Origin of the sequence: Pseudomonas sp. PDM27 (assembly GCF_019219205.1) — a bacterium.
Lineage (GTDB): Bacteria > Pseudomonadota > Gammaproteobacteria > Pseudomonadales > Pseudomonadaceae > Aquipseudomonas > Aquipseudomonas laurylsulfatiphila.
This window is the reverse complement of the sequence record NZ_JAHUWF010000009.1, coordinates 225,825-282,098: the sequence shown is the minus strand read 5'-3', so window position 1 is coordinate 282,098 and position 56,274 is coordinate 225,825. Positions and strand designations below refer to the sequence as shown.

Annotated in this window: 54 protein-coding genes (2 of these 54 running past the window's edge); 34 read left to right on the top strand and 20 right to left on the bottom strand. The window is 61.3% G+C overall.

Annotated features, from left to right (window positions below; translation table 11 throughout):
* The 9 genes from secY to bfr all read left to right on the top strand — a co-directional run.
* Positions 1–966, top strand: the 3' portion of a protein-coding gene (gene secY / locus KW838_RS19875) for a preprotein translocase subunit SecY (RefSeq protein WP_015097035.1). The gene continues 363 nt to the left of window position 1, outside the view; only the last 966 of its 1,329 coding nucleotides appear in the window; the start codon falls outside the window, past its left edge; it ends in the stop codon at positions 964–966.
* A gap of 24 nt (positions 967–990) precedes the next feature.
* Complete coding sequence (rpmJ, locus tag KW838_RS19870) at positions 991–1,107, top strand: 50S ribosomal protein L36 (protein WP_002555468.1); 117 nt, start codon at positions 991–993, stop codon at positions 1,105–1,107.
* Between the two features lie 130 nt (positions 1,108–1,237).
* Positions 1,238–1,594, top strand: coding sequence for a 30S ribosomal protein S13 (gene rpsM, locus KW838_RS19865; RefSeq protein WP_009045849.1), 357 nt, complete (start codon positions 1,238–1,240; stop codon positions 1,592–1,594).
* A gap of 30 nt (positions 1,595–1,624) precedes the next feature.
* A complete protein-coding gene (gene rpsK, locus KW838_RS19860; RefSeq protein ID WP_002555466.1) occupies positions 1,625–2,014 on the top strand; it encodes a 30S ribosomal protein S11 in 390 nt (129 codons plus the stop codon).
* 18 nt (positions 2,015–2,032) lie between these two features.
* Positions 2,033–2,653 (top strand): 30S ribosomal protein S4, encoded by a 621-nt coding sequence (gene rpsD / locus KW838_RS19855; protein WP_003176404.1) that lies wholly within the window; start codon positions 2,033–2,035, stop codon positions 2,651–2,653.
* Positions 2,654–2,675: 22 nt separating this feature from the next.
* Positions 2,676–3,677, top strand: coding sequence for a DNA-directed RNA polymerase subunit alpha (gene rpoA / locus KW838_RS19850; RefSeq protein ID WP_007970428.1), 1,002 nt, complete (start codon positions 2,676–2,678; stop codon positions 3,675–3,677).
* A 42-nt stretch (positions 3,678–3,719) separates the two neighbouring features.
* Positions 3,720–4,106 (top strand): 50S ribosomal protein L17, encoded by a 387-nt coding sequence (gene rplQ / locus KW838_RS19845; RefSeq protein ID WP_007970429.1) that lies wholly within the window; start codon positions 3,720–3,722, stop codon positions 4,104–4,106.
* A gap of 238 nt (positions 4,107–4,344) precedes the next feature.
* Positions 4,345–5,799, top strand: coding sequence for a catalase (locus KW838_RS19840; RefSeq protein WP_102701282.1), 1,455 nt, complete (start codon positions 4,345–4,347; stop codon positions 5,797–5,799).
* 148 nt (positions 5,800–5,947) lie between these two features.
* Entirely contained in the window at positions 5,948–6,412 is a 465-nt protein-coding gene (gene bfr / locus KW838_RS19835) for a bacterioferritin (protein WP_007970123.1), read from the top strand.
* A 64-nt stretch (positions 6,413–6,476) separates the two neighbouring features.
* Here the strand turns inward: bfr and uvrA are convergent, their stop codons facing one another.
* On the bottom strand, positions 6,477–9,311 hold the full coding sequence (uvrA, locus tag KW838_RS19830; protein WP_218502849.1) for an excinuclease ABC subunit UvrA: 2,835 nt from the start codon (positions 9,309–9,311) through the stop codon (positions 6,477–6,479).
* A gap of 191 nt (positions 9,312–9,502) precedes the next feature.
* On the opposite strand from uvrA, the gene KW838_RS19825 reads away from it, so the two are divergent.
* Entirely contained in the window at positions 9,503–10,900 is a 1,398-nt protein-coding gene (locus KW838_RS19825; RefSeq protein WP_218480198.1) for an MFS transporter, read from the top strand.
* Positions 10,901–10,909: 9 nt separating this feature from the next.
* On the top strand, positions 10,910–11,425 hold the full coding sequence (locus KW838_RS19820; protein WP_007970128.1) for a single-stranded DNA-binding protein: 516 nt from the start codon (positions 10,910–10,912) through the stop codon (positions 11,423–11,425).
* A 103-nt stretch (positions 11,426–11,528) separates the two neighbouring features.
* Here the strand turns inward: KW838_RS19820 and KW838_RS19815 are convergent, their stop codons facing one another.
* Positions 11,529–12,077 (bottom strand): cysteine hydrolase family protein, encoded by a 549-nt coding sequence (locus KW838_RS19815; protein WP_218502839.1) that lies wholly within the window; start codon positions 12,075–12,077, stop codon positions 11,529–11,531.
* Positions 12,078–12,178: 101 nt separating this feature from the next.
* Between KW838_RS19815 and KW838_RS19810 the strand changes: the two genes are divergently transcribed.
* From KW838_RS19810 to KW838_RS19800, 3 genes are all read left to right on the top strand, one after another.
* Entirely contained in the window at positions 12,179–13,171 is a 993-nt protein-coding gene (locus KW838_RS19810) for a GlxA family transcriptional regulator (protein ID WP_218502837.1), read from the top strand.
* 301 nt (positions 13,172–13,472) lie between these two features.
* Positions 13,473–14,582 carry a DUF3182 family protein gene (locus KW838_RS19805; protein ID WP_218502828.1) on the top strand — a complete coding sequence of 370 codons (1,110 nt, stop codon included), beginning with the start codon at positions 13,473–13,475 and terminating at the stop codon, positions 14,580–14,582.
* Positions 14,572–15,330, top strand: a complete 759-nt coding sequence (locus KW838_RS19800; protein WP_102701274.1) for a S9 family peptidase — start codon at positions 14,572–14,574, stop codon at positions 15,328–15,330. Before KW838_RS19805 ends, KW838_RS19800 begins: the two co-directional genes overlap by 11 nt.
* 138 nt (positions 15,331–15,468) lie before the next feature.
* On the opposite strand, the gene KW838_RS19795 is transcribed toward KW838_RS19800, so the two are convergent.
* The 4 genes from KW838_RS19795 to KW838_RS19780 form a co-directional block, all read right to left on the bottom strand.
* The gene (locus tag KW838_RS19795; RefSeq protein WP_102701273.1) at positions 15,469–16,455 is read right to left on the bottom strand and encodes a lysylphosphatidylglycerol synthase domain-containing protein; all 987 of its coding nucleotides are present in this window, start codon (positions 16,453–16,455) and stop codon (positions 15,469–15,471) included.
* Complete coding sequence (clsB, locus tag KW838_RS19790) at positions 16,442–17,734, bottom strand: cardiolipin synthase ClsB (protein WP_218502825.1); 1,293 nt, start codon at positions 17,732–17,734, stop codon at positions 16,442–16,444. Before clsB ends, KW838_RS19795 begins: the two co-directional genes overlap by 14 nt.
* Positions 17,731–18,495: an endonuclease/exonuclease/phosphatase family protein gene (locus KW838_RS19785; RefSeq protein ID WP_256358913.1), complete on the bottom strand. Its 765-nt coding sequence runs from the start codon at positions 18,493–18,495 to the stop codon at positions 17,731–17,733. The genes clsB and KW838_RS19785 overlap by 4 nt, the downstream gene beginning before the upstream one ends.
* 251 nt (positions 18,496–18,746) lie before the next feature.
* Positions 18,747–19,958, bottom strand: a complete 1,212-nt coding sequence (locus KW838_RS19780) for an MFS transporter (protein ID WP_218502806.1) — start codon at positions 19,956–19,958, stop codon at positions 18,747–18,749.
* A gap of 368 nt (positions 19,959–20,326) precedes the next feature.
* Here KW838_RS19780 and KW838_RS19775 point away from each other — a divergent pair, with 368 nt between their 5' ends.
* Positions 20,327–22,450 carry a mechanosensitive ion channel family protein gene (locus KW838_RS19775; protein ID WP_218502804.1) on the top strand — a complete coding sequence of 708 codons (2,124 nt, stop codon included), beginning with the start codon at positions 20,327–20,329 and terminating at the stop codon, positions 22,448–22,450.
* 131 nt (positions 22,451–22,581) lie between these two features.
* On the opposite strand, the gene KW838_RS19770 is transcribed toward KW838_RS19775, so the two are convergent.
* Positions 22,582–26,898 (bottom strand): DNA glycosylase AlkZ-like family protein, encoded by a 4,317-nt coding sequence (locus KW838_RS19770; RefSeq protein ID WP_218502778.1) that lies wholly within the window; start codon positions 26,896–26,898, stop codon positions 22,582–22,584.
* Between the two features lie 306 nt (positions 26,899–27,204).
* On the opposite strand from KW838_RS19770, the gene KW838_RS19765 reads away from it, so the two are divergent.
* Positions 27,205–28,089: a sugar nucleotide-binding protein gene (locus KW838_RS19765; RefSeq protein ID WP_007970144.1), complete on the top strand. Its 885-nt coding sequence runs from the start codon at positions 27,205–27,207 to the stop codon at positions 28,087–28,089.
* Complete coding sequence (locus KW838_RS19760; RefSeq protein ID WP_218502765.1) at positions 28,082–29,011, top strand: NAD-dependent epimerase/dehydratase family protein; 930 nt, start codon at positions 28,082–28,084, stop codon at positions 29,009–29,011. Before KW838_RS19765 ends, KW838_RS19760 begins: the two co-directional genes overlap by 8 nt.
* A 182-nt stretch (positions 29,012–29,193) precedes the next feature.
* On the opposite strand, the gene KW838_RS19755 is transcribed toward KW838_RS19760, so the two are convergent.
* The 5 genes from KW838_RS19755 to KW838_RS19735 form a co-directional block, all read right to left on the bottom strand.
* The gene (locus KW838_RS19755; RefSeq protein ID WP_095965761.1) at positions 29,194–29,892 is read right to left on the bottom strand and encodes an OmpW family protein; all 699 of its coding nucleotides are present in this window, start codon (positions 29,890–29,892) and stop codon (positions 29,194–29,196) included.
* Positions 29,893–30,125: 233 nt separating this feature from the next.
* Positions 30,126–30,644, bottom strand: a complete 519-nt coding sequence (locus tag KW838_RS19750) for a DUF3299 domain-containing protein (protein ID WP_015097018.1) — start codon at positions 30,642–30,644, stop codon at positions 30,126–30,128.
* A gap of 11 nt (positions 30,645–30,655) precedes the next feature.
* On the bottom strand, positions 30,656–31,921 hold the full coding sequence (locus tag KW838_RS19745; RefSeq protein WP_218502761.1) for an ABC transporter permease: 1,266 nt from the start codon (positions 31,919–31,921) through the stop codon (positions 30,656–30,658).
* 1 nt (position 31,922) lies between these two features.
* On the bottom strand, positions 31,923–32,633 hold the full coding sequence (locus KW838_RS19740) for an ABC transporter ATP-binding protein (protein ID WP_007970153.1): 711 nt from the start codon (positions 32,631–32,633) through the stop codon (positions 31,923–31,925).
* 135 nt (positions 32,634–32,768) lie between these two features.
* Positions 32,769–33,359, bottom strand: coding sequence for a DUF2796 domain-containing protein (locus KW838_RS19735; protein ID WP_218502759.1), 591 nt, complete (start codon positions 33,357–33,359; stop codon positions 32,769–32,771).
* Between the two features lie 135 nt (positions 33,360–33,494).
* Here KW838_RS19735 and KW838_RS19730 point away from each other — a divergent pair, with 135 nt between their 5' ends.
* On the top strand, positions 33,495–33,833 hold the full coding sequence (locus KW838_RS19730; protein ID WP_218502758.1) for a hypothetical protein: 339 nt from the start codon (positions 33,495–33,497) through the stop codon (positions 33,831–33,833).
* A 103-nt stretch (positions 33,834–33,936) separates the two neighbouring features.
* Here KW838_RS19730 and trxA read toward each other — a convergent pair whose 3' ends face one another.
* The 3 genes from trxA to KW838_RS19715 all read right to left on the bottom strand — a co-directional run bounded on the left by trxA (position 33,937) and on the right by KW838_RS19715 (position 36,121).
* Entirely contained in the window at positions 33,937–34,809 is an 873-nt protein-coding gene (gene trxA / locus KW838_RS19725; RefSeq protein WP_218502755.1) for a thioredoxin, read from the bottom strand.
* A 197-nt stretch (positions 34,810–35,006) separates the two neighbouring features.
* Positions 35,007–35,660: a methyltransferase gene (locus KW838_RS19720; RefSeq protein ID WP_218502745.1), complete on the bottom strand. Its 654-nt coding sequence runs from the start codon at positions 35,658–35,660 to the stop codon at positions 35,007–35,009.
* Positions 35,657–36,121 carry a YbaY family lipoprotein gene (locus KW838_RS19715; RefSeq protein ID WP_015097013.1) on the bottom strand — a complete coding sequence of 155 codons (465 nt, stop codon included), beginning with the start codon at positions 36,119–36,121 and terminating at the stop codon, positions 35,657–35,659. The genes KW838_RS19720 and KW838_RS19715 overlap by 4 nt, the downstream gene beginning before the upstream one ends.
* A gap of 127 nt (positions 36,122–36,248) precedes the next feature.
* Here KW838_RS19715 and nrdR point away from each other — a divergent pair, with 127 nt between their 5' ends.
* From nrdR to KW838_RS19655, 12 genes are all read left to right on the top strand, one after another.
* Positions 36,249–36,713, top strand: a complete 465-nt coding sequence (gene nrdR / locus KW838_RS19710) for a transcriptional regulator NrdR (protein WP_003228656.1) — start codon at positions 36,249–36,251, stop codon at positions 36,711–36,713.
* The gene (gene ribD / locus KW838_RS19705; RefSeq protein ID WP_218502743.1) at positions 36,710–37,843 is read left to right on the top strand and encodes a bifunctional diaminohydroxyphosphoribosylaminopyrimidine deaminase/5-amino-6-(5-phosphoribosylamino)uracil reductase RibD; all 1,134 of its coding nucleotides are present in this window, start codon (positions 36,710–36,712) and stop codon (positions 37,841–37,843) included. The genes nrdR and ribD overlap by 4 nt, the downstream gene beginning before the upstream one ends.
* Positions 37,844–37,890: 47 nt before the next feature.
* Entirely contained in the window at positions 37,891–38,556 is a 666-nt protein-coding gene (locus tag KW838_RS19700) for a riboflavin synthase (protein ID WP_008018158.1), read from the top strand.
* A 16-nt stretch (positions 38,557–38,572) separates the two neighbouring features.
* Positions 38,573–39,664, top strand: a complete 1,092-nt coding sequence (gene ribBA / locus KW838_RS19695; RefSeq protein WP_007970163.1) for a bifunctional 3,4-dihydroxy-2-butanone-4-phosphate synthase/GTP cyclohydrolase II — start codon at positions 38,573–38,575, stop codon at positions 39,662–39,664.
* Positions 39,665–39,755: 91 nt separating this feature from the next.
* Positions 39,756–40,232, top strand: coding sequence for a 6,7-dimethyl-8-ribityllumazine synthase (ribE, locus tag KW838_RS19690; protein WP_003228649.1), 477 nt, complete (start codon positions 39,756–39,758; stop codon positions 40,230–40,232).
* Positions 40,229–40,729: a transcription antitermination factor NusB gene (gene nusB, locus KW838_RS19685; RefSeq protein WP_007970164.1), complete on the top strand. Its 501-nt coding sequence runs from the start codon at positions 40,229–40,231 to the stop codon at positions 40,727–40,729. Before ribE ends, nusB begins: the two co-directional genes overlap by 4 nt.
* Before the next feature lie 28 nt (positions 40,730–40,757).
* Positions 40,758–41,723, top strand: a complete 966-nt coding sequence (gene thiL, locus KW838_RS19680) for a thiamine-phosphate kinase (protein ID WP_218502741.1) — start codon at positions 40,758–40,760, stop codon at positions 41,721–41,723.
* Positions 41,720–42,223 (top strand): phosphatidylglycerophosphatase A, encoded by a 504-nt coding sequence (locus KW838_RS19675; RefSeq protein ID WP_007970166.1) that lies wholly within the window; start codon positions 41,720–41,722, stop codon positions 42,221–42,223. The genes thiL and KW838_RS19675 overlap by 4 nt, the downstream gene beginning before the upstream one ends.
* A gap of 35 nt (positions 42,224–42,258) precedes the next feature.
* Positions 42,259–42,996, top strand: a complete 738-nt coding sequence (locus KW838_RS19670; protein ID WP_102702039.1) for an ABC transporter substrate-binding protein — start codon at positions 42,259–42,261, stop codon at positions 42,994–42,996.
* A gap of 221 nt (positions 42,997–43,217) precedes the next feature.
* Complete coding sequence (gene ribA / locus KW838_RS19665) at positions 43,218–43,835, top strand: GTP cyclohydrolase II (RefSeq protein ID WP_007970170.1); 618 nt, start codon at positions 43,218–43,220, stop codon at positions 43,833–43,835.
* A complete protein-coding gene (locus KW838_RS19660) occupies positions 43,832–44,251 on the top strand; it encodes an MFS transporter (protein ID WP_102702040.1) in 420 nt (139 codons plus the stop codon). The genes ribA and KW838_RS19660 overlap by 4 nt, the downstream gene beginning before the upstream one ends.
* Positions 44,251–45,051, top strand: coding sequence for a cobalamin-binding protein (locus tag KW838_RS19655; protein WP_218502731.1), 801 nt, complete (start codon positions 44,251–44,253; stop codon positions 45,049–45,051). The genes KW838_RS19660 and KW838_RS19655 overlap by 1 nt, the downstream gene beginning before the upstream one ends.
* 124 nt (positions 45,052–45,175) lie before the next feature.
* On the opposite strand, the gene KW838_RS19650 is transcribed toward KW838_RS19655, so the two are convergent.
* From KW838_RS19650 to KW838_RS19630, 5 genes are all read right to left on the bottom strand, one after another.
* Positions 45,176–47,062 carry a TonB-dependent receptor domain-containing protein gene (locus KW838_RS19650; protein ID WP_218502729.1) on the bottom strand — a complete coding sequence of 629 codons (1,887 nt, stop codon included), beginning with the start codon at positions 47,060–47,062 and terminating at the stop codon, positions 45,176–45,178.
* Between the two features lie 146 nt (positions 47,063–47,208).
* Positions 47,209–49,107: a 1-deoxy-D-xylulose-5-phosphate synthase gene (gene dxs, locus KW838_RS19645; protein ID WP_218502719.1), complete on the bottom strand. Its 1,899-nt coding sequence runs from the start codon at positions 49,105–49,107 to the stop codon at positions 47,209–47,211.
* Positions 49,108–49,198: 91 nt separating this feature from the next.
* Positions 49,199–50,086 (bottom strand): (2E,6E)-farnesyl diphosphate synthase, encoded by an 888-nt coding sequence (gene ispA / locus KW838_RS19640; protein WP_102702044.1) that lies wholly within the window; start codon positions 50,084–50,086, stop codon positions 49,199–49,201.
* The gene (locus KW838_RS19635) at positions 50,083–50,325 is read right to left on the bottom strand and encodes an exodeoxyribonuclease VII small subunit (RefSeq protein WP_007970180.1); all 243 of its coding nucleotides are present in this window, start codon (positions 50,323–50,325) and stop codon (positions 50,083–50,085) included. The genes ispA and KW838_RS19635 overlap by 4 nt, the downstream gene beginning before the upstream one ends.
* A 165-nt stretch (positions 50,326–50,490) precedes the next feature.
* Positions 50,491–51,636: a Fic family protein gene (locus KW838_RS19630; RefSeq protein WP_218502709.1), complete on the bottom strand. Its 1,146-nt coding sequence runs from the start codon at positions 51,634–51,636 to the stop codon at positions 50,491–50,493.
* A gap of 277 nt (positions 51,637–51,913) precedes the next feature.
* Between KW838_RS19630 and KW838_RS19625 the strand changes: the two genes are divergently transcribed.
* The 4 genes in view from KW838_RS19625 to KW838_RS19610 are tightly spaced (at most 38 nt apart) and all read left to right on the top strand, a layout consistent with a single transcriptional unit that may run on beyond the window.
* A complete protein-coding gene (locus tag KW838_RS19625) occupies positions 51,914–52,705 on the top strand; it encodes a YfaP family protein (RefSeq protein WP_218502707.1) in 792 nt (263 codons plus the stop codon).
* A gap of 38 nt (positions 52,706–52,743) precedes the next feature.
* On the top strand, positions 52,744–54,456 hold the full coding sequence (locus KW838_RS19620) for a DUF2138 domain-containing protein (RefSeq protein WP_218502705.1): 1,713 nt from the start codon (positions 52,744–52,746) through the stop codon (positions 54,454–54,456).
* Positions 54,453–55,091 carry a DUF1175 family protein gene (locus tag KW838_RS19615; protein WP_218502703.1) on the top strand — a complete coding sequence of 213 codons (639 nt, stop codon included), beginning with the start codon at positions 54,453–54,455 and terminating at the stop codon, positions 55,089–55,091. Before KW838_RS19620 ends, KW838_RS19615 begins: the two co-directional genes overlap by 4 nt.
* On the top strand, positions 55,088–56,274 hold the 5' end (the start) of the coding sequence (locus KW838_RS19610; protein WP_218502701.1) for an alpha-2-macroglobulin. The gene runs 3,373 nt beyond the window's last position; 1,187 of the gene's 4,560 nt are visible here — the first part of the coding sequence; it begins with the start codon at positions 55,088–55,090; the stop codon falls past the right edge of the window. Before KW838_RS19615 ends, KW838_RS19610 begins: the two co-directional genes overlap by 4 nt.

The following is a 56,274-nucleotide window of genomic DNA, read 5'->3' as shown; positions in this document are numbered from 1 at the left end:
GGCACTGTCGTCCTCGCTCTCGTCCAGGCCATTGGCATGTCCATTGGCCTGGCGGGGCAGGGCGTTTCGTTCACTGCTGACTTCAGCTTTCATTTCGTTGCGGTAACCACATTTGTGGCGGGCGCGATGTTCATGATGTGGCTGGGTGAGCAGATTACTGAGCGTGGTGTAGGCAACGGTATCTCGATGTTGATCTTCGCAGGTATCGTCGCCGGTCTTCCGAGAGCGATCGGGCAGTCTTTCGAGTCTGCACGTCAGGGTGATATCAACATCTTCGCCCTGGTTGCCATCGGTTTGCTGGCAGTAGCGATTATCGGTTTCGTGGTGTTCATTGAGCGTGGTCAGCGTCGTATTGCTGTTCACTACGCCAAGCGTCAGCAGGGCCGCAAGGTCTTCGCTGCGCAGACCAGCCACTTGCCGCTGAAGGTGAACATGGCCGGTGTTATTCCGGCTATTTTCGCGAGCAGCATTTTGCTGTTCCCGGCTTCGTTGGGTGCCTGGTTCGGTCAGTCTGAAGGTATGGGCTGGTTGCAGGACATCTCGCAGTCGATCGCTCCTGGTCAGCCGTTGAATATTCTGCTGTTTAGTGCAGGGATTATTTTCTTCTGCTTCTTCTATACGGCGTTGATGTTCAATCCGAAAGACGTAGCGGAAAACCTGAAGAAGTCCGGTGCCTTTATTCCGGGCATCCGTCCAGGTGAGCAGTCTGCGCGCTACATTGATGGCGTTCTGACTCGCTTGACCATGTTCGGTGCTCTTTACATGACGGCCGTCTGCCTGTTGCCCCAGTTCCTGGTGGTTGCAGCCAACGTTCCGTTCTACCTTGGCGGGACCTCGTTGCTGATCGTCGTCGTGGTTGTGATGGACTTCATGTCCCAAGTACAATCGCACCTCGTTTCGCACCAGTACGAATCCCTGATGAAGAAAGCCAACCTGAAGGGTTACGGCAGCGGCATGCTGCGCTGACCCATAAGGTTCGAGGAGTTGGTGATGAAAGTTCGTGCATCGGTGAAAAAGCTGTGCCGTAACTGCAAGATTATTCGCCGCGAAGGTGTTGTTCGAGTAATTTGCAGCGCGGAACCGCGTCACAAACAGCGCCAAGGCTGAGTGTGATTGTGCTTCAAGCCCGGCAGCTAGTGCGCTGCCGGGTTGATTATTTGTTATTACAGCGATATTATCTCGCGCCCTATTTCTTGGCTTCCGGGGCGTAGGTAGCTGTCAATTGGAGTCCCACTGAATGGCCCGTATTGCAGGCGTTAACATTCCAGATAACAAGCATACTGTTATCTCGCTGACCTACATCTATGGTGTTGGTCGCACTACTGCACAGAAAATTTGTGCAGAGACTGGGGTAAACCCAGCAGCAAAGATCAAAGATCTGAGCGACGAGCAGATTGAACAGCTGCGTGGCGAAGTGGCGAAGTTCACCACTGAAGGTGACCTGCGTCGCGAAATCAACATGAAAATCAAGCGCTTGATGGACCTCGGTTGCTATCGCGGTCTGCGTCATCGTCGCGGTCTTCCAGTGCGCGGTCAGCGTACCAAGACCAACGCGCGTACCCGTAAAGGTCCGCGTAAGCCGATCCGCAAGTAATCGCCCCAGCGAATCGACAGGAATTTAATCATGGCAAAACCTGCTGCTCGTCCTCGTAAAAAAGTTAAAAAGACAGTGGTTGATGGCATCGCCCACATCCATGCATCTTTTAACAACACCATCGTGACCATCACCGACCGTCAAGGTAACGCTCTTTCCTGGGCTACCTCCGGTGGTTCGGGTTTCCGCGGTTCCCGCAAGTCCACCCCGTTTGCTGCTCAGGTAGCTGCTGAACGTGCTGGTCAAGCTGCGCTGGAATACGGCCTGAAAAACCTCGACGTCAACGTCAAAGGTCCAGGTCCAGGTCGTGAATCCGCAGTTCGCGCTTTGAACGGCTGTGGCTACAAGATCGCCAGCATCACCGACGTGACGCCAATCCCGCACAACGGGTGCCGTCCGCCGAAGAAGCGCCGCGTGTAATCCAGGAGATTGTAAAGAATGGCTCGTTACATTGGTCCAAAATGCAAACTCGCTCGTCGCGAAGGCACCGATCTCTTCCTGAAGAGCGGCGTGCGCGCGATCGAATCGAAGTGCAACATTGAAGCAGCACCTGGTATCCACGGCCAACGCCGCGGTCGCCAGTCCGACTACGGCACCCAACTGCGTGAAAAGCAGAAGGTCCGTCGTATCTACGGCGTTCTCGAGCGTCAATTCAGCGGCTACTACAAAGAAGCTGCTGGCAAGAAAGGTGCAACCGGTGAGAACCTGCTGCAACTGCTCGAATGCCGTCTGGACAACGTTGTATACCGTATGGGCTTTGGTTCGACTCGTGCCGAATCCCGTCAGCTGGTATCGCACAAGTCGATCAGCGTAAACGGTCAGACCGTTAACGTTCCGTCCTACCAGGTTCGTGCTGGTGACGTGGTTGCTGTTCGCGAGAAAGCAAAAAATCAACTTCGCATTGTCCAAGCTCTCGATCTGTGTGCCCAACGTGGCCGCGTAGAATGGGTAGAAGTAGACACTGAGAAGAAGTCGGGCGTTTTCAAGAACGTTCCAGCTCGCAGTGATCTGTCCGCCGACATCAACGAAAGCCTGATTGTCGAGCTCTACTCCAAGTAAGGGCTAGAAAATAGGTGCATCCATGCAGATTTCGGTAAATGAGTTCCTGACACCCCGCCACATTGATGTGCAGGTTGTCAGTCCAACCCGCGCCAAGATCACTCTCGAGCCTCTCGAGCGTGGTTTCGGCCATACCCTGGGCAACGCGCTGCGCCGCATCCTGTTGTCCTCAATGCCCGGCTGTGCAGTAGTCGAGGCCGAGATTGACGGTGTGCTCCACGAGTACAGCGCCATCGAAGGTGTACAGGAAGACGTCATTGAAATCCTGTTGAACCTTAAAGGTCTGGCTATCAAGCTGCACGGTCGTGACGAAGTTACGCTGACCTTGTCGAAGAAGGGTTCGGGGGTGGTTACCGCTGCCGATATTCAGCTGGATCATGATGTCGAGATCGTTAATCCCGATCACGTAATCGCTAACCTGGCGTCTAACGGCGCCCTGAACATGAAGCTCGTAGTAGCTCGTGGTCGTGGTTATGAACCGGCAGACTCGCGTCAGAGCGATGAAGACGAAAGCCGCAGCATCGGTCGCTTGCAGCTTGACTCTTCGTTCAGCCCGGTTCGCCGTATCGCATACGTGGTGGAAAACGCCCGTGTCGAGCAGCGTACTAACCTGGACAAGCTGGTTATTGATCTGGAAACCAACGGTACTCTGGATCCTGAAGAGGCTATTCGCCGCGCTGCAACCATCCTGCAACAGCAGTTGGCTGCGTTCGTCGACCTCAAGGGTGACAGTGAGCCAGTGGTTGTCGAGCAGGAAGACGAGATCGATCCGATCCTGCTTCGCCCGGTTGACGATCTGGAACTGACTGTACGTTCGGCTAACTGCCTTAAGGCGGAAAACATTTACTACATCGGTGACCTGATTCAGCGTACCGAAGTGGAACTGTTGAAGACTCCGAACCTGGGCAAGAAATCCTTGACTGAAATCAAGGACGTTCTGGCCTCCCGCGGTCTGTCCCTCGGCATGCGCCTCGACAACTGGCCGCCTGCAAGTCTTAAGAAGGACGACAAGGCGACTGCCTGATCGTCGTAATCACCGAACGTAGTGTTTGGTAAGGAATGAACCATGCGTCATCGTAAAAGTGGTCGTCACCTGAGCCGCACCAGCTCGCACCGCAAGGCCATGTTCCAAAACATGGCGGTGTCGCTGTTCGAGCACGAGCTGATCAAAACGACTCTGCCAAAAGCCAAAGAACTGCGCCGCGTTGCCGAGCCGCTGATCACTCTGGCCAAGACAGACAGCGTTGCTAACCGTCGTCTGGCTTTCGACCGTACTCGTTCGAAAGCTATCGTTGGTAAGCTCTTCAACGACCTGGGCAAGCGTTACGCTACCCGTGAGGGTGGCTACCTGCGCATCCTCAAGTGCGGTTTCCGCGCTGGCGACAACGCGCCTATGGCGTACGTCGAGTTGGTTGATCGTGCTACTGCTGGCGAAGCTGTATCTGCCGAGTAAGACGTCAGTCTGAAACAAAGAACCGGGCCTAGTGCCCGGTTTTTTGTGCCTGTAAGAAATGTACCTTCGTATAATCCTTGAATCCTTCCCCTTGTCATATTATCGGTTGGGGGCTGATCATTAGTTATTTTCTATCGATGCCTGCAAGTTAATGAATTTGTAGGTGTAACATTGATGATCAATACTCCTTCTCAGCCGATAGCCGGCAGTTCAAGACCGACAGAGGAAGGAAGATCGCATGAGCCAGAACAAAACGCTTACCACCGCCAGTGGCGCTCCTGTTGCCGATAACCAGAATTCCCGTTCCGCCGGCCCTCGTGGCCCGCTGCTGCTCGACGACTTTCACCTGATCGAGAAGCTTGCCCACTTCAACCGTGAAAACATCCCCGAGCGCCGTGTGCACGCCAAAGGCTCGGGTGCCTACGGTACGTTCACCGTGACGCGCGATATCACTCAATACACCAGCGCAAAGCTGTTTGAGGCGGTCGGCAAGCAAACCCCGACTTTCCTGCGGTTTTCCACCGTGGGTGGTGAGCGTGGTTCGGCCGATACCGAGCGTGATCCGCGCGGCTTTGCCTTGAAGTTTTACACCGAGGAAGGCAACTGGGACATCGTCGGCAACAACACGCCAGTGTTCTTCATTCGTGACCCATTGAAGTTTCCGGACTTTATCCACACCCAGAAGCGTTTGCCGCAAAGCAACCTGAAGAGTGCCCAGGCGATGTGGGACTTCTGGTCGCATTCGCCTGAGGCGTTGCACCAGGTCACCATCCTGTTCTCCGACCGGGGTATCCCTGACGGATACCGCCACATGCACGGCTTTGGCAGCCACACGTACAGCCTCATCAACGCTCAAGGCGAGCGCCACTGGGTGAAGTGGCACTACAAGACCAAACAGGGGATCAAGAACCTTGCTCCTGCCGAGGCTGCGCGCCTGGCGGGTACTGATCCGGATTACGCCCAGCGCGACTTGTTCAATGCCATCGAACAGGGTGATTTCCCGAAGTGGCGAGTGTGCATTCAGATCATGAGCGAGGCTCAGGCGGCGGCGCACTACGAGAACCCGTTTGATGTGACCAAAACCTGGTCGCAGAAAGAGTTTCCACTGATTGAAGTCGGTGAGCTGGAGCTCAATCGCAATCCGCAGAACTACTTCGCGGAAGTCGAGCAGGCGGCGTTCGGTCCCAGCAATATGGTTCCAGGCGTTGGTCTGTCGCCGGATCGCATGCTGCAAGGTCGGGTCTTCGCCTACGCGGATGCTCACCGCTACCGTGTCGGCACCAACCACCAACAGTTGCCGGTGAACGCTCCGCGCAGTCCGGTCAACACCTATCAGCGCGATGGTTCGATGGCCTTTGGCAGCAATGGCGGTGCGGCGCCGAACTACGAGCCAAACAGCTACGTAGAATCGCCGAAGCAGGCACCTCGTTACGCAGAGCCCGCATTGGCCCTGAATGGTGCCGCCGATCGTTACGACCACCGCGAAGACACTGATTACTACAGTCACGCCGGCGCGTTGTTCCGCTTGATGTCTGAACAGCAGAAATCGCTGCTGGTCAGCAACATCGCCGGTGCGATGGCGGGGGTGTCGAGTGATGTGGTTGATCGCCAGCTGCAACATTTCTACAAGGCTGACCCGGCGTATGGAGAAGCAATCGCAAAGCTGCTCAACGTACAGCTTAACGAAGTCTAAATGAGAAGCAGAACCGCCCTTGTTTGGGCGGTTTTTGCGTTATTTCAGCTGGTTTTCTCAGAATATCTTCGCTTTTATTGCGTCTTGCGAGTGACGATACGGGCATGTTGGTTCAAACTACAACTTTCAAGCAGGGAGATGTAGGGCGATGCAAGGCCACCCAGATGTGATCGATTACCTCAACACGTTGCTGACCGGCGAACTGGCCGCGCGTGATCAATATTTCGTCCACTCGCGGATGTATGAGGACTGGGGTTTTACCAAGCTCTACGAACGAATCAACCACGAGATGGAAGAGGAAGCAGGGCACGCTGATGCCTTGATGCGCCGGATCTTGATGCTCGAGGGCACCCCGCGCATGCGTCCGGACGATCTCGATGTCGGCACCACGGTGACCGAGATGCTCGAAGCGGATTTGCGCCTGGAATACAAGGTGCGGGCTGCGCTGTGCAAGGGCATCAAGCTTTGCGAGCAGCACAAGGACTACGTCAGCCGCGAAATGCTGCGGGTTCAATTGCATGACACCGAAGAAGATCACACCTACTGGCTCGAGAAGCAGCTGGGTCTGATCAAGTTGATCGGTCTTGAGAACTACCTGCAATCCCACGCCTGATTCAGTGAATACAAAAAAGCCCCTGTCACCGATGAAGTGACAGGGGCTTTTTCATGGCGCCCGGTTAAGCCCGGTCACGCTCCAGCAGCGGTTTGAGGTAGTAGCCGGTGTGAGACTGCTTCATCTCTGACACTTCCTCCGGTGTACCGACTGCGATGATCTGGCCGCCCTTGGAACCACCTTCCGGACCAAGGTCCACCAGCCAGTCGGCGGTCTTGATCACGTCCAGGTTGTGCTCGATGACCACCACGGTGTTGCCGTGGTCGCGCAGGCGATGCAGTACGTCCAGCAGTTGCTGGATATCCGCGAAGTGCAGCCCGGTGGTCGGTTCATCGAGGATGTACAGGGTCTTGCCGGTATCACGCTTGGACAATTCGCGGGACAGTTTCACCCGCTGCGCCTCACCTCCGGAGAGCGTGGTCGCCGATTGCCCCAGCTTGATGTACGACAGGCCGACGTCCATCAACGTTTGCAGCTTGCGCGCCAGGGCCGGTACGGCATCGAAGAACACCCGCGCTTCCTCGATGGTCATCTCGAGGGTTTCGTGGATGCTCTTGCCCTTGTACTTGATCTCCAGGGTTTCACGGTTGTAGCGCTTGCTCTTGCATACGTCGCACGGCACGTAGATGTCCGGCAGGAAGTGCATCTCGACCTTGATCAGACCGTCGCCCTGGCAGGCTTCGCAACGCCCGCCCTTGACGTTGAAGGAGAAACGCCCCGGGCCGTAGCCCCGCGAGCGGGACTCCGGCACGCCGGCGAACAACTCGCGGATCGGCGTGAACAGTCCGGTATAGGTCGCCGGGTTGGAGCGTGGTGTACGGCCGATCGGGCTCTGGTCGATGTCGACGACCTTGTCCAGGTGCTCCAGGCCCTTGATGCTATCGTGGGTGGCCGCCTCAAGTGTTGTTGCGCCGTTCAGCGCGGTGGCGCTCAACGGGAACAGCGTGTTGTTGATCAGCGTCGATTTACCCGAGCCGGATACGCCGGTGACACAAGTCAGCAGGCCGATCGGAATCTCCAGGTCGACATTGCGCAGGTTGTTGCCGCGCGCGCCCTTGAGCGACAGCGTCAGCTTCTTGTTGCGCGGCGTACGTTTGGCCGGGACTTCGATCTTCACCCGGCCCGACAGGTATTTGCCCGTCAGCGAGTCCGGATGCGCCATGACCTCGGCCGGAGTGCCTTCGGCGACGATATGCCCGCCGTGCACGCCGGCGCCCGGGCCGATGTCCACCACGTAGTCGGCCAGGCGAATGGCGTCTTCGTCGTGCTCGACCACGATCACCGTGTTACCGATGTCGCGCAGGTGCTTTAGGGTGCCCAGCAGCCGGTCGTTATCGCGCTGATGCAGGCCGATGGAGGGTTCGTCGAGGATGTACAGGACGCCCACCAGGCCGGCACCAATCTGGCTGGCCAGACGAATGCGCTGGGCCTCGCCGCCGGACAAGGTGTCGGCGCTGCGATCCAGCGACAGATAGTCGAGGCCGACGTTGACCAGGAACTGCAGGCGTTCGCGGATTTCCTTGAGGATCTTGTCGGCAATTTCGCCACGCCGACCGGTGAGCTTGAGTCCGCCAAAATAATCGGACGCATCGCCGATCGGCAGGTTGGTCACCGCCGGCAGGGTTTTCTCGCCGACCCACACGTGCCGCGCCTCACGGCGCAGGCGGGTACCGCGGCAGTCCGGGCATGACTGGGTACTGAGGAACTTGGCCAGCTCCTCGCGCACCGATGCCGATTCGGTTTCGCGGTAACGGCGCTCCAGGTTCGGCACGATGCCTTCGAACGGGTGCGAGCGTTTGACGATGTCGCCACGGTCGTTCAGGTATTTGAAGTCGACGTTTTGCGAACCGCTGCCGTGCAGGATGAATTTCTGTTGGTCGGCGGGCAGTTCGTTGAACGGTACTTCCAGACTGAACTTGTAGTGCGCGGCCAGCGAGCCGAGCATCTGGAAGTAATAGACATTACGCCGGTCCCAGCCACGAATCGCCCCTTCGGCCAGGGTCAGTTCGTCGTTGACCAGACGCTTGATGTCGAAGAACTGCTTTACCCCCAGACCATCACAGGTCGGGCAGGCGCCGGCCGGGTTGTTGAAGGAGAACAGCTTGGGTTCCAGCTCGCTGATGGCGTGGCCGCAGATCGGACAGGCGAAGCGTGCGGAGAAGATCATCTCCTCACCCGGCTCGTCGTCCATCGGCGCTACCAGGGCGATGCCGTCCGCCAGTTTCAGCGCGGTTTCGAAGGATTCGGCCAGGCGTTGTTGCAGGTCGGCGCGAACCTTGAAACGGTCGACCACGACATCAATGGTGTGTTTTTTCTGCTTGTCGAGCTTGGGTGCTTCGTCCAGCTCATAGAGCTTTCCGTTGATCCGGGCACGGACGAACCCCTGTGCGCGCAGTTCTTCGAAAACCGACAGGTGCTCGCCTTTGCGCTCGCGGATGACCGGGGCCAACAGCATCAGTTTGCTGCCCTCCGGTTCGGCGAGGACCAGGTCGACCATCTGGCTGACGGTCTGCGCTTCCAGTGGAATGTCGTGGTCCGGGCAACGGGGAATACCCACGCGTGCATACAGCAGGCGCAGGTAATCGTAGATTTCGGTAATGGTGCCGACCGTCGAACGCGGGTTGTGCGAGGTCGACTTCTGTTCGATGGAGATCGCCGGCGACAGGCCTTCGATGGTATCGACGTCAGGCTTTTCCATCATCGACAGGAACTGCCGGGCATAAGCCGACAGCGATTCGACGTAGCGGCGCTGGCCTTCGGCGTACAGGGTGTCGAAAGCCAGGGACGACTTGCCGGAGCCGGACAGGCCGGTGATGACGATCAGCTTGTCCCGTGGCAGGGTCAGGTCGATGTTCTTCAGGTTGTGGGTTCGAGCCCCACGAATCAGGATCTTGTCCAAGGTGGCCTCGCTCGGCGGGCGTCGAAAACGTAGGAGTATACGGCCAAATACTGGATGGATGCACACTATCAAACGAGAGGGTTGCTGTCTTACATGAAGAGTGTGTCAGCAATGCGCGTCAAAGCGTCGCGATATACCCCGCCAATCGATGGGACTGGTAGAATCGCCGCCGGTTCACATGAGGTTTTTCCATGCACGATCCCCACAGCGAGCGCATGAGTGGTAGCGAGACCCGCGCGGCAAGCGGTCTGGCCCTGGTGTTCGCCTTCCGTATGCTTGGCATGTTCATGGTGTTGCCGGTACTGGCGACCTATGGGATGGACCTGGCCGGCGCCACACCGGCCCTGATCGGCCTGGCGATTGGCGCTTATGGCCTGACCCAGGCGGTCTTCCAGATTCCGTTCGGTTTCATTTCCGACCGCATCGGCCGTCGCCCGGTGATTTACCTGGGCTTGATCGTCTTTGCCCTCGGCAGTCTGCTGGCCGCCAATGCCGATTCGATCTGGGGCGTGATCGCCGGGCGAATCCTGCAGGGTGCCGGGGCGATTTCCGCTGCGGTCATGGCCTTGCTGTCCGACCTGACCCGCGAGCAGCACCGGACCAAGGCCATGGCCATGATCGGCATGACCATCGGCCTGTCGTTTGCGGTGGCCATGGTCGTCGGCCCGCTGTTGACCCGCGCCTTCGGGTTGTCCGGATTGTTCCTTGCCACCGGCGGCATGGCGCTGTTCGGCATCGTGATCGTGATGTTCATGGTGCCGCGCTCCACCGGCCCGTTGCAGCACCGTGAGTCCGGTGTCGCGCGCCAGGCGTTGATCCCGACCCTCAAGCATCCGGACCTGCTGCGCCTGGACCTGGGCATTTTTGTCTTGCACGCGATGTTGATGTCCAGCTTCGTTGCCTTGCCCCTGGCCCTGGTCGAGAAAGCCGGGCTGCCCAAAGAGCAGCACTGGTGGGTGTACCTGACCGCGCTGCTGATTTCTTTCTTCGCCATGATCCCGTTCATTATCTACGGCGAGAAAAAACGCAAAATGAAACGAGTTTTACTCGGCGCCGTCGTGACGTTGATGCTCACTGAGCTATTCTTCTGGCAGTTCGGCGACAGCTTGCGGTCTCTGGTGATCGGTACGGTGGTGTTCTTCACCGCGTTCAATCTGCTGGAGGCTTCATTGCCGTCGCTGATCAGCAAGGTTTCACCGGCAGGCGGCAAGGGCACGGCGATGGGGGTTTATTCCACCAGCCAGTTCCTCGGCTCGGCACTGGGGGGAATCCTCGGTGGCTGGCTGTTCCAGCATGGCGGTCTGTCGGTTGTGTTCCTCGGATGCGCCGCTCTCGCTGCCCTCTGGCTGGCCTTTGCTGTTACCATGCGCGAACCTCCCTACGTCACAAGCCTGCGCTTGCCGTTGTCGCCCGAGGCGATCCGCGAAGCGGGTCTGGTCGAGCGCCTGAAGGCGGTCGTAGGGGTAACAGATGCAGTCATCGTCGCGGAAGAGGCGGCGATTTACATCAAACTGGACACCGAACTATTGGATCGCACCACCCTTGAGCGCCTGGTGAACAACCCGGCCGGGGCAGCGTGCGTAGCCTAGGAGAACGTTATGGCCCGTGGGGTTAACAAAGTCATATTGGTCGGCACTTGCGGCCAGGATCCCGAAGTTCGCTACTTGCCTAACGGTAACGCCGTGACCAACCTGAGTCTGGCGACCAGCGAACAGTGGACCGACAAGCAAACCGGTCAGAAAGTCGAAAAGACCGAATGGCACCGTGTGTCGATGTTCGGCAAAGTGGCGGAAATCGCCGGCGAATACCTGCGTAAAGGTTCGCAGGTGTACATCGAAGGCAAGCTGCAGACCCGCGAGTGGGAAAAAGACGGTATCAAGCGTTACACCACCGAAATCGTGGTCGACATGCAAGGCACCATGCAACTGCTCGGCGGTCGTCCACAGGGCGACCAGCAGGGCCAGGGTGGCGGTAACAACTACCAGCAATCCGCTCCGCGCCAGCAGGCTCCACGTCCTGCTCCGCAACAGCAGCCACAGCGCCCGGCCCCTCAACAGGCCGCACCGCAACCGGCTCCGGATTTCGACAGCTTTGATGACGATATTCCGTTCTAAGGCAGCTGCAAGTCTCCAGCTACAAGCAGCAAGCTGACAAAACAAAACCCGCACTTCGGTCTGAAGTGCGGGTTTTTTATGGGCGGTGAAATTTGGTGCAGACTCAGGCCGCGAGGAACTCGTCGGCCGACACCACGCTGGCATAGGCAAATGCCAGGGCCGCCATGAACGCCGCATGAACCTGGGCCGCCGGCACCGTTACGCCATTGAACTCCAGGTCACGGGTGGCGCAGGCGTCGTGGATCACGGTGACTGTATAGCCAAAATCCGCCGCCGCACGGGTGATGCCGTCCACGCACATGTGGCTCATGCTGCCCACGACCACCAGTTCCTTGATGCCTTGTTCGTCGAGGATCGATTTCAGTTCGGTTTCACGGAACGAATTGACGAAATGCTTGAGTACCACCGGTTCGTCAGGGCGGTTGATCACTTTGGGATGCAGCTTCGCGCCTTCGGAGTTCGGGGTGAAGAACGGCGCCTCTGCGGAGGTGAATTCGTGGCGGATATGCACCACCGGATCACCGGCATCACGGAAGGCCTTGATCAGGCGGACGGCGTTGTCGGCGGCGGCATCGGCGCCGACCAGTGGCCACTTGCCTTGGGGGAAGTAGTCGTTCTGGATATCGACTACGATGAGCGCTTGCTTGGCCATGACTGTTTCCTCGAAGTGTGTTTGGGTGTGGAATGAAGTATTGGCGCTGGCAGGCGGTCCGGGGATTGGCCGCACCGACAATAAGAGGGGGAAAACTGACAATGGACGCAGAAAGGGCAATCGCCGAGCTCGGTGTGCTGATCTATCCCGGCGCGCAGATGGCGGCGGTGCATGGCTTGACGGACTTGTTCGGGGTGGCGAACCGGATCGCCGCCGAGCATCAGGCTGCGCAATTACCCCTGCTGCGGGTCAGCCATTGGCAGGTCGAAGGTGATCAGCCGCCAGCCCGGGTCTTCGACAGCCATCCCGGCCCGGAGCGTGCCCTGGTGGCCGTGTTGATCCCGCCATCGATTGCCGGTTTTTCCGAGGGCCAGGCGCCACAGGGCTTGATCCGCTGGTTGCGCGAGCAACATGCCTGCGGCGCGACACTGGGCGGGGTTTGCGTGGGCTCGATCCTGTTGGCTGAAAGCGGTCTGCTCGACGGCCGCAGCGCCACCACCCACTGGACCTCGGCCAAGAGCTTTGCCGAACGTTATCCGGCGATACGGCTCAAGGCCGATACGCCGATTGTCGATGACGGCGACTTGATCACCACCGCCGGGCTGATGGCCTGGTCTGAACTGGGTCTTCGCCTGGTCAACCGGTTGCTGGGACCGAGCATTGCCACCAGTACCGCGCGTTTTCTGGTGGTGGAACACAGCGACAGCGCCAGCGAGTGCGGCAGCAATTTTGCGCCGATCCTCAGTCATGGCGATGCGGCGATCCTCAAGGTGCAGCACTGGTTGCAAAGCACCGGGGCGACCGAGGTATCGCTGACGGCGATGGCCGAAAAGGCAGGGCTGGAAGAGCGCACCTTCCTGCGACGTTTCCGTTCGGCCACCGGGCTCAAACCCACCGAATACTGCCAGCATCTGCGAGTCGGCAAGGCCCGGGAAATGCTCGAATTCACCAACGGCACCATCGACCATATCGCCTGGACCGTGGGTTATCAGGACCCCGGCGCGTTTCGCGCGACATTCAAGAAAATCACCGGGCTGGCGCCGAGTGATTATCGGATGCGGTTCGGGGTGAGCCCTGGATCGGTTGCACGGTAGTCGCATCACCCCCGATCTCCTGTGGGAGCGAGCTTGCTCGCGATGAGGGCATGACATTCAACATTGATGTGTCTGGAACACCGCTATCGCGAGCAAGCTCGCTCCCACAGGGTCGGGTGTGTGGGCTGGAGTCGTGCAAAATGCCGGAGTATCAAAGGGCATCGTGCAGAATAAAACAGGCCCCATGCCATCACTTTGTACGCAACGGGCTGATTTAAAACCCCTCTTTCCGTAACGGGCCTTGGCCTGATCCCTGCACCCCTTCAACTACATTCATCAAGCGTCGATTGAAGGGGGATGCATGACCCCAACAAACCGCAAGAAACTGGTGGTTGCCCATTCGGTACGCGCCGACGCGCCGCTGCACGAAGTCGAGACAAACCGTGCGCTGGCGCGCTGGCTGGCGCAGATATTGGGACTCAAGTACGGCGGCAGTTACGATCCGCAATTGCACGAGGGTCGGGACCTCTATCTGTTGCCGACCCAGACGCTGGTGGGCGCTGCGGCTGCCCGGCAACTGGGGGTCAAGGGGCCGGAGGATTTGTGGGGTGGTTATGTCGACCATGATTTCATCTGCACCAAAGCCATCAGTCATGGGCTGCTCAACCACCATGCCCATGCGCCGCCAGGCTGGGCTCCTTTGTTTTCCCAGCGGGTACGCAGCGTCGTACTCGATGGTCTCAGCGTGTTCTGCCTGAAGGATGCTCGCCCGGCGGCGGAACATCTGTTGTACACCGGGCCGATCCGCCTGAAGCCGATACACGCTTGCGCCGGACGTGGTCAGGAAGTGATCCAGAACCTCGACGAGTTCGACGAAATTCTGGCCAGGCCCGACGCTGACGCGACCTTCACCGAGGGTGTGGTGCTGGAACAGGATCTTGATCAGGTGATTACCCACAGCGTCGGCCAGAGCTTCATCGGCGACAAGGTGCTGAGTTATTGCGGTGATCAATACTTGACCAAGGACGCCGAGGGCGAGGAGGTGTATGGCGGCTCGAACCTGTTGGTGGTGCAGGGCAGCTATGACGATTTACTGAAGCTGGACCTGGCCGATGACGTGCGGATGGCTATCAAGCAGGCGCAGGTGTTCGACAGCGCCGCGGATGAAGCCTATCCGCGTTTCTATGCGTCACGGCGCAACTACGACATCGCTCAGGGCATCGATAGCGACGGCAAACAGCGCAGCGGCGTGCTCGAACAATCCTGGCGCATGGGCGGTGCCAGCAGTGCCGAGGTGGCGGCTTTGCAGAGTTTCGTCAACGATCCGGGGATGCGCGCGATTCGTGTGTCTTCGGTGGAAACCTACATCGATCAGCCGCTGCCGACAGATGCCATCGAGGTGTACCGCGGGCCGGCGCAAAGCAGTGACTTTCTTCTCAAGTACGTAACGGTTCAATCCTATGACGGCTAGAAGCGAATCCATTCAGATCGATATCGATAACGAACAGATGAGCGGGACTTTTCTGAGCCCCAAATCGAAAGTGCCTGGCGTACTCTTCGTGCACGGTTGGGGCGGCAGTCAGGAGCGGGACCTGGAACGCGCCAAAGGCATCGCCGGCTTGGGTTGTGTATGCCTGACCTTCGACCTGCGCGGACACACCGGCGGCACAGGCATTCCATTGTCCCGGGTGACTCGCGAAGACAATCTGCGCGACCTGCTGGCAGCCTATGACCGCTTGCTCGCGCACCCGGCCCTCGATACCTCGGCGATTGCCGTGGTCGGTACCAGTTATGGGGGTTATCTGGCCTCGATTCTGACTTCGCTGCGACCGGTGCGCTGGCTGGCGCTGCGGGTGCCGGCGCTGTACCGCGACGAGCAATGGCACACGCCGAAACGCGACCTGGACAAGCTGGATCTGCGTGATTACCGAGGCACCCTGGTGCGGGCCGACGGCAACCGGGCCTTGCATGCCTGCTCGCAATTTCGCGGGGATGTCCTGTTGGTGCAGTCCGAGACCGACGACTATGTGCCCCACGCGACGATCATGAGCTACCGGGCGGCCTGCCAGCAGACGCACTCCATGACCCACCGCATCATCGACGGTGCCGACCACGCCTTGAGCGACCCGGTTTCCCAGCAGGCCTACACCTCGATCCTTGTCGACTGGATCACCGAGATGGTGGTCGGGGAGCGGTTGAGCATTATTCAATCGTCCTGATATCGGGGTGTTCTTGCGGGCCTCATCGCGGGCAAGCCCGCTCCCACAGGGATCGAGGGTGTACATAGAATCTGCATCCACCAGCAGACCCTGTGGGAGCGGGCTTGCCCGCGATGGCGGACTAGCAGACACCACAGATCACTTGGGTTTCCTTGAGACCCGCAACGACTTGGCCTTGGCCTCCACCAACAGGTACATCACCAGGGTAATCAACAACGGCAGGATGAAATAAATCGCCCGATAGGCCAGCAGCCCCGCCACCAGGCTGCCGCGCGAAACCTCGTGTTGCAGCAGCGCCACGAACACCGCCTCGAGCACGCCGAGCCCGGCCGGGATGTGGGTGATGACCCCGGCGATGGCGCTGATCAACAGCACGCCCAGTACCAGTGGATAGTCCAGTTTGCTCGGCAGCAAGGTGAAGATCACCGCGGCCATCAGCGACCAGTTCAGCGCACCGAGGGCCAGTTGCAGCACTGCCATGCGCAAGGACGGGAGGTCGATTTCGATACCGCGAATCGCCCACTCCCGACGTTTGGCAAAGCGGCATGCCGCCAGGTAGCCGGCGCTCAGCAGCAACAACAAGACCCCCACGCCTTGCAGCGCACTGCTGCTGAGCTTCCAGCCCGGCGGCATGCGCACCAGTCCGCTGCTGAACACGGCGCCGGCAATGACCATGTAGCCGAACCAGTTGGTCGCCAGGCTCAGGCCAAGGATCTTCGCGATGTTGCTCTTGCTGACCCCGAGCCGCGAATACAACCGGTAGCGCATGGCGATGCCGCCGACCCAGGCGCTCAGGTTCAGGTTGAAGGCGTAGCTGATGATCCCCACGGGCAGTATCTGCTTCCAGGTCAGGTTCTGGCGGATGTAGGTGCGGCCGATCAGGTCGAAGCAGGCGTACACCAGAAAACTCACCAGGGTCAGCCCCGACGCAATGATCAGCGTGCGCACCTTGAAATCGGCCAGGTTATCGAACACTTCGCTCCACTCAAGGCGCTGGGCGAGCATCGTGAACAACACGATCAGCATCAGGAAAAACAGCATCGTCAGCGGTCGCTTCCAGCGGCTCCAGTGCGACTTGCCCGGGCTTTTGGCGTCAGTTGCCATGTGGGGCTCAGCGCGGTTCATGGTCAGCGCTCCCGGTCGGAGGGGGGATGGGTTTCAGGCGAGGTTTGTGCGCCGGCAACCAACCGGCCCAAGCCGGGAAATGCCGCAGGACGTGAAACACCAGAAAACCTATGGTCATGTGCCAGATACGCCCGCGCGGCGGGATGTCGTGAGACATGGCCTTGCAATGGTTGTCGCTGAGGTCTTCCAGGCGATCGAACAGAACTCGATTGAAGCCACGGTCGCGGATCAGCACGTTGGCTTCCAGATTCATCGACAGGCTCAACGGGTCGAGGTTGCTGGAGCCGACGGTGCTCCAGTCTTCATCCACCAATGCAACCTTGCCGTGCAACGGGCGGTCGCAATATTCGTAGATCTTCACCCCGGACCTGAGCAGGTAGTCGTAGGTCATGCGCGCGGCGAGTTTGGCCACCAGCATGTCCGGTTGCCCTTGCAGGATCAGCCGCACATCCACACCCCGGCGGGCCGCGTTGCGGATCTCGCGCAGCAGGCGGAAGCCGGGAAAGAAGTAGGCATTGGCGATCACCACCCGACGCTTGGCCTGGCGCAACACCTGGCGGTAAACCTCTTCAATGTCGCTCGGGTGTTCACCGTTGTCGCGGTACACCAGACGTACCTGGCCATCGTGATCGCTGAAGGCCAGTTCAGAACGCCGCTGCCGACGGCGTTGCCACCAGTATTTGGCGTGCGCCGGGCGACCGCATTGCAGCAGAGCGAAGTGATGGATGTCGGCCACCGCGGGGCCTTGCACCTCCACGGAATAGTCCTGCTTGGCCTCGGGACCGAAGTCGGCAAGGTGATCGGCAGAAAAGTTGATCCCGCCGATGAAGGCGATGCTGCCGTCCACCACCACTATCTTGCGGTGCAGGCGCCGGAACCAGTTGGTGCGGATGCCCAGGCGTTTTGGTGCCGGATCGAACATTTGCAGGTGCACGCCGGCCGCGGTCAGGGCGGTAAGGAAACCGGTACTCAGTTCGCCGCAGCCAAAGCCGTCGAGGCTGACGGTGGTGCGTACACCGCGCTGGGCAGCTTCGATCAGGATCTGTTGCAGCTCATTGCCAACCTTGTCCTCGAACACAATGAAGGTTTCCAGCAGGATTTCACTTTGCGCCCGGCGCAGGGCGTCAAATACCCGGGGAAAATACGCTTCACCGTTTTCCAGCAACTCGACGCGATTACTGCCTTGCCAGCCGTATTCGACGTCGACCGCTGTCGGCTTGCGGATCGGCGGAGCGGGGATGTGATCCAGCGTGTTTTTTTCCATCGGCTGGCTGCTCATAACTCGATCTCCACCGACAGCGGGACGTGGTCGGAAAGGTGCGACCAGGGGCGGGTGGTCAGCACTTGCGGATGACTGGCCTTGAGGTTGCGCAGGTAGATGCGGTCCAGGCGTAATGCTGGCAGGCGCGCGGGGAAACTGCGCGCCGGTTTGCCGTGGTGCGCGGCGAAGGCTTCGCGCAGACCGCAGGGTTTGAGCAACGCATCGGCGCGCTGACGCCAGTCGTTGAAGTCCCCGGCGACGATCACCGGGGCATCGGCGGGCAGGGCGTCCAGCCGCTGGGCGAGCAGCTTCAATTGCGCCGTGCGGTGACTTTCGCGCAACCCCAGGTGCACGCAAATGGCATGCACTTCCTGGACGTCGCCGGGCAGGCGCAACACACAATGCAGGATCCCGCGGTTCTCGTGACCGCTGATGGACACATCGAGGTTGTCGTGGCGGATGATCTGGAATTTCGACAACAGCGCGTTGCCGTGATCACCCGCCGGATACACCGCATTGCGGCCATAGGCGAACTGCGGCCACAGGGTGTCGGCGAGGAACTCGTATTGTGGCATCGCCGGCCAGTTGGTGTAGCGCTTGGGGTGGTGCTCGTGGGTGCCGTGGACTTCCTGCAAAAACACCACATCGGCAGACACGCTACGCACCGCTTCACGCAGTTCCGGCAGGATGAAACGCCGGTTGAGCGCGGTGAAACCTTTATGGGTGTTGACCGTCAGCACCTTGAAGCGACAAGTCACGGACGGACCCTGTACCCGCATGTCGGTTGCATTTGCGTGTGCGGGAATATCGGTGTGATTCGCTGCCATGTCGCCTCCCGCCTGACGGCCCCTGTTTTTGGATGACTCTGGGGCGGCGGCGAAAGTTTCGATGGGGCTACGGACGGTACACAGTTATCAGATCACAACAGATTCAATGTGGGAGCGAGCCTGCTCGCGAAAGCGGTGTGTCAGTCACCTCATTGTTGAGTGTGCCGACGCCTTCGCGAGCAAGCCCGCTCCCATAGTGGGTATCAGTGGCCCGTGATTATGCGGGCAGAACCGTCGGCCGGCTCGGCATAGGCCGGGCCAAGGCGATCAAGACGTCCACTCCAGGCCGTCAATGCCAGCGCCACCAGCACCACCAGGCCACCGATCCACGCGGTGTGGATCAGCCCCATGTGGGCGACGATCAGGCCACCGCCCCAGGCGCCGCCGGCAATGCCGAGGTTGAACGCGGCGATGTTCAGGCCAGATGCCACGTCCACGGCATGGGGTGTGTGATGTTCGGCCTGGCGCACCACGTACACCTGCAACCCCGGCACGTTGCCGAATGCCACGGCACCCCAGACCAGTACGGTGACCAGCGCCAGCCAGGGATTGCCGGCCGTGAAGGTCAGCGCGAACAACACGGCGGCGAGCAGGGCAAAAATGATTTTCAGGGCGCTGATCGGACCGCGTTTGTCCGCCAGCTTGCCGCCCCAGATATTGCCGACGGCCACGGAGATGCCGTAGACCAGCAACACCAGGCTGACGGCGCTGGCGCTGAAGCCGGAGAGGTCCTGAAGTATTGGCGCGAGGAAGGTAAAGGCGGTGAACGTGCCGCCGTAGCCGACGGCCGTCATCGCATACACCAGCAACAGGCGCGGTTGCTTGAGCACCTGCAATTGCTGCAAGAACGACGCGGGTTTGCTGTGGGCGATATTTTTCGGCACGTAGATCAGGCTGCCGATGAAGGCAATGACGCCCAGTGTCGAAACGGCTAGGAAGGTTTCGCGCCAGCCGAAATGCTGGCCGATGAATGTCCCCAGCGGCACGCCGGTGACCAGCGCAACGGTCAGGCCGGTGAACATGATGGCAATCGCGCTGGCGGCTTTTTCCTTCGGCACTAGACTGGTGGCGATGGTCGAACCGATCGAGAAAAACACCCCATGGGCCAGGCCGGTGATGATCCGTGCGAGGATCAGCGACTCGTAGCCCGGTGCTTGCCATGCCAGCAGGTTGCCGAGGGTGAACAGCACCATCAGCGACAACAGCAGCAACTTGCGCGGAACCTTGCCGGTGAGGGCGGTCAGCACCGGGGCGCCGACGGCGACGCCAAGGGCATACAGGCTGACCAGCAGGCCGGCGGATGGCAGGCTGACGCCGAGGTCGGCACCAATAGTGGGTAACAGGCCAACGATGACGAACTCTGTCGTCCCGATGGCAAAGGCGCTGAGGGTCAGCGCGAGCAAGGCAATGGGCATGGCTGCAACTCCGGAGGATGATTCGATGGAGCGCAGTGTCGGGGTTGAGGTTGTGCAGAAAAATACAGGGACGAGCATTTGATATTTGCGTACAGATCAAATATCGCGAAGGCGGGTGCATACTTGTGGCGAGGGGGCTTGTCGGATCGCCGCATCGCCCCGCTCGGCTGCGCAGCAGTCGTAAATCCCTGGAATGCGGTGTGTCAGATGAATCCGAACGGTAGGTTTTGGGGGCGCTTCGCACCCCAACGGGGGCGAGCCCCCTCGCCACAAATGGCGTCGCTGTCCTGCTATCCACTAGCAATGCCCGAACTTGCCCGGCATTTTTCGATCAGTTCCTTACCGACACAGCCAAAGGAGCGGGTGTTTTGATCAGGCTCAAGACCGCGATACTGCTGGGGGCGTTGCTGTTTGTGGGCAGCGAGCAACTGGAAGCCGCCGCGATACCCGGGCTGCCGGCCACCTCGACGGCTGCGACGCCGCCGGCGCACCCCGAACCGCTGGTGCAAGGCGGCTTGCTGGGGGCCATCAGTTCAAGCATCGACGAGGTCCAGACCAAGCTTGATCTCAATCAAAACCTGCTCGACGCCTGGCGCCTGCGTGCGGACCGCGCGGCGGATGAAGTGGATCAGTTGGTCAATCAGCCTTCGGCCCGCTCGCCCTGGAGCGCCGTTGTCGATTTCCTGATATTGACCGGCGTGTGGGCCGTCGTGTTTGCCTGTCTTTGGCTGCTCGGGCGATTGTTGGCCAAACGCCTGTGCGCGCATCGCCTGCTGCTCAGCCGCGAGCGTGGCCAGGCCCTGCTCGGTTACATGTTGCCCTATACCCTTCCGGCGGTGATCAGCCTGCCGCTGACGATATATGCCAGCCAGTTCTTGCCGGTTTCGGCGGGCCGGGCGCTGGCGCTGTGCCTGGCTTATGCCACCAGCGCAGGGATCTTTGCCGCGTCATTGGTGATGTCGCTGATGGTGGTGTTCAATGCCGGCCACAAGCGCCGGGCGGTGCAGATCATCCGCGAGAAGAGCCCCCGGCCGTTATTCGTTATCGGCTTTCTGGTGGCCTTGAGCGATGCCCTGACCAGCCAGCAGATCTCCCATCAATTGGGTAGCAATCTAACCAGCAGTATTGCGGTATTCACCGGGATGGCGGCGTCGATTTCCTTCGGCTTGCTGGTGATCCGCATGCGCCGCCCGGTCGCTCATGTGATCCGCATCCTGCCGCTGGCCCAGCGCCAAAGTCAGCCGGCATTGCGCGAGACCCTGCGGATATTTTCCGGGCTCTGGTATTGGCCGATCCTGTTGATGGTGCTGGTCTCGATCATCAACCTGATCGGCGTTGGCGCGGACAACCAGATGGTGCTGCGCAGCGCCTTGTTCACCACGGTATTGCTGATTGCCACGGTGTTTCTCAGCACCACGCTGCACCATCTGTTCAAGGCGCGCAGTGAAGCGGACCTGCGCCGCAGCAGCGCCTACAAGGAGCGTTTTCTCAACTTGTCCCACGCCTTGCTGCGCATCGGCATGGCCATTGTGTTCATCGATATCCTCGGGCGGATCTGGGGCGTGTCGCTGTTCGAATTCGCGGTGAGCAATGCCGTGGGCCGGGCGATCAGTGATTCCCTGAGCCACATCGGCCTGATCCTGCTGGTGACCTGGATGGTCTGGGTGGTGCTCGACACGGCGATTCAGGAAGCCCTGAAACCGCCGACCAACAAGCGCTCGGCGCGCCAGCCGAGTACGCGAGTGAAAACCATCCTGCCGCTGCTGCGCAACGCGATCAAAATCATCCTGGTGGTGATCTGCGCGATCACCACCATGGCCAACCTGGGAATCAACGTCGCGCCATTCCTGGCCGGTGCCGGGGTCATCGGCCTGGCAATCGGTTTCGGCTCCCAGCAACTGGTGCAGGATGTGATCACCGGGCTGTTCATCATCATCGAGGACACCCTGTCCATCGGTGATTGGGTGGTGCTTGATTCCGGGCATGCCGGCACGGTCGAAGGCCTGACCATCCGCACCTTGCGCCTGCGCGACGGCAAGGGTTTCGTGCACTCGGTACCCTTCGGGCAGATCAAGGCCGTGACCAACCAGTCGCGGCAATTCGCCTATGCGTTTTTCTCGGTGCAATTCACCTACGATACCGACGTCGACAAGGCCATCGAACTGATCCGCGAGGCCGGGCATTCCATCAGCAACGACCCGTTCCTGCGCTACAACCTGCAAGGGCCGCTGGATGTGTTTGGCGTCGACAGGATGGACCTCAACGGTGTGGTGCTGACGGCGCAATTTCGCACGGTGAGCGGTGGCCAATATGCGGTGAGCCGGGCCTTTAACCAGCGATTGAAAAAGCTTGTGGATAACTGCCCGTGGGTGAACTTCGCGCAGACTTATCCACAGCAGGCGCTGGTGCCGCGGCATCCGGTTGAAGCGCCACCAGAGGCTGAGCCGGAGCATGCGGCGGTGTTGATGCCGGATCGGCCGCGGTCTCAGTAAGTCGTCAGGGAAATTTTCGGAGGCTGTAATGGCCTCTTCGCGAGCAGGCTCGCTCCCACAGGGGGATTTGTGAACGACACAGATCAACTGTGGGAGCGAGCCTGCTCGCGAAGGGGCCAGACCAGACAACCTCAATGCCGGATCAGCTTGCTGCGCACCTCGGCACTCGCCTGCTGATCCAGCTCCCCCCAAAACTGTTGCTTGCCGGCAATCTCGGCAGCAACCGGCAAACCATCGCGATACACCAGCCGATTGCTCGTAAGCGCCGGGACTTTCGCACCAGGTAATAGCGTGCCGGCGAGGTTCAGCGGATCGACCCCGCACACCGCGACCAAACTGCCGTCATGGGGCCGACGTCGCACCTCCCGCAGCAAGGGAATCGCTTCGGGCAGGGCGAATTGCTCGCCCGCCAGGCCGCTGACAAACCGGCCCCCACGAATCTCGCCGCGTGCCTCCAGGCGATGGAAGGTGCGCAGCAGTTCGCGCCAGCTCGGCAGCCAGTCTGCCTCACGTTCCAGCAAGCGCCAGAACACCACGCCGTAGCGACGCAGCAAGGTCATGGCGATGTGTTCCAGGGTATCGGCCGGCGTCGGCGAGGGACGCTGGTTTTCCACCACCGGGACCGTTGGCGCGCGTCGCAACAAGGCCCAGCGCCCGGCATCGTCCATGCCACCGATGAATGCACCGCGGCCACGCCGACTGTTGCGCGGCTGGCGCTTGCTGGCCGGGGTGATCAGGGCACGCAGACCGGCAAAGCTGTCGGCGTTCACCAGCCCCGCGCCCACCAGTTCCTGCAGGGCGATTTCCAGCTCCGAACGCAACAAGTGCGCCTCATGGATCAGCTCATCGAAAAACAACGCGCCGTGCTGGCTGAGGGCGGCGTGGACCTTTTGTGTTTTCGGCGACAGTTCGCTTACCGGTGTCTGTTCGGTCAAGTCGCTCCAGAGGCCGACCCGACTGCGCGGCAGCAACACAACCGGTGTGCTGCGCAATGCGGTGCCGGCGCTTTTGTTGTGCGCAGTCAGCCGCGTCCACACCAGCCTGCCGCTGCGGCACAACTCATCCAGCCAGGTCGCCGAGTAGTCCTTGATTCGTGCGGGCAGGATGTCGCTGTCCCAGGCGGAAGCGGCGGCGGGGTAGCCTTCGAATTGCCCGACGATGGCTGGCAGTACCGCAGCGCCCTGGCCCTGGCTTGCAGTCGACACATGCTGCCAATCGAACAGGAATCGCATGAAATCCTGCAGTGCCACCGGTTCGATTTCCCGGCGCAGGCGCTTGACCGTATAGCGATGAATCCGCGCCAGCAAATGCCGCTCGCACCATTCTTCTTCGGCGATGCCCGGGGTGAAGCGACCGCGCAACACGTAGCCTTCGCGTTCCAGTTGCGCCAGGGTCTGGGTCACTTGTGCTGCGGGCATGCCGAGTGGTTCGGCAATGCGCTCGAGCGCAAGCGGGCCGAAGGCGCTGAGCCGTGCGCGGATCAGTTCGAGGACGGCTTCGTCGGGTGCCCAGGTTTCATCGAAGTCCGGCAGCGCTTGCAGCGGTGGCGTCAATTCGGCCTGTGGATAAATGGCCCGCAGGCAGGTCAGGCGCTCCAGCGCCAGCCACAACGATTGGCCGGCATTGATCTGTAAACGACTCGCGCGTCCGCTGTCGGCCAGGGTCTTGAGCCAGTCGAGCCATTGCGGATTGGCGCCGGCCTCGGCATCGGTGATGCACGCCAGGCTCATCAAGGCCTCGTGCATTTCATCGATACTGGAGGGCGCCGGCCAGGCTTCGTCGCGCACGGCGGCAATCGCCTCGGCGTCCAGTGCACCGAGGTCGTCGGGGGATTGCGGATCGCTCCAGCGTCGATTGAGTACCGCTTGGGTGCGGCGCTCTTCAAGCGGTGCATCGTCGAGAAAGGTGTAGGGGCGGGCGCTGAGGATCTCCGCCGCCAGCGGCGAGGGCGCCGGCAGGTCGCGGCTGATCAGGCGAATGTCACCGCGTTCCATGCGCCGCAACAAGGCCAGCCAGCCTTCAGTGTCCATGGCTTCGTGCAGGCAATCGTCGAGGGTCTGTTCCACCAGCGGATGGTCGGGAATCTCCCGTTCGCCAGCGAGGTTTTCCACACAGGCAATCTGATCGGGAAACACGCTGGCGATCAGGTCTTCGCTTTTCATCCGCTGGATCTGCGGCGGGACTTTGCGCCCGCCGCTGTAGCGCGGCAGCGCCAGGGCCACGCCGGCATTCCAGCGCCAGCGCACGCCGAACAGCGGCGCGTCGAGCACGGCCTGGATCAGGATGTGCTCGGCGCTGTTGCTGTGCAGGTAGCGCCAGACATCGTCCAGTTCAAAACTGTGGCTGGTGGACAGCGACAGCACGATGGCGTCTTCGCTGGCGGCGGCCTGCAGCTCGAAGTTGAAGGTGCGACAGAAGCGCTTGCGCAGGGCCAGGCCCCAGGCGCGGTTGATGCGGCTGCCGAACGGCGTATGAATGACCAGCTGGGTGCCGCCGGACTCGTCGAAAAAACGCTCCATCAGCAGCGTGTCTTGGGATGGCAGGGCACCCAGCGTCTGTCGTGCGCGGGCCAGGTAGTCCACCAGCTGTTCGGCGCTGGCGAGGTTCAGGCCCAGGGTTTCGGTCAGCCAGTCGAGCGCTGGTTGCAAGTTGCCTGGTGCGGTACCCAGCAGGTCGTCGAGTTTTGCCTGCAGGCGCGCCACCGCCGAGGACAATTCGGCGCTGCGCCCCGGCGCTTCACCGAGCCAGAACGGAATGGTCGGCGGCTGACCCTGGGCATCCTCGACCCGCACCTTGCCGGTTTCCACCCGCAGGATTCGATAGGAGGTATTGCCCAACTGGAAGATATCCCCGGCGATGCTTTCCACCGCGAAGTCTTCGTTGATGGTGCCGATGTTCAGCCCTTGAGGCTCCAGCAGCACGCTGTAGTCGGCATTGTCCGGAATGGTCCCGCCACTGGTCACTGCGGTCAGTTTCGCGCCACGGCGCCCGCGCAGGGTGCGGCTCACGGCGTCGCGGTGCAGGTAGGCGCTACGGATGCCCTGACGCCCGTTGTAGCCCTCGGCGAGCATCTGCAGCAGCGCCTGATAGTGTTTGTCGTCGAGTCCTGCGTAGGGCGAGGCGCGGCGCAGCATCGCCAGCAGTGCTTGCTCAGGCCACTCCTGGCAACTGACTTCGGCGATGATCTGCTGCGCCAGCACGTCCAGCGGCGCCTGCGGGATCAGCAAGGTATCGAGTTCGCCCCGGCGCACGCAGTCGAGCAGCGCGGCGCATTCGATCAGGTCGTCGCGAGTGGTGGCGAACAAGCGGCCCTTGGGCGTGCCGCCGACCTGGTGCCCGGAACGGCCGACCCGTTGCAGAAACCCGGCAATCGAGCGCGGCGAGGCGATCTGGCACACCAGGTCGACGTCGCCGATGTCGATCCCCAGTTCCAGCGATGCCGTGGCGATCAGCACTTGCAGGTCGCCACGCTTGAGCCGCTGCTCGGCGTCCAGGCGAAACTCCTTGGCCAGGCTGCCGTGGTGGGCTGCTACGGCGTCCTTGCCAAGGCGTTCGCTCAGGTGCCGGCTCAGGCGTTCAGCCAAACGCCGGGTGTTGACGAAAATCAGCGTGGTCCGGTGTTCCCGGGCGAGGGCGGCGAGGCGGTCGTAGACCAGTTCCCAGACATCGTTGGCCATCACGGCCGACAGCGGCACGGGCGGCACTTCGATGTCCAGGTCGCGGGGGCGGGCGTGGCCGATGTCGACGATCTCGCACGGGCGGTCGCGACCGACCAGGAAACGCGACACGGCCTTGATGGGTTTTTGCGTGGCCGACAGACCGATGCGCAGCAGCGGCTCGGGGCAGAGTGCCTGCAGGCGTTCAAGGCTCAGGGCCAGATGGCTGCCACGCTTGCTGGCGGCCATGGCATGGATTTCGTCGATGATCACCGTTTGTGTCGTACCGAGCATCTGCCGACCGGAGTCGGAACCGAGCAGCACGTACAGGGATTCCGGTGTGGTCACCAGAATGTGCGGCGCCGTCTTGCGCATCGCCGAGCGGTCTTTTTGCGGTGTATCGCCGGTACGCACGGCGGTGCTGATCTGCAGTTCGGGCAGCCCCATCACACGCAATTGCTCGGTAATGCCGGCCAACGGGTTTTGCAGGTTGATCCGGATGTCGTTGGACAGTGCCTTGAGCGGCGAGACGTAGACCACCAGCGTTGCATCGGGCAAGCCTTCGGGGCTTTCCAGACCGCGGTGCACCAGGTCGTCGATGACCGCGAGAAACGCGGTGAGGGTCTTGCCGGAGCCGGTGGGCGCGGCGACCAGGGTCGAGCGGCGCTGGCGGATCAACGGCCACGCCCGGGCCTGGGCGGCGGTGACCGCTGCGAACGTGTGGCTGAACCAGGCACTGACGGCGGGGTGGAAGCCGCTCAGGGCACTGTCTGCGGGGATGGGCAGGTTCATGCAGCAAGTTATGCGGGTGGGGGGCGCAAGATGCAAGTACCGCTCGGGATCTCTGTTGACTGACAGGGCCCCATCGCGAGCAAGCTCGCTCCCACAGGGGGGCGGTGTTCACAAAACCATTGTGGGAGCGAGCTTGCTCGCGATGAGGCCAGTGGCAGCACCACAAATCCCGGACATCTACACTTTACGGATGACGGTTGCGCACTAAACCCGCAAAATGCAACGATTCCGGCAATTACCAACGACATCGCCTGGGGGCGATGTCGATATAGCCATCGTTCCAATCAGACTGGGCCTGCTGACTCTATGCGAATGCGCCTTATGTTACTGGGCGGCGGAAATGCCCTTGGGCAGGCGCTGATTCGCCTCGGTGCGGAGGAAGACATCGGTTTCCTCGCCCCCCGCCCGCCGCAAGACGGCTGGGATGCCGCGAGCCTGACGCAACTGCTCGACGACACCCGTCCCGATGCATTGATCAACCTTGCCTACTACTTCGACTGGTTTCAGGCAGAAGCGGTCAGCGAACAGCGTCTGGCCGGCCAGGAGCGCGCGATCGAGCGTCTGGCGGAACTGTGCCAGCATCACAACATCGTCCTGCTGCAACCTTCCAGCTATCGCGTGTTCGACGGCTCCCGCGCCACGGCTTACAGCGAAAAAGACGAACCGGTTCCCTTGGGCTTGCGGGGGCAGGCGTTGTGGCGGATCGAGCAAAGCGTTCGCGCCACCTGCCCGCAACACGTACTGCTGCGTTTTGGCTGGCTGCTGGACGACAGCCCGGACGGTGCCCTTGGCCGCTTCCTCGCCCGTGCCGAACAACCCGAAGAACTGCTGATGGCCGACGACCGGCGCGGCAATCCGACGCCGGTCGACGATGCCGCCCGTGTGATCATTTCAGTGCTCAAGCAACTCGATTGCGCCGCGCCACTGTGGGGCACCTACCACTACGCCGGGCATGAGGCGACCACGCCGCTGGCGCTGGGGCAGGCGATTCTGACCGAAGCCCGCAGCCTGCATCCGCTGGCCATCGAAGCTCCGACCGCCCAGGCCCACGCCGCGCGTCCGGATGCTGCGGAAGAGCCGCAACACGCGGTATTGGCCTGCAAGAAAATTCTGCACACCTTCGGGATCAAGCCACGCGCCTGGCGTGCGGCGCTTCCCGGTCTACTGGACAGGTTCTATCGCCATGGCTGACGGTCCCGTTTTGATCACCGGTGGTGCCGGTTTCATTGGTTCGCACCTGACTGACGCCCTGCTCGCCAAGGGCCACGCGGTGCGGATTCTCGATGACCTGTCCACCGGCAAGCGCAGCAATCTGCCGCTGGATAATCCCAAGGTCGAACTGATCGTCGGCGACGTGGCCGATGCGGCTGTGGTCGCCCAGGCGATGGCCGGTTGCAGCGCCGTGGCGCACCTGGCCGCCGTAGCGTCGGTACAGGCCTCGGTGGACGATCCGGTGCGCACGCACCAGAGCAACTTCATCGGCACGCTGAACGTCTGCGAAGCCATGCGCCAGGCCGGGGTCAAACGCGTGCTGTTCGCCTCCAGCGCGGCGGTGTATGGCAACAATGGCGAGGGCGAGTCGATCGACGAAGACACCCCAAAGGCGCCGCTGACGCCGTATGCGGTGGACAAACTGGCCAGCGAGCAGTACTTCGATTTCTACCGTCGCCAGCATGGGCTGGAACCGGTGATTTTTCGCTTCTTCAACATCTTCGGCCCGCGCCAGGATCCGTCTTCGCCGTACTCCGGGGTGATCAGCATTTTCAGCGAGCGCGCATTGAAGGGCTTGCCGATCACCGTGTTCGGCGATGGTGAGCAAACCCGGGATTTTGTCTACGTCGAAGACCTGGTCGACTTGCTGGTGCAGGCCATCGAGAAGCCCCGGGCCGAAGTCGGTGCGGTCAACGTTGGCTGGAACCAGGCGACGACCCTCAAGCAAATGCTCGAAGCGCTTGAAGCCGTGGTCGGCCAGCTGCCGCCGGTAAGCTACGGCCCGGCGCGCTCCGGTGACATCCGTCATTCCCGGGCGAACAACCGGCGTCTGCTGGAGCGCTTTCGCACCTCCTCGCAAACACCGATGAGTGTGGGGCTGGCGCGGTTGCTGGGGCGATAGATCGCTCACCCGTGGACATGAAAAAGGCGCCTTTTTACAGGCGCCTTTTTCACGGCCGGAATTTACTTACAGCGTGTGCAACTTCTATGGCGAGGGAGCTTGCTCCAGATCGACCCCGTCACGGTCGTCATCAGTATTGAGTTTGCTCGCCACGGCCTCATCCACCACCACGTGAACGTTACTTAGAACTTGTAGCCCAGACCGACCATGTAGACGAACGGATCCACATCCACATCGACCTTGGCCCGGGTGCCCGGTGCAATGGCGTTGTTTTCCACAGTGGCGGTGGTATCGATGTCGATGTAGCGCACCTGGGCGTTAATCATCACGTTGTCGGTCAGCATGTAGTCGGCACCGACCTGCCAGGCCAGACCCCATGAGTTATCCGCCTTGAAATTGCTGAAACCGGCGGACTGGGCTCGGCTGCCGACATGTTCGTCGTAGATATAGGTGTAGTTGATGCCACCGCCGATGTACGGCTGGAACGCCGACTTGGGATCCAGCGGGTAATACACCAGGCTCAAGGTTGGCGGCAGCTGTTTGATGCTACCGAGCTTGCCATTGGCAGGGGCCAGCGCGGTGCCCTTGATTTTCACATCATGTTCGAAGGGGGTTGCCGCGAGCAGCTCGATACCGAGGTGGTTTGTGAGCATGTAGGCGAAGTTCAGACCAAGCTGTGTGTCGCTGCTCAGAGTCGCTTTGCCACCCAGGTCGGCACCCGCCAGCGGGCCTTGATCAACCTTGACGCTGGAGCTGTCGGCTTCCGGGTCGACGGTGATGGCGCCGGCACGGAGGATAATGTCACCGGCTTCGAAAGCATTGGCGAGCGGGGCTGCGAGCGCAAGGGCAACCAGCGAAGCGCTGAGCAAGGACTTGTTCATGGGGGCTCCAGAGGACGTTAAAAATGTTCGATGTCCAATGGTAAGGCGCCTAACGATTCGGTCTTTTGATGCAGCTCAATGAAAGTGGGGAGGGAGTGATTTTTGTGGTGTTGCTGATGGCCTCATCGCGAGCAAGCTCGCTCCCACAGGGGATTTGAGTCGAGACACAGATCAAGTGTGGGAGCGAGCTTGCTCGCGATGACTGACTTTAAAGCAACCCATGACTACCGGACTCACTCCGGCAATTCATACAGATAAATCTTGTCCGCCTCCATCTGATACCCGGCATCCGCCAGTTCGCTGGTGGACGCCTTGACCTGCAATGCGCCCTCGATCCAGTACGGCTGATACAACTCGTCGAGCTTCACGCCGACTTCGCTTTTGACGTGCACGATCTGGTTCGACGGCGGTGGCGGTACGTGGATGCAGGCGCCGAAATAGGGCACCAGCAGAAACTCCGTGGTGCGTCCTTCCTCGCTCACTTCCAGCGGCACGATGTAACCCGGCAGACGAATGCTCTGGCCATCGAGGGTCTTGACCACCGGTGCGTTGGGCAAGTCTTGCCTGGCGGCGGGCGCCGACTCGGCCGACAGCGCATTGCTCATCTGCGACAGGTCATGCAGCGGCGTCATGTTCGGCACTTCTTTCGGCGCATCCGGCGGAATCATCTCCGACCAGGTCAAATCTCGCGGCTGGGCCGCCCACAGGGGCAGGGCGACCAGCATCAGCAGCGCAAGTACAGCGCGGGGCATTTTCAACGTCCTCATAAGCGGATCGACAGGCCGTCGGCCAGGGATTGGCGATAGGCGCGCCAGGCCGGCACGCTGCCCATCAGCAACGCGGCGATCAGGATGCCACCGAGCAACGTCCATTCATACTCGCTTGGCCAGGACAGCGGCAGATACAGACCATAGTTGGCCTGCACATAACCCTGGGCCGCGGCGATGCACACGTACAGCAACGCCACGCCGGCGATCACGCCCGACAGTGCCAGGGCAAAGGCTTCGAGCACCAGCAGCGTCGCGATGTGCCAGGGGCGCGCACCCACCGAACGCAGGATCGCCATTTCCCGGCGGCGTTCGTTGAGGCTGGTGAGAATGGCCGTGAGCATGCCGATCAACCCGGTCAGCACCACAAACAGCGAGACCACGAACAGGGCTTTTTCCGCCGTGCCCATCAGGCTCCATAGCTCCTGCAGCGCCACGCCCGGCAGGATCGCCAGCATCGGCTCACCTCGGAATTCATTGATTTCCCGTTGCAGGGCAAAGGTCGAAATCTTGTTGTTCAGACCGAGCATGAACGCGGTGATCGCTTGCGGCGTAAGGTCCATGTTGCGTGCCTGATCGGCCGTGATTCGGCCCTCGCCCCGGGCCGGCACGCCGTTATGCCAGTCGATGTGAATCGCTTCCATACCGCCGAGGCTGATGTGCAGCGTGCGGTCCACCGGCGTGCCGGTGCGTTTGAGAATGCCGACCACGGTGAACGGCTTGTCGTCGTGCTTGACCAGGCTGATCGCCGCCACGCCGTGGGCCAGCACCAGTTTTTCACCGAGTTTGTAGTGCAGTGCCTCGGCCACTTCGGCACCGAGCACCACTTCGAACGGGTCGGTCGCAAACGCCCGGCCATCGGCCAGCGCCAGGTGTTGCTGGCGGCCGTACTGGTAATGCTCGAAGTAGGCTTCGGTGGTGCCCATCACCCGATAGCCGCGATGGGAATCGCCGAGGGACATCGGGATCGCCCACTTCACTTTCGGGTTGTTGGCGAAGTGTTCGAAGCTGTCCCAGCGGATGTTGTTGGTGGCATTGCCGATACGGAACACCGAGTACAGCAACAGGTTCACCGAGCCTGAGCGGGCGCCGACGATCAGGTCGGTGCCACTGATGGTGCTGGCGAAACTGGCCTTGGCTTCGGTGCGCACGCGCTCCACCGCCAGCAGCAGGCACACCGACAGGGCGATGGCGAACGCCGTGAGGATCGCGGTGAAGCGGCGGTTAGCCAGGCTGGCCATGGCTAGACGAAACAGATACATCTCAGACCTCGGACGGGGTGGCGGCGCGATTGAGTTCGGCCAGCGACAGGTTGTGGTCGAACAGCGGCGCCAGGCTCTGGTCGTGGCTGACGAACAACAGGCTCGAGCCGGCTTCGCGGCACTCGGCGAACAACAGGCGAATGAAGTTCTCACGGGCGTCGTAATCGAGGGCCGAGGTCGGCTCGTCGGCGATCACCAGTTCCGGTTGCCCGATCAGCGCCCGGGCGGCGGCGACCCGTTGTTGCTGGCCGATGGACAACGAATCGGCGCGGCGACCGAGGATGTTTGCATCCTTCAGACCCAGGTGGGCGAGCAGCGTCGCGGCCGCTTTGTCGACGCTGCCGTGACGCTGTTTCGCCCGCTCGGCACGCAGCTTCGAGAAGTGGCAAGGCAGTTCGACGTTTTCGCGCACCGACAGAAACGGCAGCAGGTTGAACTGCTGGAAGATGTAGCCGGTGTGATCGACGCGGAAGTGGTCACGGGCGCCGGCCGACAGCTGCGTCAGCTCCTGGCCGAGCAGGCGGATGCTGCCGCGATCGGGCTTTTGCACGCCGCCGAGCAGGCCGAGCAGGGTGGTCTTGCCACTGCCGCTGGGGCCTTTGAGAAACAGGGTTTCACCGCGCTCCAGGCGAAACGCCGGGATGTCCAGCAGTGGCGGGTGACCGGGCCAACTGAAGCCCAGGTCGGACAGTTCGATGAGTGCTTGGGTCATGTGAAACCGGTCAGGTTAGTGGTGAACCCCTGTGGGAGCGGGCTTGCTCGCGAATGCGGTGTGTCAGAGACATTGATGCAAACTTATACGGCGCCTTCGCGAGCAAGCCCGCTCCCACATTTGATTTGCGGTGGATCAGAATTTCAGGGCGGCAGCCTTGGCCGTCACATCAACGCCTTGCTGCCCGTTCGGGCCGATCAGTTGTACCTGAATCGTCCGAGTGGCCGGGAACGAGTTGAACATGTTCGCCAGGTCCAGGGTCTTCAATGCGTCCGGTGTGGCGCAGGTGAACTGATAATGAGCGTGGATTTCGCTGTGGTCGTGATGATGTTCGTGGCCATCTTCATCTTTGTCGTCTTCATCATGGTCATCGTCGGCATCGGGCGCGTCACCGAACAACGGGCTTTCCAGTTCCTGGTTCTCCACCACGCAACCGGCGGCTTTCGGCAGGTTGAACAGGGCCAGCGGTTGCTCAAGCAGAGCGCGGGCCGCGGCGACTTTGGCTTTGTCGGCATCGCTGGTGGCGACGTGTTCGAACCCCACCAGGTTCATGGCCGGGCTTTGCAGTTCCAGCGCCAGGGTCTTGCCGTCCAACACCACGTTCAGGCGTCCAACGCCATGTTCGTGGGCACCCAGGCTGCCATGCTCGTGATCGTGTTCGTCGGCAGCATGGGCGACAGCCAGCGGCAACATGGCAAACGGCAGAGCGAGAAGCAGACGACGCATGGCGAGTCTCCGAAAAGTAAAATGAAGAAAATGTTATGTAATCTTATAACGTAAGCGCGGAGAGTTTGACTGCCTGCTTGGCGTTGCACAAGTCCCATGGGAGCATGCAGGGAAGAAAAGTGCGGGAGCAGACTTATGTTGCGAATTCGCGGAAGCATCGGCGACTGGCCGGTGGATTTGACCCTGGAGATGGACGATGCGGACTGGGCGCGACTAGGGGCGCAGTTGCAGGTAGAAAAATCCCCGGTCAGCGCCCCGGTGGCGAAACCGCTGAATCAGGATGATGCGCTGTGGCAGATCGCCCGGGATTTGCTGCGTCAGGCCGGACAGTTGAGTGGACCGGACTTGCTCGATCAATTGGAAGGCCTGACCGGCAGTGCGGCGGCGGGCAAGCGCCTGCTGGTGCGTTTGCGCCATTGTGCGGATGTGAAGGTGCTGAGCGGCGGGGATACGCCGATTTACCGCTGGTTGTAGGAGCGAGCTTGCTCGCGATGGACGTCAACGATAACGAGGGCTACCTGTATGACCACGGTGCCCTTATGCCCATCGCGAGCAAGCTCGCTCCTACAAGGGCAATTCAATACAACGCAGCAAACAATTTACGACGGTACATGCTCACCAGCGGGTGATCATTACCCAGCAACTCGAACACCTGCAGCAAGGTCTTGTGCGGCAAGCCTTCGCTGTAGCTGCGGTTGCGGATGAACAACTTCAGCAAAGCATCCAGCGCAGCGTCGTACTGCTGGCGGGCCAGTTGCTGGATCGCCAATTGATAGACCGCTTCATCGTCCAGCGGGTCTTTCGCCAGCCGTGCCTTCAGGTCGGCGGCATCCGGCAAGTCCTTGGCCAAACCGAGAAACTTGATCTGCGCCTTGGCGCCAGCCAGCGCGGCCTTGTGCTCATCGCTCTTGACCGCATCCAGCACGGCTTGCGCCTCGCCCAGTTCACCGCGCTCGGTCAGGCAGCGGGCGTACAGGATCAGCGCCTTGGCGTTGGTATTGTCTTCACCCAGGATCACTTTGAGCAGTGCTTCGGCATCGGCAAAGCGGCTGTCGTCGAACAGCGCCTGGGCCTGCTCGAACGGATCGGCGGCGGCCGGTGGCGGCATCTGCACATGGGGTTCGAGCAGGGCGCGCACGGCGGACTCCGGCTGGGCACCGGCAAAACCGTCGACAGGCTGGCCGTCCTTGAACAGCACCACGGTCGGCAGGCTGCGAATGCCGAAGCGGGCGACGATGTCTTGCTCGAGGTCGCAGTTGACCTTGGCCAGCAGCAACTCACCCTGATAGCTCTCGGCAATGCTCTGCAACATCGGCATCAGCACTTTGCAGGGCGCGCACCATTCGGCCCAGAAATCCACCAGCACCGGCTTGTGGAAAGAGTTCTCGATCACCGACTGGTCGAAATCGGCAGTCGTGGCGTCGAAGATATACGGCGTTTCCTGACTCATGGGCAATCTCTTGGAAGCGTGAATGGGGCAACTATACGGCTTGGTGGGGGGCGGCCGGAAGCGGTTGACCGTGAGAGGTGTGTTGCCTGACAGGGCGCCTTCGCGGGCAAGCCCGCTCCCACAGGGATTGAAGTCGCCACAAGATGTGTGGTTCACACCAACCATTGTGGGAGCGGGCTTGCCCGCGAAGCTTTTAACTAGCGCTGCGCATGGTAGAGGCTCACATGCCGAAACTCGTGGGGTTCGGCCAGATCCGGCAGCGTCATGGCTTCGAGCATCTCTATGCGCCGGTACAACGGATGGCGAAAATCCCGTACCCGGGAATCCGCCACCAGGGCCTCTCGGCCGCGACTGAGGAACTGGTCGAGCAGCGGCAGGTTCGCCCGGTCGTACAGCACATCCGCCACCAGGATCAGATCGAAGCGATCAGCCTCGGCGAAAAAATCCGTCGAGTAGTTGAGCTGCACGTCATTGAGCTCGGCATTCGCCTGACACGCGGCAATCGCCAGTGGATCGAGGTCGCAGGCCAGCACTTCCAGTGCGCCGGCCCTGGCGGCGGCAATCCCCGCCACCCCGGAGCCCGCACCAAAATCCAGGACCCGCTTGCCTTCGACCCAGTGCGGGTTTTCCGCCAGATAACGGGCCACGGCCAGGCCGCTGGCCCAGCAGAAACTCCAGTACGGCGGCTCATGCAGGATGCGCCGGGTTTCTTCGGGGCTGAAGGCGCGGTCCATGTTGTCGCCGTCGATCAGCCACAGCTTCAAATCGGTTTCCGGCAACGGGCAGGCCACCAGTTGTGCATCGCCAAGCAATTCAACCAAGGCCCGTTGCAGCTCGAGCGGTGCACTCATGGGGCTTTGACGAATTGCAATTGGCCCAGGGCCTGGGTGGTCGGCTGGGTAATCAGTTGCGATGGCAAGTGCAGGATCAACTGGCCGGACTGGCTGGCGCGGCCTCGCAGTTCCACACGGGCGCCTGTCGGGAAGGACTCCGGATTGAAGCGCAAGTGAAACGGCAATACCTGGTTGTTGCCGATCAGGCTGGAACTGGCGAGTAATTGTTGCGGGCGGTCTTTTTCGTCGATTACCAGCAATGCCAGCTCGACTTCAGCACCGGCCGGCACACCTTGCAGGGTGCCGCTCAGCTCACGCTGATAGGCAGGCAGGGGGCCGAGGTCGGCGGCCTCCCGGGCTTTCTTCTGCGCTTGCTGCGGCGCCGGGCCAGGTGTTGGCGGCTGGGGCTTGGGTGCATCGCTGCTGCAAGCCACCAGCAGGCTGAAAACACTGAGCAAAATGAGCGGGCGTAACGACATTGGTGGCTCCATAAAGCTGAATTCCATGGATCAAGTGATCATCCCGTCTGTATACCGCAAACCCTATGGCTTGTCTTGCCACCGGGATGCGCTACCATGGCCCTCCCTTTTTTTGTTGCCTGCCACCATGCACTGTCCCTTCTGCGGTGCCAACGACACCAAGGTCATCGACTCGCGTCTGGTCGCCGAGGGCGAACAGGTGCGCCGCCGGCGTGAATGCCTGGCCTGCGGCGAGCGTTTCACGACGTTCGAGACGGCTGAACTGGTGTTGCCGCGCCTGATCAAAACCGACGGCAGCCGCCAGCCGTTCGACGAAGAAAAACTCCGCGCCGGCATGCAGCGCGCGCTGGAGAAGCGCCCGGTGAGCGTCGAGCGCCTCGAATCGTCGCTGGTGCACATCAAACACAAACTGCGTGCCACCGGCGAGCGCGAGGTCAAATCCCTCGTGGTTGGCGAACTGGTGATGGCCGAGCTGCAGAAGCTCGACGAAGTCGCCTACATCCGCTTTGCCTCGGTGTATCGCCGCTTCCAGGACCTCAACGAGTTCCGCGAAGAGATCGATCGCCTGGCCCGTGAACCGGTGAAAGAATGACCACGCCCGCAGAACTTGCCATCCTCGACGCCCATTTCATGGCCCGTGCCCTGGAACTGGCGCGCAAGGGGCATTACACAACGCACCCCAACCCGCGTGTAGGCTGCGTGATCGTGCAGCATGGGCAGATTGTCGGCGAAGGCTGGCACGAGCGCGCCGGCGAGCCTCACGCCGAGGTCCACGCCTTGCGCGCGGCCGGTGAGCAGGCGCGTGGCGCTACCGCTTATGTGACGCTTGAACCTTGCAGTCACCACGGCCGCACGCCGCCCTGTGCCGATGCGCTGGTGAATGCCGGTGTGGCCCGCGTGGTCGCGGCGATGCAGGACCCGAATCCGGAAGTCGCCGGTCGCGGTTTGCAACGCCTGGCTCAGGCCGGTATCGCCACCGAAAGTGGTGTGCTGGAGGGCGAAGCGCGAAAGCTCAACCAAGGCTTCCTCAAGCGCATGGAGCACGGCTTGCCGTTCGTGCGGGTCAAGCTGGCCATGAGCCTCGACGGTCGCACGGCGATGGAAAGCGGCGAAAGCCAGTGGATTACCGGTCCGGAAGCACGCTCGGCGGTGCAACGCCTGCGCGCCCAGGCCAGCGTGGTGCTGACCGGCGCCGACACGGTGCTGGCGGACAATGCACGCTTGACCGTGCGTGCCGATGAGCTCGGACTGGACGCCGAACAAACAGCACTGGCCATGAGCCGGCTGCCGTTGCGTGTGCTGGTCGATGGCCGCCTGCGCGTACCGCTGGATGCGCCGTTCTTCAAGGCCGGCCCGGCGCTGGTCGCCACCTGTGTGGCGGTGGAAGAGCAGTACGCCAATGGCCCGGAATGCCTGATCGTGCCCGGCTACGATGGCCAGGTCGACTTGCGTCAGCTGCTGGTCGAACTCGCCAACCGTGGCGTCAACGAGGTGTTGGTCGAGGCCGGTCCACGGCTGGCGGGTGCTTTCGCTCAGCTCGGGCTGGTGGACGAATTCCAGATATTCATCGCCGGCAAGTTCCTGGGGTCTTCGGCGCGGCCGCTGCTGGACTGGCCGCTCGCGCAAATGAAGGATGCGCCGGAACTCAAAATCACCGAAATTCGTGCAGTTGGCGATGACTGGCGAGTCATCGCCATCCCAGTGCCAGCAGCGAGCGTATAATTTCCGGCCATCGCTATAGCGCTGGCTTTGTTCTCGAGGAGAACCTCATGTTTACCGGCATCATCGAATCCATCGGCAGTATTCGTGCATTGACCCCAAAGGGCGGTGATGTGCGGGTACACGTCGAAACCGGCAAGCTCGACTTGAGCGACGTCAAACTGGGCGACAGCATCGCGGTCAACGGCGTGTGCCTGACGGCCGTTGAATTACCGGGCAATGGTTTTGCGGCGGATGTCAGTCGCGAAACCCTCGACTGCACCGCCATGAACGACCTGAAAAGCGGCAGCCCGGTCAATCTGGAAAAAGCCCTGACCCCGACCACTCGCCTTGGCGGGCATCTGGTCAGCGGTCACGTCGACGGCGTGGGTGAAGTGGTTGCCCGTACCGAAAACGCGCGCGCCGTGGAATTCCGCATTCGCGCGCCCAAGGACCTGGCCAAGTACATTGCCCATAAAGGCTCGATCACCGTCGACGGCACCAGCCTGACCGTGAACGCAGTCGATGGCGCCGAGTTCCTGCTGACCATCATTCCGCACACCCTGAGCGAAACCATCATGGCGTCGTATCAGCCTGGTCGCCGGGTGAACCTGGAAGTGGACTTGCTGGCCCGTTACCTGGAGCGTCTGCTTTTGGGCGACAAGGCCGCAGAGCCGACTGCCGGCAGCACTATTACCGAAAGCTTTCTGGCCGCCAACGGCTACCTCAAATCCTGACCCAAGGGGGTGCCTTGTGGCGCTCAATAGCATCGAAGAACTGGTTGAAGACATCCGCCAAGGCAAGATGGTCATCCTCATGGATGACGAAGACCGCGAGAACGAAGGCGACCTGATCATGGCCGCCGAGTGCTGCAAGCCCGAGCACATCAACTTCATGGCCAAGCACGCCCGTGGCCTGATCTGCATGCCGATGAGCCGCGAGCGCTGCGAACTGCTCAAGCTGCCGTTGATGGCGCCGCGCAATGGTTCCGGTTTCGGCACCAAGTTCACCGTATCGATCGAAGCGGCCACCGGCGTGACCACCGGCATCTCCGCCGCCGACCGCGCGCGTACTGTGCAAGCGGCTGCTGCCCGTGATGCCAAGGCTGAAGACATCGTCAGCCCGGGCCACATCTTCCCGCTGATGGCCCAGGCCGGCGGCACCCTGGCCCGTGCCGGCCACACCGAAGCGGCCTGCGACCTGGCGCGCATGGCCGGTTTCGAGCCGAGCGGTGTGATCTGCGAAGTGATGAACGACGACGGCACCATGTCCCGTCGCGCCGAGCTGGAAGCTTTTGCTGCCGAACACGACATCAAGATCGGCACCATCGCCGACCTGATTCACTACCGGATGATCCACGAACGTACCGTTCAGCGGATTGCCGAGCAGCCGCTGGACAGCGAACTGGGCCAATTCAACCTGGTGACCTATCGTGATTCGGTGGAAGGCGACGTGCACATGGCGCTGACCCTGGGCAACGTGTGTGCCGAAGAACCGACCCTGGTTCGCGTGCACAACATGGACCCGCTGCGCGACCTGCTGATGGTCAAGCAACCGGGCCGCTGGAGCCTGCGCGCCGCCATGTCAGCGGTTGCCGAGGCCGGCAGCGGCGTAGTGCTGTTGCTCGGTCACCCGCTCGATGGCGACGTGTTGCTGGCGCATATCCGCGAAACCGCCGATCACGCCGCGGTGAAAAAACCGACCACCTACAGCACTGTCGGTGCCGGTTCGCAGATCCTGCGTGACCTGGGCGTACGCAAAATGCGCCTGATGTCGGCACCAATGAAATTTAATGCGATATCCGGTTTCGATCTGGAAGTTGTAGAATACGTGCCCTCCGAATAATGACCGGTTGTTCCCGGCCTTGAATTCGCGGTTCAAATATCACTGAGGGACGCGTACGAGACGCGTCCCGGCTCTTTAAGAGATCTAACGAATGACCCTGAAGACCATCGAAGGTACCTTCATCGCCCCTAAAGGCCGCTACGCTCTGGTAGTGGGCCGTTTCAACAGCTTCGTCGTTGAAAGCCTGGTCAGCGGTGCCGTTGATGCCCTGGTTCGCCACGGCGTGAGCGAAAGCGACATCACCATCATCCGCGCACCTGGCGCCTTCGAAATTCCGCTGGTTGCACAGAAAGTCGCTCAAAAGGGCGAGTTCGCGGCAATCATCGCCCTGGGCGCAGTCATTCGTGGCGGCACTCCGCATTTCGAATACGTGGCTGGCGAATGCACCAAGGGCCTGGCCCAGGTGTCCATGGAGTTCGGCGTACCGGTTGCATTCGGCGTGCTGACCGTTGACTCCATCGAGCAAGCCATCGAGCGTTCCGGCACCAAGGCCGGCAACAAAGGTGCTGAAGCTGCCCTGTCCGCTCTGGAAATGGTCAGCCTGCTGGCGCAGTTGGAGGCCAAGTGATTAGCGACGATAGCGATCGTTTCAACCCGCGCGATCCAAAGCCTGCGGATGCCGGCAAGCCATCGAAAAGCGCCAAGCGCCGCGAAGCCCGTCAGCTCGCGACTCAGGCGCTGTACCAATGGCACATGGCCAAGCAGTCGCTGAACGAGATCGAAGCGCAGTTCCGGGTCGATAACGATTTCAGCGATGTCGACGGCGCGTACTTCCGCGAAATCCTGCACGGGGTTCCGCAGTTCAAGACCGAAATCGACACCGCACTCAAGCCTTGCCTCGATCTGACCATCGAAGAGCTGGACCCGGTTGAACTGGCGGTTCTGCGCCTGTCCACCTGGGAACTGCTCAAGCGCGTCGACGTGCCGTACCGCGTTGTGATCAACGAAGGTATCGAACTGGCCAAGGTCTTCGGTTCCACCGACGGCCACAAGTTCGTCAACGGTGTGCTCGACAAGCTGGCCCCGCGTCTGCGTGAAGCTGAAGTGAAGGCGTTCAAGCGCTGATCGGCGCTTGGAATGTCGACACGAAGCCATGGGCGAGTTTGAGCTGATCCGCAATTTCTTCGCCGCCGCGCCTTGTGCGCAGGGCGGCGAAGGCGTTGCCCTCGGGATCGGCGATGACTGCGCCTTGCTGGCTGTTCCTCCCGGGGAGCAGTTGGCGATTTCTACCGATACGCTGGTGGCCGGCGTGCATTTCGCCGATCCCTGCGATCCCTTTCTGCTCGGTCAGCGCTCGCTGGCCGTGGCCGTCAGCGACCTGGCCGCCATGGGCGCCACCCCGGTTGCCTTTACCCTTGCCCTGACCTTGCCGACGGTGACCGCCGATTGGCTGCAAGCCTATGCCCGTGGTTTGAACCAGATGGCGCAAAGCTGCGGCGTGGCACTGGTCGGCGGCGATACCACCCGCGGGCCGCTCAGCTTGACCATGACCGTGTTCGGGCGCGTGCCGAGTGGTCAGGCGCTGACCCGCAGCGGTGCGCAACCGGGCGATCTGCTGTGTGTCGGCGGCGACCTGGGCAATGCCGCCGGAGCCTTGCCATTGGTGCTCGGTCAGCGCACGGCCGACGCGAGCATTGCCGAGCCGTTGCTGGCTCACTACTGGTCGCCGCAACCGCAGCTTGGCCTGGGGCAGGCGCTGCGGGGCAAGGCCACTTCGGCGATGGACATCTCCGACGGCCTGCTCGCTGATTGCGGGCATATCGCGCTGGCCTCGAAGGTCGGTATCGAAGTCGAGCGGGAGCGTTTACCGCTGTCGCAGAGCCTGGTCGACTTTCTCGGCCGATCGGACGCCCAAGTGGCGGCCCTGAGCGGTGGCGACGACTACGTGCTGGCGTTCACCCTACCGTCCGTCGAGTTGCCGCTATTGCTGGCCGACGACTGGCCGATCCATGTGATTGGACGGGTGGTGACGGGGCAGGGCGTGACGCTGCTGGACGCGGATGGCCAAGACATCACCCCGCAAACCCGGGGTTATCAACATTTTCGGGAGTCACCGTGACAGATCATCCCAAACAGGTCCCGGCGGAATTCGTACCGCCGTCGGTCTGGCGTAATCCATGGCATTTCCTGGCGTTCGGCTTCGGCTCGGGCACCTTGCCGAAGGCGCCCGGCACTTGGGGATCGTTGGTTGCCCTTCCCTTTATTCCGTTGTGGCAGATGTTGCCCGACTGGGGTTACTGGCTGATGCTCGGCATCACCATGCTGTTCGGCTTCTGGCTGTGCGGCAAAGTGGCCGACGATTTGCGGGTACATGACCATGAAGGCATCGTCTGGGACGAAATGGTCGGGATGTGGATCACCCTGTGGCTGGTGCCGGAAGGATGGCAGTGGTTGCTGGCAGGCTTCTTGATGTTCCGCTTCTTCGATATCCTCAAGCCATGGCCGATTCGCTGGATCGACCGGCACGTGCATGGCGGCGTTGGTATCATGCTCGATGATGTGCTGGCCGGGGTGTTCGCCTGGTTGGCGATGCAGGGACTGGTGTGGTTTTTCGCCTGATCAAGGGTGACCAGGCGTTAATCGGGGGAGCAGGGATGGTTCTACGTGGATTGATGGTGGTGCTCGCGATGTTTTGCTCTTTCGCCCAAGCGGGAGGAGGGGGTGCTACGCCGCCGTCGGTGATTCATCTGGCCAGCGAAGACTGGGAGGACTATACCGCCGCTGACGGTCATGGCCTGGGCTGGGACGTGCTGCGACAAGTGTTCGAGCCGGCAGGTGTCAAGGTGGACATCCGCACCGAGCCCTACTTGCGTTCGCTGGGCCTGGCCGAGCGGGGTGAAGTCGATGCCTGCGTCGGTTCCTATCGTGATGAGTCCGAGGCTGTGCTCTATCCCCATTGGAGCTTCGACACCGATCACATCTACGCCCTGGGCCTGGCAAGCAGTCCGGTGCCAACCCCGGAAACCCTGGGCAATTATCGACTGGCTTGGGTCCGTGGTTACGATTACCAGGATTACCTGCCCAACGTGCAGCACTTTGCTGAAGTGCAGCGGCGCGATGGCATTGTGTCGATGCTGACCCACAACCGTGCCGACTATTACATCGACGCGCAGACCGAAGTCGATTACGTGCGCAATCGTGCCAAAGACCCCTCCCAGTTGCGCAGTACCCATATCGCCGAGTTGCCGCTGTACCTGTGCTTTGCCAAGACCGCAAAGGCGCGTAGCCTGATGGCGCTGTTCGATCAGCGTATGGAGAAGCTGGTCAAAAGCGGTGAGCTGAAACCTATCTTCGAGCGCTGGAAACAGCCATACCCATTCGAAGACAATTGAACGGGGCCAATGCAGGAGCTGCCGAAGGCTGCGATCTTTTGATCTTCAAAAGTCAAAATCAAAAGATCGCAGCCTTCGGCAGCTCCTACAGAGATTGATCGGCCCGCATATCAAACTTTTTGATAGTTATCGCCGATAATTCAGCCTAAGCGTCGCTCGGAACCTGCTGTTACAATGCCGGCTCTGCGAATCTTCAGAACTTTTAGATCAGGAGCACACCGGTGCCTGTCGTTTTTGTCGCCGCTTCCAAGCTGCCAACGCCTTTTGCGCAATTCACCATGCACGGCTTTCTCGATGAGGGCACTGGCCGCGAGCACGTTGTGCTGAGCCTGGGTGAGTTCGACGACGGTGCCCCGGTACTCGGCCGGCTGCACTCCGAATGCCTGACTGGCGATGCCCTGTTCAGCCAGCGTTGCGACTGCGGCTCGCAACTGGAGGCCGCTTTGCAAGCCATCGCCCGTGAAGGTCGTGGCGTGTTGCTGTACTTGCGCCAGGAAGGTCGTGGCATTGGCCTGCTGAACAAGATCCGCGCCTATGAGCTGCAGGATGGTGGCGCCGATACCGTCGAAGCCAACGAGCGTCTGGGCTTTGCCGCCGACCAGCGTGACTACGCCATGTGCCTGCCGATGCTCGAGCACCTGGGCGTGAAGTCATTGCGCCTGATGACCAACAACCCGCGCAAGGTCAAGGCTTTGACCGACATGGGGATCGCGGTGGCCGAGCGCGTACCGTTGCACACTGGCCACAACCCGCATAACCGACTCTACCTGGCGACCAAGGCCAGCAAGCTCGACCACATGATGGGCAATGAACATCAGGGCGAGGTAGACCGGGCGTGACCCGGGGTCAGGTTCGGCGGCGACTGTCCGTCAACTGGTGGCAATACCTGGCACTGGCCCTGTTGCCGCTGTTTGTGATCAACGCGGTGTTCGGCCAGAGCGAAGCCATTCTGCCGGTGCTGGCGATGCCGTTGTTCATCGCCGGTGTCGCCTCGATGTTTGTCAGCCTGAAGTTTTTCGGCGCCTACAAACACGCGCTGATCGCCACCCAGAAAGCCCTCGATACCCCTGAAGAACCTGGCGCGTGGATCAACCTGGCGGCGAAGCGCCGTACAGCGTTCCTTGCCGCCGGCCTGCCAGCGTGGATCGGTGCCCTGGCGGTGTTCGTCGGGCTCGAAGCGGTGCCGCTGATGTTGCTGGCGCTGTCGACCGCCGTGCTGTTCTACCTCTACCGTATTCCGCGTCAGCTCGGTTGATGCGCGCGCTCTGGCTGGCGGTTTTGCTGCTGGCCGCCAGCGGCTCGGCCATCGCGGTCGAGCGGGTCGTCAGCCTTGCACCGTCGCTGTCTGAAATCGTCGTTGAACTGGGTTCTGCCGACCTCCTGGTCGGTGTGCTGGATGCCGGTGAGCGACCGGTGGAACTCAAGAACCTGCCCTCCGTTGGCCGCTATGGCCAGTTGGACATGGAGCGGCTGCTCAGCCTGCAGCCCGATCTGTTGCTGCTATGGCCCGGTAGCGTCGGTCCGGCCCAGCGGGACCAGCTCAAGCGCCTGAACATTCCCACCTACGTCGCCGAACCCCACAGCCTGGAGCAGCTCGCCGCGCAAATCGAGGCCATTGCCGCTCGGCTCGATCGGCCTGACCGCGGCGTTTCATTGGCCAGCGATTTGCGCCAGCGGTTGGATGCACTGCGTCAACGCTATCGACGGGATCAGCCGTTGCGGGTGTTCTATCAGATATGGGATCGGCCGTTGTACACCGTCGGCGGCGAGCAGATCATCAGCGATGCGCTGGAAGTCTGCGGCGCCCAAAACGTGTTTGCCGACCTGAAACTGCCGGCACCGCAAGTCAGCGTGGAAGCCGTGTTGCAGCGTAATCCCGAGGTGATTCTGGCCAGCGATCAGGCGCAGCTCGATGCGTGGAAAGCCTGGCCGCAGGTGGCGGCCGTTGCGCAAGGACAGTTGCGCCTGGTGACGGACAAGGGCCTGGAGCGACCGAGTGGGCAGATGGTCGAGGCGACTGCAAAGCTGTGCCAGTTGATCGCCCCCGACCGCTGAAATGTACTGTCACTGACACTCTGGCCACGCCTTTGTAGGAGCTGCCGAAGGCTGCGATCTTTTGATTTTTCTTTTAAAGACAAGATCAAAAGATCGCAGCCTTCGGCAGCTCCTACAGGTGATCTCAGCGGATGTCGGGGGTCCAGGTCACGCCAAACATCCACGCCCGACCTTCTTCGCGATACCCGTACTGGCTGCCCTGGTAGCTGTACAACGCCCGGCTGTAACCCTTGTCCAGCAGGTTGTCGACCTTCAGCTCCAGCCGGACTTCACGATTGAGCTCCCAACTGCTGCGCAGCCCCAGCAAGGCATAGCCGCCGAGGGGCTGTTGATTGTTCAGGTCGTCATAGCTGCTGCTGACCGCTTGCCAACTGGCGCCGAGGCCCAGGCGGTCGAACTGTCGGTCCAGATCCCAGCTCAAAGTGCGGCGCGCACGGCGGGCCAGGGTATGGCCCGTGTCACGGTCGCGCGGGTCGATGATCGCCACGCCGAGATTGCTTTGCCAGTCGAACAATTCCTGTTTCAGCGCTGCTTCGAAGCCGTTGATCCGCGCCGAGGCGACGTTCTCGGGGCGTGAGTTGCTGCCGAAGATGATCGCGTCTTCAAGGTCGGTGCGATACAGCGACGTTTCCAGGCGACTGCTGTCGGTCAATTGGCTGCGCCATTGCAGCTCATAGCTTTTCGAGGTTTCAGGCTTGAGGTCCGGGTTGCTGAAGTCGGGGTAGTACAGGTCGTTGAACGTCGGTGCGCGGAAGCCTTCGCTGTAGGTGAACAGCACTTCGTTGTCCGGGTTCAGCGGCAGGGTGAAGGTACCGCTCCAGGTGTTCTGGCTGCCAAATTGCTGGTTGTCGTCGTGACGCAAACCCAGCTCCGTGGAGAAACGGTCAGTCCGATAGCGATGCTGGATGTACGCCGCACGGTTCCAGCGACTGTCTTCATCGAACGCGGTGCTGCTGTTGATCCGGTCTTCATACCAGTCACCTCCGAGCAGCAGACTGTTGCGCTCGTCGAGCGCCAGGTCGTTCTGCCAGTTCACCGAATCCCGGTAGGTGTTGAACACGCTGCGATCGTCACTGAGTTTGTCGAGAGTCTTCTCGCGGTTTTCGCTGTGGCCGAACTCGATGCGGGTTTTCCACAGGTCATTGATGCGCGCGTCGATGTAGCTGCTGACACTGCTCACATCGAACTCGTTGTCGGGCTGCTGTTGGACCGATTCGAACGTATTCATGTCGAAGCGCCCGAACGGGTTGTCGAATTCGCTTTTGCCGCGATTATCCAGCGCGTTGGCGCCGATCTCGATGTCATCGCTGAGTGCGTGGCTAACGCTCAGGCTGAACGACTGGTTTCGGTACTCGTCATGGTCGCCGTCGCTGGGGTAAGACTCGTGGGTGCGATTGATCCCGGCGCTTTCGTCGAGACTGGTACCGAGGTTGAAGCGGGTGCGCTCATCGCCACCGGACAGGCCAAGGCTGCGCTCCCAGGTCTGGTTGCTGCCAAACGCCGTGTGCAGGCGCGGTTGCAGGCCCTGCTCGCCGCCCCGGCGGGTGAAGATCTGGACCACCCCACCAATCGCATCGCTGCCATAAATCACCGAACGGGAACCGCGCAGCACTTCCACGCGCTCGACCTGTTCGATGTTGATGTGTTGCAGGTTGCTGTCGCCGGAGGTCGAGCTGCCGATGCGCTGACCGTCCACCAGCACCAGGCTCTGGGCTGATTGCGTGCCGCGAATGTAGACCCCCGGCACACTGCCGCGCCCGCCGGCCTGCGAGACTTGCACGCCCGGTACACGGCGCAGCAGGTCAGTGATGCTATCGGGTTGCAGGCGATCAATGTCGTCGCGGGTGAACACGGTGTTGGCGGCGCTGCTGTCGTTGCGCGCTTCGACCTGGCGGTTGGCGCTGATCAGAACGTCGGGCAGCTTCAGCGCTTGATCGCGTTCGAAGGTGTCGGCCAGCAGTTGACCAGCCGGCAGCAGGGTCAGCGTCAGGGCGAGGGGAGAGAGTTTCATCGGAATCCGGGCTTTCACAGACAACACATGCCCCTGTAGGAGCTGCCGAAGGCTGCGATCTTTGATCTTGATTTTTCATGCCTGGAGCCGCCGAAGGGCAAGATCAAAAGATCGCAGCCTTCGGCAGCTCCTACACAGAGGGATGTTTACAGGTCGAGCAGTTGCAGGCGCTCGCGGATCGAAGCCTCGATCCCGGCTTCATCCAGTCCGCACTCGGCCAGCATTTGTGCAGGCTTGGCGTGCTCGACGTAGATGTCCGGCAAGCCCAGGTGCAGCATCGACTTGAGGATGTTTTCCCGGGCGAGGAACTCGCTGACTGCGCCACCGGCGCCGCCCATGACCGCGTTTTCTTCGACGGTGACCAGCAGCTCGTGACTGCCGGCGATTTCGCGCACCAGCGCTTCATCCAGCGGTTTTACGAAACGCATGTCGACCACGGTCGCATCCAGCGTCTCGGCGACCTTCAGGGCTTCGGCCAGTTGCACGCCGAACACCAGCAGGGCGACTTTACTGCCCTGGCGGCGGACGACGCCCTTGCCGATCTCGATTGGTTCGAGGTCTTTCTCGATGGTCGCGTTCGGGCCATTACCGCGTGGATAACGCACAGCCGCCGGGCCTTCGTACAGGTGACCGGTGGTGAGCATCTTGCGCAGCTCGTTTTCGTCGCTCGGGGTCATCACCAGCATGCCGGGGATGCAACGCAGGAACGACAAATCGAAGCTGCCGGCGTGGGTCGGACCGTCTTCGCCCACCAGACCCGCACGGTCGATGGCGAACAGGACGTCGAGGTTCTGCACCGCCACATCGTGGACAAGCTGGTCGTAGCCGCGTTGCAGGAAAGTCGAATAGATGGCGACCACGGGCTTGGCGCCTTCGCAGGCCATACCGGCCGCGAGGGTCACGGCGTGTTGCTCGGCAATGGCCACGTCGAAGTAGCGCAGCGGGAAACGTTCGCTGAACGCGACCAGGTCCGAGCCTTCCTTCATCGCCGGGGTAATCCCGACCAGGCGCGGATCGGTCGCCGCCATGTCGCACAACCATTCGCCGAACACACCGGAATATTTCGGCCCGCTGGCCTTTTTCGGCGCGGCGGCGGGGGCGTCCAGCGGTTCGAGTTTGGTGATGGCGTGGTAACCGATCGGGTCGACTTCCGCCGGGGCGAAGCCTTTGCCTTTCTTGGTGACGACGTGCAGAAACTGCGGGCCTTTCAGGTCGCGCATGTTACGCAGGGTGGCGATCAGGGTCGGCAGGTCGTGGCCATCGATCGGGCCGATGTAGTTCCAGCCCAGCTCTTCGAACAGCGTGCCGGGAACCAGCATGCCCTTGGCATATTCTTCGGTACGGCGAGCGATTTCCCAGGCGCCGGGCAGGCGCGACAGCACTTTCTTGCTGCCTTCGCGCATGCTCGCGTAGGTGCGGCTGGAAAGGATCTTCGCCAGATAGTTCGACAAGCCACCGACGTTGCGCGAGATCGACATGTCGTTGTCGTTGAGAATCACCAGCATGTTGGCGTCCACTTCCGGCGCGTGGTTCAGCGCTTCGAACGCCATGCCCGCGGTCAACGCGCCGTCGCCGATCACCGCGATCGCCTTGCGCTCGCTGTTCTGCAGGCGGGCGGCAATCGCCATGCCCAGCGCGGCACTGATCGAGGTGCTGGAGTGGCCGACGCCAAAGGTGTCGTACTCGCTCTCGGAGCGGCGCGGGAAGGCCGCGACGCCGTCTTTCTGGCGCAGGGTGCCCATGCGCTCGCGACGACCGGTGAGGATCTTGTGTGGATACGCCTGATGCCCCACGTCCCACACCAGCCGGTCGTCCGGGGTGTCGAAGACGTAATGCAGCGCGATGGTCAGCTCGATCACGCCCAGGCCTGCACCGAAATGCCCACCGGTCTGGCCGACCGTGTAGAGCAATTCCAGGCGCAACTCATCGGCCAGGGTTTCCAGCTCGGCTTCGCCTAACCGGCGCAGGCCGTCCGGCGTGTTCGCGCGGTCGAGCAGGGGCGTGGTCGGGCGCTTGCGGGGAATCTCATGAAACGTCGTGGGCATCAGGCGAATCGTTATAGGTATAAAAGATGCGGCAGTTTACCTGATGCATCGTCCCCTGCCCACGCGTTGGTCTTTTTTGGCGGATTCGCCTTCAACTGCGGCGATCGACGATATACCGGGCCAGATCCCGCAACGGCTCGGCCGCCGCGTCAAACGGTCGCAGGGCGTGCAGGGCCTGGTCGCGCAGCTCAAGGGCATAGGCCTTGGCGGCGTCGAGGCCGAGCAGGGCCGGGTAGGTCGGCTTGTCCCGGGCAATGTCTGCGCCCTGGCGTTTGCCGAGGGTGGCGGTATCACTTTCGACGTCGAGAATGTCGTCCTGGACCTGGAATGCCAGGCCGATGGCCTGTGCATAAGTCTGCAGGGACTTGAGTTCGTCTTTCTCGGCACGGCCGCTGGCCAGGGCGCCGAGTTTGACGCTGACTTCGATCAGCGCGCCGGTCTTGTGCCGGTGCATGTACTCCAGGGCTTTCTGGTCAAGCTTCAGGCCGACCGAACCGAGGTCGATGGCCTGACCGCCGACCATGCCTGCCGGGCCCGCCGCCAGTGCCAGGGCGCTGACCATTTGCAGGCGGATGTCGGCCTCCGACGTGCTCAGGCGCGGGTCTAGCAGGGCGCTGAAGGCCAGGCTCTGCAAGCCGTCGCCGGCGAGGATCGCGCAGGCCTCATCGAATTTCTTGTGGGTGGTGGGCTGGCCGCGACGCAGATCGTCATCATCCATCGCCGGCAAATCGTCATGCACCAGTGAATAGGCGTGGATTAGCTCCACCGCACAGGCGGCACCGTTGGCTTGTTCAGGCTTGCCGCCCAATGCTTCACACGCGGCGTAGGCCAGCAGGGGACGCACGCGTTTGCCGCCATTCATCACGCTGTAGCGCATGGCTTCGTAAAGCCGCGCCAACTCGGGGCCTGGTGCCGTGAACAGGGTTTCCAGAGCCGCATTGACGCGGGCCTGGCTGGTGGCCGAGTACGCTGCAATCATTCTGGCTGATCCGCGTCGAAGGGTTCCTCGGCCAACTCGCCATCACGCTCGAGCAGTACCTGAACCTTTTGCTCGGCCTGGGCCAGCGCCGCCTGGCAATCGCGGGTCAGACCGATGCCTTGCTCGAAAGCGGCCAGCGAGTCCTCCAGCGACAATTCGCCATTCTCCAGACGCTCCACCAGCGTTTGCAGGTCGGCGAGGGACTGTTCGAAATCCAGTGCAGCTTTTTTGCGGGCCATGGCGGCGATTTCCGGTTGACGTTAAACCGGCGCGACACTAGCAGATAGGGGGTTTATGGGCAAACTCACAGACGACGCACGCCCTTGTAGGAGCTGCCGAAGGCTGCGATCTTTTGACTTTGTTTTTTGGAAGCAGGATCAAAAGATCGCAGCCTCCGGCAGCTCCTACAGTACCGGGTTATCAGGATAGTGGATTCGGTAGCGGGTGCTGCGCCCGCCACCGGGCAGGCGTTGCAGACAGCCCTTATCCAGCAGTTCGGCCAGATGACGGGTTGCGGTCGCTTTGGATACTTTGGCGACGGCCTGGTATTGAGCCGCACTGATGCCGTGCTCGAAGCCCCTTTCGCCGCCATCGAGCAAGCGATTCAGTACCCTGGTTTGTTCGGCCGACAGCCCGGATGTTTGGTGCGCCTGCCAGAATCGCGCCTTGCCTAGCACACTGTCGATCCGTGCCATGGCTTGTTGCAGGCTGAGCAGAAGCGTTTGCAGGAACCACTCCAGCCACTCAGTGACATCGGTCGTAGCTTTTTGACTCGTTTCCAATACCCGGTAGTAACCGGAGCGGTCCTCAAGAATGCTTGCCGACATTGCGTAAAAACGAATCGCCTGAGCCTCGCCCTGTGCCAATGCAAGGTCCGTGATGGTGCGCGTGAGGCGACCATTGCCGTCGTCAAAAGGGTGGAGTGTGACAAACCAGAAGTGTGCGATGCCAGCACGCAGCAATGGGTCGAGTCCGGCCTGGCTTCGGCCGCACTCAAACCAGTCGAGGAAGATTTCGAGTTGACGCTCAAGGCCCGGTCGAGGCGGCGCTTCGAAGTGTACGGTCGGCTTGTCGAGACGACCGGAGACGACCTGCATCGGTTCATCGCCGCGCAATGCACCGACACGTATCGCCCGGGTGGCGAGGTTGCCGTCCTGCTCCGGAAACAACCATCCATGCCAGTGCAGCAAGCGGTCCAGTGTCAGCGGCTCGGCAAAATGCTGAGTAGCATCAAGCATCAATTGCGCAAGACCTTCACTGCGTTGGCTGACTCTATCGCCATCAACCAGATCCAGACCCAGGCGTCGAGCCAGCGACGAACGAACGGAGCCGACGTTCAGTTGTTCACCTTCAATGGCCGATGAGGTGACGATGTTTTGCAACAACGCATCCAGCTCACTTTGCGCGCTCAGCGAACTGCCCACGGAACTGGCCATGCCCATTAGCCGACCTTGTGCTTGAACGCACTCCCGTAACAAGGGCGCCAAGCGTTCGGCATTCCAGGTGAACTCTGGCCAATCAGGCTGCTGCCATATCCATTGAGGTGTCATGCACTTGATGCTCTAAGTGGGGTGAGCCGATTAGATCGGTTATTCGGCTCACATAATGAGCCGAATATGGCGCGTATTCGGCTCTCCGTCCACCCGTTATCGTGATTCCCACCGCAATTTCGGAGCCATCCGATTGTTAAAAAACACCCGAATGGCTAACCTTCGAGCCCTATACGACCTGGCAGTCACGGGTCTTTCAGACGAAACGCAGTATTCCCATCTGTAACGCGCCCAGGATCAGGTGCAAGGTTTCGTCATGCATGGCAGGAGGCGTCACATGCGCTCATTTCTTTTGCTGCTGATCGGGTTGGCTATCGGGCCCCCGGTTCTGGCTGCGCCGAATGCCGAGTTGTCGGAACCGGTGGGCGGCTGGCGCTACAACGGTTTGCTGGATCGTACGGAAAACCCGCAAGTCGCCTATCCCACGCCGCCCATCGACCGGGGCGTGCAGCGCAATCGCACGATGATCGAAGGCCAACTCAAGGCCCTCGGCACTCAGCGTGGGCCGCACACGCTGGCGGTCAACGGCAATCCCTTGAATCTGTACACCGACGACCAGGGCCGTTTCGCCCGGCCCTATGCGTTCGGCGCCGGTTCCAACAGCGTCGAAGTGCGTAGCGTTGAAGGCCAGTCGCTCAAGCGCGTTCAATTCTATGAAGCCAACAATCTGCGCACCCCGGTGCGGATTCGTGTGGTGCTGGGCTGGGACGACCCGAAGGCCGAACTCGATTTGCACATCATCACCCCCGACGGCCAGCACGCTTTCTGGGCGCACTCGGCGCTGACCAATGGCGGCGGCCTCGATCCGGACGGCGTCGATGGACCGGGCCCGGAAATGTTCACCATGACCGCACCGCTGCACGGCACCTATCTGGTTTACGTGAACTATTGGGGCAACTTCGGCAGCGGCGGCTATAACTTCGATGAGACCGGCAACCAGAACGAGGTGATTACCTCGCAGATCAACCTGGTGCTCAACGAAAACACCGTCGATGAAAAGCGCGAGACGTTCATCGTGCCCCTGCGCGCAATCGGCGACCTGCTGCTGGTCAAGACTTTCAACTATTAAGCATCCCGCTCCACGGATGAACATCGGGTTTTGTGAACATGAGTGATAGCACTGTTACTCCGGCCGCTGGCGCACCCGCGGCCAAATCTTCCCTGCATTGGCCGACGCTGCTGATCGGCATATGCCTGGTCGCTGGCGTGGCCGGTGGGTTGGGGTGGCTCATGCATAAACCCAAGGCGCCGGCGCCTGCGTTGGCCAGTGACAAACTGGGTATGGGCCGGCCGGATGGTTTGCTGGAATCCCACTCCTTGAGCCAATTGCCCAAAGACCTGCTCGCGGTGCCCTTCCTCAAGGAAACCCTGACCGAAGATTTCGTCTTCTACTACGAAACACACGTTGATCGCCTCGGTTTGATCGGCAGTCTGCGGCGGATCATCTACGAACATGACCTGAAGTTGCAGGACACCCTGATCGAGCAACTGTTCGATCAGCCTGCCGACGTGGCGTTGTGGCGCGGGGCGGACGGGCGGCTCAAGGATTTCCTGCTGGTGATGGATCGCGGCGGCCTGGCCAAGGTGCTGGAACCGCTGGCCAAAGTCGCGCTGGACGACTCGCAGTTGAGCAAGGTCGCTGACGTGAAGGTCGGCAGCGAAGACGTGCCGCTCTATCAACTCAATTACAACGCCAGCAAGGCGCTGTTGTTCGCGTCCCATGGCGACAAACTGGTGGTGCTGTCCAATCCGGCGAAACTCTACGATCCGCAAAACGGTGCAATGGAGGAACCGGGCAGCGTATCGACCACGGCCGTTGCCGCGCTGCTCAATGGCGAAAAACTGTTTCCCGAAGCCTTTGGTCTGCCACCTCGTGCGCCGCAGGTGAAACAACGACTGTCGGTGAATGCCAGCGTGCTGGCCATGGGTTACCAGCGTTTTATCCCGAACTTCGCCGGCCTGCGCTTCGACATGGACGACAAGGGCTGGCACAGCTTTCTGGCCATGGACGAGCTGGAGAACCAGCCGGACTTCGATTTCAAACCGATCTGGCAAGCCATGCCTATGGGCGCAAGCGCTTGTGTAGCGTTGCCGCTGGCTGCCGAACAACAGAAGCCGCTGCTGGTGAAACTCGGTGCCGAGGAGACGGTGGCCCAGGCACTGACCGAACACATGGCCGGCGCGGCGGGGCTGTGCTGGTATGCCGATTCGCGGTTGTACACGCCCTTGCTGGTGGCCAGCCTCAACGATGACGACGGCGGCAAACTCGATGGGGATCTGGGCAAACTGTTCGGCTCGATGGTCGGTGCACACGAGAGCAATGTCGAGGACGGTGCCTTCCCGGTGGTGGAAAAACAGGAAGGCCAGAGCCATCAGTGGCAACGCCAGGTCAGCTCCAGTTTCGGGCCTTATGCGGCCAAGGAAGCTCAAGATCCTAATGCCATCACCGGCAAGGCGTTCATGAAAGTCAGCCTGGCGCGCCATGGTTCGACGTTGCTGTTTTCCCTCGACGACAAGCTGGTGGACAAGGCCCTCGGCACCCTCGACAAACGCTTCCCGCCGATGGCCGACGTGGTGCCCAAGGACTTGCTGATGCCAGTCTATTTCGGCCCCGATTCGATGGCGCAACTGATGCGGCAGGAAACCCTCGACAGCCTGCCCCAGGACATGGAGCCGGTGTTCTACAACGCCGCGCAAACCTTCCTGATTCCGAAACTGCGCACGCTCGGTGGCTACGGCAAATACGCCCTGACCTTGCCCGAAGGCAGCGAGCCAGACGGCCACTGGCAGTGGCTGCCGCTGGAGTGGAAAGCGCTGTGACGCCATTGATCCGCAGTCTCGGCCTGCTGGCGTTGTTGCTGAGCGCAGGTGCCCGCGCTGTCGAGGCGCCGTCGCTCGACCCGCAGCAATCCCAGGTGTTCCGCGCCTGGTTCGTGCGCATTGCCCAGGAGCAACTGAGCCAGGGTCCGAGCCCCCGTTGGTATCAGCAAGACTGCGCCGGACTGGTGCGCTTTGCCGCCAATGAAGCGCTGAAAGTCCACGACGACAAATGGCTGCGCAGCAATGGCCTGTCCAACCGTTACCTGCCGCCGGAGCTGCAATTGAGCGATGCCCAGCGCGGTCTCGCCCAGCAGTGGCAGCAGGGCGGCGGCAAGGTCGGGCCGTACGTCAACGCGATCAAATTGATCCAGTTCAACAGCCATCTGGTCAGCCGCGATGTGTCACAGGCACGCCCCGGCGACCTGATGTTTTTCGATCAGGGCGACGACCAGCACCTGATGATCTGGATGGGCCGCTACATCGCCTATCACACCGGCACCACCACACCCACCGACAACGGCATGCGTTCGGCAAGCCTGCAGCAACTCATGACATGGAAGGACACCCGATGGATACCCGACGCAGCCAACCCCAACTTCATCGGCGTCTATCGACTGAATTTTCTCTCCCAATGACCGGTGCCCGCATGCTGCGTTTTCTGTCTCTGATGTTGGTGTGGATGCTGCCACTCTCGGTGGTTAACGCCGATGACTCGGTCCCGGCCAGCGGCTATGCGCCGGTGGCCGGCGAGAGCTTCTTCCTGCTGGCCGACAGCAGTTTCGCCAGCGATGAGCCGGCGATGGTGCGCCTCGAAGCGCCGGGCCGCGACTATCGCCGGTTTCGCATGGAGCCCTATGGCGGCGCGGACATCCGGGTGTATCGCATCGACAAGCCGCTGGACTTCCTCAAGCGCCAGAAGAACCTGCATCGGGTGGTCAGCGACGGCCAGTTCAAGGGTGAAGGTCTGTCCAACACCCTCGCGTACCTGTGGGACAACTGGTATCGCAAATCCCGCCGGGTGATGCAGCGTGCGTTTTCCTACGAGTCGCGTAAACAAGTCACCGAGGAAGTGCCGGAACTGAAGATGGGCAATGCGATGGCCGCGCCAACGCCCTACGATGCGCAGCCGCAATTCGCGTTGATACCGGGTTTGCCGGTGGTCAGCCAGTTCCGTTATCCGTTGTGGCAGGCCAAGCCGATCCAGCCACCGGCGGGGGTGAACCTGGCCGGATCTTCCAGCGAGTTTGTCAGTGTCGCGCCGGGCAATGTGTACATCCCGCTGGGCACTCTCAAACCGGGTCTTTATCTGGTGGAAGCGCTGATCGGCAAGTACCGCGCGACCACCATGGTGTTCGTCTCCAACACCGTGGCGGTGAGCAAGATTGCCGGTGACGAATTGCTGGTGTGGGCCGCGCGCAAACACGAAGGCAGCTCGGTGCCGAAGGTCAATGTGCTGTGGACCGACGGCCTGGGTGTGATGAGCAGCGGCGCCACCGATAGCGACGGCTTGCTGCGCTTGAAACACGTCAGCCCCGAGCGCTCCTTCGTGATCGGCGAAGACGAAGAGGGCGGAGTGTTCGTCTCCGAGAACTTCTACTACGACAGCGAAATCTACGACACCAAACTCTATGCTTTCACCGACCGGCCGCTTTATCGGCCGGGGGATTGGGTGTCGCTGAAAATCGTCGGACGTGAATTCAAGAACGCGCGGGACTCGGTGCAGCCAAGCGCTGCCGACGTCAATGTGAGCGTGCTCGATGCCACCGGCACGGCGCTGCAATCCCTCGATCTGAAACTCGATTCCAGGGCCGGCACCCA

Excerpts from the sequence above, each read along its gene's own strand:
- rpmJ (WP_002555468.1), top strand. The coding sequence starts at position 991 with ATGAAAGTTCGTGCATCGGTGAAAAAGCTGTGCCGTAACTGCAAGATT.
- rpsM (WP_009045849.1), top strand. The coding sequence starts at position 1,238 with ATGGCCCGTATTGCAGGCGTTAACATTCCAGATAACAAGCATACTGTT.
- rpsK (WP_002555466.1), top strand. The coding sequence starts at position 1,625 with ATGGCAAAACCTGCTGCTCGTCCTCGTAAAAAAGTTAAAAAGACAGTG.
- rpsD (WP_003176404.1), top strand. The coding sequence starts at position 2,033 with ATGGCTCGTTACATTGGTCCAAAATGCAAACTCGCTCGTCGCGAAGGC.
- rpoA (WP_007970428.1), top strand. The coding sequence starts at position 2,676 with ATGCAGATTTCGGTAAATGAGTTCCTGACACCCCGCCACATTGATGTG.
- rplQ (WP_007970429.1), top strand. The coding sequence starts at position 3,720 with ATGCGTCATCGTAAAAGTGGTCGTCACCTGAGCCGCACCAGCTCGCAC.
- KW838_RS19840 (WP_102701282.1), top strand. The coding sequence starts at position 4,345 with ATGAGCCAGAACAAAACGCTTACCACCGCCAGTGGCGCTCCTGTTGCC.
- bfr (WP_007970123.1), top strand. The coding sequence starts at position 5,948 with ATGCAAGGCCACCCAGATGTGATCGATTACCTCAACACGTTGCTGACC.
- KW838_RS19825 (WP_218480198.1), top strand. The coding sequence starts at position 9,503 with ATGCACGATCCCCACAGCGAGCGCATGAGTGGTAGCGAGACCCGCGCG.
- KW838_RS19820 (WP_007970128.1), top strand. The coding sequence starts at position 10,910 with ATGGCCCGTGGGGTTAACAAAGTCATATTGGTCGGCACTTGCGGCCAG.
- KW838_RS19815 (WP_218502839.1), bottom strand. The coding sequence starts at position 12,077 with ATGGCCAAGCAAGCGCTCATCGTAGTCGATATCCAGAACGACTACTTC.
- KW838_RS19810 (WP_218502837.1), top strand. The coding sequence starts at position 12,179 with ATGGACGCAGAAAGGGCAATCGCCGAGCTCGGTGTGCTGATCTATCCC.
- KW838_RS19805 (WP_218502828.1), top strand. The coding sequence starts at position 13,473 with ATGACCCCAACAAACCGCAAGAAACTGGTGGTTGCCCATTCGGTACGC.
- KW838_RS19800 (WP_102701274.1), top strand. The coding sequence starts at position 14,572 with ATGACGGCTAGAAGCGAATCCATTCAGATCGATATCGATAACGAACAG.
- KW838_RS19795 (WP_102701273.1), bottom strand. The coding sequence starts at position 16,455 with ATGAACCGCGCTGAGCCCCACATGGCAACTGACGCCAAAAGCCCGGGC.
- clsB (WP_218502825.1), bottom strand. The coding sequence starts at position 17,734 with ATGAGCAGCCAGCCGATGGAAAAAAACACGCTGGATCACATCCCCGCT.
- KW838_RS19785 (WP_256358913.1), bottom strand. The coding sequence starts at position 18,495 with ATGCGGGTACAGGGTCCGTCCGTGACTTGTCGCTTCAAGGTGCTGACG.
- KW838_RS19780 (WP_218502806.1), bottom strand. The coding sequence starts at position 19,958 with ATGCCCATTGCCTTGCTCGCGCTGACCCTCAGCGCCTTTGCCATCGGG.
- KW838_RS19770 (WP_218502778.1), bottom strand. The coding sequence starts at position 26,898 with ATGAACCTGCCCATCCCCGCAGACAGTGCCCTGAGCGGCTTCCACCCC.
- KW838_RS19765 (WP_007970144.1), top strand. The coding sequence starts at position 27,205 with ATGCGAATGCGCCTTATGTTACTGGGCGGCGGAAATGCCCTTGGGCAG.
- KW838_RS19760 (WP_218502765.1), top strand. The coding sequence starts at position 28,082 with ATGGCTGACGGTCCCGTTTTGATCACCGGTGGTGCCGGTTTCATTGGT.
- KW838_RS19755 (WP_095965761.1), bottom strand. The coding sequence starts at position 29,892 with ATGAACAAGTCCTTGCTCAGCGCTTCGCTGGTTGCCCTTGCGCTCGCA.
- KW838_RS19750 (WP_015097018.1), bottom strand. The coding sequence starts at position 30,644 with ATGCCCCGCGCTGTACTTGCGCTGCTGATGCTGGTCGCCCTGCCCCTG.
- KW838_RS19745 (WP_218502761.1), bottom strand. The coding sequence starts at position 31,921 with ATGTATCTGTTTCGTCTAGCCATGGCCAGCCTGGCTAACCGCCGCTTC.
- KW838_RS19740 (WP_007970153.1), bottom strand. The coding sequence starts at position 32,633 with ATGACCCAAGCACTCATCGAACTGTCCGACCTGGGCTTCAGTTGGCCC.
- KW838_RS19735 (WP_218502759.1), bottom strand. The coding sequence starts at position 33,359 with ATGCGTCGTCTGCTTCTCGCTCTGCCGTTTGCCATGTTGCCGCTGGCT.
- KW838_RS19730 (WP_218502758.1), top strand. The coding sequence starts at position 33,495 with ATGTTGCGAATTCGCGGAAGCATCGGCGACTGGCCGGTGGATTTGACC.
- trxA (WP_218502755.1), bottom strand. The coding sequence starts at position 34,809 with ATGAGTCAGGAAACGCCGTATATCTTCGACGCCACGACTGCCGATTTC.
- KW838_RS19720 (WP_218502745.1), bottom strand. The coding sequence starts at position 35,660 with ATGAGTGCACCGCTCGAGCTGCAACGGGCCTTGGTTGAATTGCTTGGC.
- KW838_RS19715 (WP_015097013.1), bottom strand. The coding sequence starts at position 36,121 with ATGTCGTTACGCCCGCTCATTTTGCTCAGTGTTTTCAGCCTGCTGGTG.
- nrdR (WP_003228656.1), top strand. The coding sequence starts at position 36,249 with ATGCACTGTCCCTTCTGCGGTGCCAACGACACCAAGGTCATCGACTCG.
- ribD (WP_218502743.1), top strand. The coding sequence starts at position 36,710 with ATGACCACGCCCGCAGAACTTGCCATCCTCGACGCCCATTTCATGGCC.
- KW838_RS19700 (WP_008018158.1), top strand. The coding sequence starts at position 37,891 with ATGTTTACCGGCATCATCGAATCCATCGGCAGTATTCGTGCATTGACC.
- ribE (WP_003228649.1), top strand. The coding sequence starts at position 39,756 with ATGACCCTGAAGACCATCGAAGGTACCTTCATCGCCCCTAAAGGCCGC.
- thiL (WP_218502741.1), top strand. The coding sequence starts at position 40,758 with ATGGGCGAGTTTGAGCTGATCCGCAATTTCTTCGCCGCCGCGCCTTGT.
- KW838_RS19670 (WP_102702039.1), top strand. The coding sequence starts at position 42,259 with ATGGTTCTACGTGGATTGATGGTGGTGCTCGCGATGTTTTGCTCTTTC.
- KW838_RS19655 (WP_218502731.1), top strand. The coding sequence starts at position 44,251 with ATGCGCGCGCTCTGGCTGGCGGTTTTGCTGCTGGCCGCCAGCGGCTCG.
- KW838_RS19650 (WP_218502729.1), bottom strand. The coding sequence starts at position 47,062 with ATGAAACTCTCTCCCCTCGCCCTGACGCTGACCCTGCTGCCGGCTGGT.
- dxs (WP_218502719.1), bottom strand. The coding sequence starts at position 49,107 with ATGCCCACGACGTTTCATGAGATTCCCCGCAAGCGCCCGACCACGCCC.
- ispA (WP_102702044.1), bottom strand. The coding sequence starts at position 50,086 with ATGATTGCAGCGTACTCGGCCACCAGCCAGGCCCGCGTCAATGCGGCT.
- KW838_RS19635 (WP_007970180.1), bottom strand. The coding sequence starts at position 50,325 with ATGGCCCGCAAAAAAGCTGCACTGGATTTCGAACAGTCCCTCGCCGAC.
- KW838_RS19630 (WP_218502709.1), bottom strand. The coding sequence starts at position 51,636 with ATGACACCTCAATGGATATGGCAGCAGCCTGATTGGCCAGAGTTCACC.
- KW838_RS19625 (WP_218502707.1), top strand. The coding sequence starts at position 51,914 with ATGCGCTCATTTCTTTTGCTGCTGATCGGGTTGGCTATCGGGCCCCCG.
- KW838_RS19620 (WP_218502705.1), top strand. The coding sequence starts at position 52,744 with ATGAGTGATAGCACTGTTACTCCGGCCGCTGGCGCACCCGCGGCCAAA.